The 53,613-nt window shown below is 62.9% G+C and carries 54 protein-coding genes; 21 read left to right on the top strand and 33 right to left on the bottom strand.

The features are described from left to right. From BGN91_RS14555 to BGN91_RS14525, 7 genes are all read right to left on the bottom strand, one after another. A partial coding sequence (locus BGN91_RS14555; protein ID WP_292614358.1) for a CpaF family protein occupies positions 1 to 1,181 on the bottom strand: 1,181 nt, incomplete at its 3' end. Positions 1,182 to 1,202: 21 nt separating this feature from the next. Further along, entirely contained in the window at positions 1,203 to 2,471 is a 1,269-nt protein-coding gene (locus tag BGN91_RS14550) for an AAA family ATPase (protein WP_292614310.1), read from the bottom strand. After that, on the bottom strand, positions 2,468 to 3,211 hold the full coding sequence (locus BGN91_RS14545; protein WP_292614308.1) for a CpaD family pilus assembly protein: 744 nt from the start codon (positions 3,209 to 3,211) through the stop codon (positions 2,468 to 2,470). The genes BGN91_RS14550 and BGN91_RS14545 overlap by 4 nt, the downstream gene beginning before the upstream one ends. 21 nt (positions 3,212 to 3,232) lie before the next feature. Next, positions 3,233 to 4,699 carry a type II and III secretion system protein family protein gene (locus tag BGN91_RS14540; RefSeq protein ID WP_292614306.1) on the bottom strand — a complete coding sequence of 489 codons (1,467 nt, stop codon included), beginning with the start codon at positions 4,697 to 4,699 and terminating at the stop codon, positions 3,233 to 3,235. A 15-nt stretch (positions 4,700 to 4,714) separates the two neighbouring features. Then, positions 4,715 to 5,494: a Flp pilus assembly protein CpaB gene (gene cpaB / locus BGN91_RS14535; RefSeq protein ID WP_292614305.1), complete on the bottom strand. Its 780-nt coding sequence runs from the start codon at positions 5,492 to 5,494 to the stop codon at positions 4,715 to 4,717. Positions 5,495 to 5,626: 132 nt separating this feature from the next. Beyond that, on the bottom strand, positions 5,627 to 6,151 hold the full coding sequence (locus BGN91_RS14530; RefSeq protein ID WP_292614303.1) for a prepilin peptidase: 525 nt from the start codon (positions 6,149 to 6,151) through the stop codon (positions 5,627 to 5,629). 352 nt (positions 6,152 to 6,503) lie between these two features. Continuing rightward, positions 6,504 to 6,671 carry a Flp family type IVb pilin gene (locus BGN91_RS14525; RefSeq protein ID WP_292614301.1) on the bottom strand — a complete coding sequence of 56 codons (168 nt, stop codon included), beginning with the start codon at positions 6,669 to 6,671 and terminating at the stop codon, positions 6,504 to 6,506. A gap of 579 nt (positions 6,672 to 7,250) precedes the next feature. Here BGN91_RS14525 and BGN91_RS14520 point away from each other — a divergent pair. The 3 genes from BGN91_RS14520 to BGN91_RS14510 all read left to right on the top strand — a co-directional run bounded on the left by BGN91_RS14520 (position 7,251) and on the right by BGN91_RS14510 (position 9,116). Then, a complete protein-coding gene (locus BGN91_RS14520; RefSeq protein ID WP_292614356.1) occupies positions 7,251 to 7,742 on the top strand; it encodes a pilus assembly protein N-terminal domain-containing protein in 492 nt (163 codons plus the stop codon). Positions 7,743 to 7,942: 200 nt separating this feature from the next. Continuing rightward, positions 7,943 to 8,500 carry a TadE/TadG family type IV pilus assembly protein gene (locus BGN91_RS14515; protein ID WP_292614299.1) on the top strand — a complete coding sequence of 186 codons (558 nt, stop codon included), beginning with the start codon at positions 7,943 to 7,945 and terminating at the stop codon, positions 8,498 to 8,500. A 13-nt stretch (positions 8,501 to 8,513) separates the two neighbouring features. Then, on the top strand, positions 8,514 to 9,116 hold the full coding sequence (locus tag BGN91_RS14510) for a TadE/TadG family type IV pilus assembly protein (RefSeq protein ID WP_292614297.1): 603 nt from the start codon (positions 8,514 to 8,516) through the stop codon (positions 9,114 to 9,116). A gap of 115 nt (positions 9,117 to 9,231) precedes the next feature. Here BGN91_RS14510 and BGN91_RS14505 read toward each other — a convergent pair whose 3' ends face one another. The 4 genes from BGN91_RS14505 to BGN91_RS14490 form a co-directional block, all read right to left on the bottom strand. Continuing rightward, positions 9,232 to 9,444: a cold-shock protein gene (locus BGN91_RS14505; RefSeq protein ID WP_002714433.1), complete on the bottom strand. Its 213-nt coding sequence runs from the start codon at positions 9,442 to 9,444 to the stop codon at positions 9,232 to 9,234. A gap of 265 nt (positions 9,445 to 9,709) precedes the next feature. Beyond that, positions 9,710 to 9,991, bottom strand: coding sequence for a translation initiation factor IF-1 (gene infA / locus BGN91_RS14500; RefSeq protein WP_292614295.1), 282 nt, complete (start codon positions 9,989 to 9,991; stop codon positions 9,710 to 9,712). Between the two features lie 245 nt (positions 9,992 to 10,236). Beyond that, positions 10,237 to 11,664 carry a DEAD/DEAH box helicase gene (locus tag BGN91_RS14495; RefSeq protein ID WP_292614293.1) on the bottom strand — a complete coding sequence of 476 codons (1,428 nt, stop codon included), beginning with the start codon at positions 11,662 to 11,664 and terminating at the stop codon, positions 10,237 to 10,239. 326 nt (positions 11,665 to 11,990) lie between these two features. Continuing rightward, positions 11,991 to 12,854 carry an RluA family pseudouridine synthase gene (locus BGN91_RS14490; protein ID WP_292614291.1) on the bottom strand — a complete coding sequence of 288 codons (864 nt, stop codon included), beginning with the start codon at positions 12,852 to 12,854 and terminating at the stop codon, positions 11,991 to 11,993. A gap of 82 nt (positions 12,855 to 12,936) precedes the next feature. On the opposite strand from BGN91_RS14490, the gene ftsY reads away from it, so the two are divergent. Together ftsY and BGN91_RS14480 are read left to right on the top strand one after the other, a co-directional pair. Next, on the top strand, positions 12,937 to 13,884 hold the full coding sequence (gene ftsY, locus BGN91_RS14485) for a signal recognition particle-docking protein FtsY (protein WP_292614289.1): 948 nt from the start codon (positions 12,937 to 12,939) through the stop codon (positions 13,882 to 13,884). 180 nt (positions 13,885 to 14,064) lie between these two features. Beyond that, the gene (locus tag BGN91_RS14480; protein ID WP_292614287.1) at positions 14,065 to 14,667 is read left to right on the top strand and encodes a septation protein A; all 603 of its coding nucleotides are present in this window, start codon (positions 14,065 to 14,067) and stop codon (positions 14,665 to 14,667) included. A 41-nt stretch (positions 14,668 to 14,708) separates the two neighbouring features. Here BGN91_RS14480 and BGN91_RS14475 read toward each other — a convergent pair whose 3' ends face one another. From BGN91_RS14475 to ccmA, 6 genes are all read right to left on the bottom strand, one after another. Further along, on the bottom strand, positions 14,709 to 15,071 hold the full coding sequence (locus BGN91_RS14475; protein WP_292614286.1) for a helix-hairpin-helix domain-containing protein: 363 nt from the start codon (positions 15,069 to 15,071) through the stop codon (positions 14,709 to 14,711). Positions 15,072 to 15,418: 347 nt separating this feature from the next. After that, positions 15,419 to 16,012: a DsbE family thiol:disulfide interchange protein gene (locus BGN91_RS14470; RefSeq protein WP_292614284.1), complete on the bottom strand. Its 594-nt coding sequence runs from the start codon at positions 16,010 to 16,012 to the stop codon at positions 15,419 to 15,421. Next, positions 16,009 to 16,188: a heme exporter protein CcmD gene (gene ccmD / locus BGN91_RS14465; protein WP_292614282.1), complete on the bottom strand. Its 180-nt coding sequence runs from the start codon at positions 16,186 to 16,188 to the stop codon at positions 16,009 to 16,011. The genes BGN91_RS14470 and ccmD overlap by 4 nt, the downstream gene beginning before the upstream one ends. Before the next feature lie 5 nt (positions 16,189 to 16,193). Beyond that, positions 16,194 to 16,925, bottom strand: a complete 732-nt coding sequence (locus tag BGN91_RS14460) for a heme ABC transporter permease (RefSeq protein ID WP_292614281.1) — start codon at positions 16,923 to 16,925, stop codon at positions 16,194 to 16,196. Positions 16,926 to 17,019: 94 nt separating this feature from the next. Continuing rightward, positions 17,020 to 17,688, bottom strand: coding sequence for a heme exporter protein CcmB (gene ccmB, locus BGN91_RS14455; protein WP_292614279.1), 669 nt, complete (start codon positions 17,686 to 17,688; stop codon positions 17,020 to 17,022). A gap of 136 nt (positions 17,689 to 17,824) precedes the next feature. Next, positions 17,825 to 18,439: a heme ABC exporter ATP-binding protein CcmA gene (gene ccmA / locus BGN91_RS14450; protein ID WP_292614277.1), complete on the bottom strand. Its 615-nt coding sequence runs from the start codon at positions 18,437 to 18,439 to the stop codon at positions 17,825 to 17,827. A 223-nt stretch (positions 18,440 to 18,662) separates the two neighbouring features. Here ccmA and acnA point away from each other — a divergent pair, with 223 nt between their 5' ends. The 4 genes from acnA (at position 18,663) to BGN91_RS14430 (ending at position 24,147) form a co-directional block, all read left to right on the top strand. Continuing rightward, complete coding sequence (acnA, locus tag BGN91_RS14445; protein ID WP_292614275.1) at positions 18,663 to 21,380, top strand: aconitate hydratase AcnA; 2,718 nt, start codon at positions 18,663 to 18,665, stop codon at positions 21,378 to 21,380. A gap of 177 nt (positions 21,381 to 21,557) precedes the next feature. Beyond that, a complete protein-coding gene (locus tag BGN91_RS14440; RefSeq protein WP_292614273.1) occupies positions 21,558 to 22,331 on the top strand; it encodes a thioredoxin family protein in 774 nt (257 codons plus the stop codon). Between the two features lie 636 nt (positions 22,332 to 22,967). Beyond that, entirely contained in the window at positions 22,968 to 23,339 is a 372-nt protein-coding gene (locus BGN91_RS14435) for a DUF2794 domain-containing protein (RefSeq protein WP_292614271.1), read from the top strand. A 160-nt stretch (positions 23,340 to 23,499) separates the two neighbouring features. Then, entirely contained in the window at positions 23,500 to 24,147 is a 648-nt protein-coding gene (locus BGN91_RS14430) for a hypothetical protein (protein ID WP_292614269.1), read from the top strand. A gap of 59 nt (positions 24,148 to 24,206) precedes the next feature. Here BGN91_RS14430 and BGN91_RS14425 read toward each other — a convergent pair whose 3' ends face one another. Together BGN91_RS14425 and BGN91_RS14420 are read right to left on the bottom strand one after the other, a co-directional pair. Continuing rightward, entirely contained in the window at positions 24,207 to 24,443 is a 237-nt protein-coding gene (locus BGN91_RS14425; protein WP_292614267.1) for a DUF3551 domain-containing protein, read from the bottom strand. A gap of 120 nt (positions 24,444 to 24,563) precedes the next feature. Then, complete coding sequence (locus tag BGN91_RS14420; protein WP_292614265.1) at positions 24,564 to 25,631, bottom strand: glycosyltransferase family 4 protein; 1,068 nt, start codon at positions 25,629 to 25,631, stop codon at positions 24,564 to 24,566. A gap of 274 nt (positions 25,632 to 25,905) precedes the next feature. On the opposite strand from BGN91_RS14420, the gene BGN91_RS14415 reads away from it, so the two are divergent. From BGN91_RS14415 to BGN91_RS14400, 4 genes are all read left to right on the top strand, one after another. Then, positions 25,906 to 27,669, top strand: coding sequence for an ABC transporter ATP-binding protein (locus BGN91_RS14415; protein ID WP_292614263.1), 1,764 nt, complete (start codon positions 25,906 to 25,908; stop codon positions 27,667 to 27,669). A 91-nt stretch (positions 27,670 to 27,760) separates the two neighbouring features. After that, positions 27,761 to 29,932 carry an amylo-alpha-1,6-glucosidase gene (locus tag BGN91_RS14410; protein ID WP_292614355.1) on the top strand — a complete coding sequence of 724 codons (2,172 nt, stop codon included), beginning with the start codon at positions 27,761 to 27,763 and terminating at the stop codon, positions 29,930 to 29,932. Between the two features lie 214 nt (positions 29,933 to 30,146). Then, a complete protein-coding gene (locus BGN91_RS14405) occupies positions 30,147 to 30,587 on the top strand; it encodes a PRC-barrel domain-containing protein (RefSeq protein WP_292614354.1) in 441 nt (146 codons plus the stop codon). 98 nt (positions 30,588 to 30,685) lie between these two features. Then, positions 30,686 to 31,909: an MFS transporter gene (locus tag BGN91_RS14400; RefSeq protein WP_292614261.1), complete on the top strand. Its 1,224-nt coding sequence runs from the start codon at positions 30,686 to 30,688 to the stop codon at positions 31,907 to 31,909. Between the two features lie 20 nt (positions 31,910 to 31,929). Here BGN91_RS14400 and BGN91_RS14395 read toward each other — a convergent pair whose 3' ends face one another. Beyond that, the gene (locus tag BGN91_RS14395) at positions 31,930 to 32,088 is read right to left on the bottom strand and encodes a hypothetical protein (RefSeq protein WP_292614259.1); all 159 of its coding nucleotides are present in this window, start codon (positions 32,086 to 32,088) and stop codon (positions 31,930 to 31,932) included. Positions 32,089 to 32,439: 351 nt separating this feature from the next. Between BGN91_RS14395 and BGN91_RS14390 the strand changes: the two genes are divergently transcribed. Further along, positions 32,440 to 34,065, top strand: a complete 1,626-nt coding sequence (locus BGN91_RS14390) for an FMN-binding glutamate synthase family protein (protein WP_292614257.1) — start codon at positions 32,440 to 32,442, stop codon at positions 34,063 to 34,065. Positions 34,066 to 34,081: 16 nt separating this feature from the next. Here the strand turns inward: BGN91_RS14390 and BGN91_RS14385 are convergent, their stop codons facing one another. The 3 genes from BGN91_RS14385 to BGN91_RS14375 form a co-directional block, all read right to left on the bottom strand. Further along, the gene (locus BGN91_RS14385) at positions 34,082 to 36,031 is read right to left on the bottom strand and encodes a carbohydrate porin (RefSeq protein ID WP_292614353.1); all 1,950 of its coding nucleotides are present in this window, start codon (positions 36,029 to 36,031) and stop codon (positions 34,082 to 34,084) included. A gap of 497 nt (positions 36,032 to 36,528) precedes the next feature. Beyond that, on the bottom strand, positions 36,529 to 36,789 hold the full coding sequence (locus BGN91_RS14380) for a hypothetical protein (protein WP_292614255.1): 261 nt from the start codon (positions 36,787 to 36,789) through the stop codon (positions 36,529 to 36,531). A 137-nt stretch (positions 36,790 to 36,926) separates the two neighbouring features. Beyond that, positions 36,927 to 37,739: a creatininase family protein gene (locus tag BGN91_RS14375; protein ID WP_292614253.1), complete on the bottom strand. Its 813-nt coding sequence runs from the start codon at positions 37,737 to 37,739 to the stop codon at positions 36,927 to 36,929. 134 nt (positions 37,740 to 37,873) lie between these two features. On the opposite strand from BGN91_RS14375, the gene BGN91_RS14370 reads away from it, so the two are divergent. The 6 genes from BGN91_RS14370 (at position 37,874) to BGN91_RS14345 (ending at position 42,643) form a co-directional block, all read left to right on the top strand. Continuing rightward, positions 37,874 to 38,926, top strand: coding sequence for an ABC transporter substrate-binding protein (locus tag BGN91_RS14370; protein WP_292614351.1), 1,053 nt, complete (start codon positions 37,874 to 37,876; stop codon positions 38,924 to 38,926). Between the two features lie 12 nt (positions 38,927 to 38,938). Next, positions 38,939 to 39,733, top strand: coding sequence for an ABC transporter ATP-binding protein (locus BGN91_RS14365; RefSeq protein ID WP_292614349.1), 795 nt, complete (start codon positions 38,939 to 38,941; stop codon positions 39,731 to 39,733). Beyond that, a complete protein-coding gene (locus BGN91_RS14360; protein ID WP_292614251.1) occupies positions 39,730 to 40,566 on the top strand; it encodes an ABC transporter permease in 837 nt (278 codons plus the stop codon). Before BGN91_RS14365 ends, BGN91_RS14360 begins: the two co-directional genes overlap by 4 nt. Next, a complete protein-coding gene (locus tag BGN91_RS14355; RefSeq protein ID WP_292614249.1) occupies positions 40,566 to 41,549 on the top strand; it encodes a 2-hydroxyacid dehydrogenase in 984 nt (327 codons plus the stop codon). The genes BGN91_RS14360 and BGN91_RS14355 overlap by 1 nt, the downstream gene beginning before the upstream one ends. Positions 41,550 to 41,621: 72 nt before the next feature. Then, positions 41,622 to 42,272 carry an AprI/Inh family metalloprotease inhibitor gene (locus tag BGN91_RS14350; RefSeq protein ID WP_292614347.1) on the top strand — a complete coding sequence of 217 codons (651 nt, stop codon included), beginning with the start codon at positions 41,622 to 41,624 and terminating at the stop codon, positions 42,270 to 42,272. A 176-nt stretch (positions 42,273 to 42,448) separates the two neighbouring features. Beyond that, positions 42,449 to 42,643 carry a hypothetical protein gene (locus BGN91_RS14345; RefSeq protein WP_292614247.1) on the top strand — a complete coding sequence of 65 codons (195 nt, stop codon included), beginning with the start codon at positions 42,449 to 42,451 and terminating at the stop codon, positions 42,641 to 42,643. A 105-nt stretch (positions 42,644 to 42,748) separates the two neighbouring features. Here BGN91_RS14345 and radC read toward each other — a convergent pair whose 3' ends face one another. Then, positions 42,749 to 43,459 carry a DNA repair protein RadC gene (radC, locus tag BGN91_RS14340; protein ID WP_292614245.1) on the bottom strand — a complete coding sequence of 237 codons (711 nt, stop codon included), beginning with the start codon at positions 43,457 to 43,459 and terminating at the stop codon, positions 42,749 to 42,751. Positions 43,460 to 43,585: 126 nt separating this feature from the next. Then, positions 43,586 to 44,410, bottom strand: coding sequence for a type I methionyl aminopeptidase (gene map / locus BGN91_RS14335; RefSeq protein ID WP_292614243.1), 825 nt, complete (start codon positions 44,408 to 44,410; stop codon positions 43,586 to 43,588). A 386-nt stretch (positions 44,411 to 44,796) separates the two neighbouring features. On the opposite strand from map, the gene BGN91_RS14330 reads away from it, so the two are divergent. After that, positions 44,797 to 46,590, top strand: a complete 1,794-nt coding sequence (locus tag BGN91_RS14330) for a potassium/proton antiporter (protein ID WP_292614242.1) — start codon at positions 44,797 to 44,799, stop codon at positions 46,588 to 46,590. Between the two features lie 138 nt (positions 46,591 to 46,728). On the opposite strand, the gene modC is transcribed toward BGN91_RS14330, so the two are convergent. The 8 genes from modC to lepA form a co-directional block, all read right to left on the bottom strand. Next, positions 46,729 to 47,394 (bottom strand): molybdenum ABC transporter ATP-binding protein, encoded by a 666-nt coding sequence (gene modC / locus BGN91_RS14325; protein WP_292614240.1) that lies wholly within the window; start codon positions 47,392 to 47,394, stop codon positions 46,729 to 46,731. A gap of 2 nt (positions 47,395 to 47,396) precedes the next feature. Next, entirely contained in the window at positions 47,397 to 48,092 is a 696-nt protein-coding gene (gene modB / locus BGN91_RS14320; RefSeq protein WP_292614238.1) for a molybdate ABC transporter permease subunit, read from the bottom strand. A 326-nt stretch (positions 48,093 to 48,418) separates the two neighbouring features. Continuing rightward, complete coding sequence (gene modA / locus BGN91_RS14315) at positions 48,419 to 49,243, bottom strand: molybdate ABC transporter substrate-binding protein (protein WP_292614236.1); 825 nt, start codon at positions 49,241 to 49,243, stop codon at positions 48,419 to 48,421. A 177-nt stretch (positions 49,244 to 49,420) separates the two neighbouring features. Beyond that, a complete protein-coding gene (locus BGN91_RS14310) occupies positions 49,421 to 49,921 on the bottom strand; it encodes a hypothetical protein (RefSeq protein ID WP_292614234.1) in 501 nt (166 codons plus the stop codon). A 1-nt stretch (position 49,922) separates the two neighbouring features. Beyond that, the gene (locus BGN91_RS14305; protein ID WP_292614232.1) at positions 49,923 to 50,048 is read right to left on the bottom strand and encodes a hypothetical protein; all 126 of its coding nucleotides are present in this window, start codon (positions 50,046 to 50,048) and stop codon (positions 49,923 to 49,925) included. Between the two features lie 307 nt (positions 50,049 to 50,355). Then, positions 50,356 to 51,318 (bottom strand): penicillin-insensitive murein endopeptidase, encoded by a 963-nt coding sequence (gene mepA, locus BGN91_RS14300; RefSeq protein WP_292614230.1) that lies wholly within the window; start codon positions 51,316 to 51,318, stop codon positions 50,356 to 50,358. 141 nt (positions 51,319 to 51,459) lie between these two features. Continuing rightward, positions 51,460 to 51,831 (bottom strand): plasmid stabilization protein, encoded by a 372-nt coding sequence (locus BGN91_RS14295; protein WP_292614228.1) that lies wholly within the window; start codon positions 51,829 to 51,831, stop codon positions 51,460 to 51,462. 113 nt (positions 51,832 to 51,944) lie between these two features. Further along, on the bottom strand, positions 51,945 to 53,613 hold a 1,669-nt coding region (gene lepA, locus BGN91_RS14290), incomplete at its 5' end, for a translation elongation factor 4 (RefSeq protein ID WP_292614226.1).

The raw sequence follows: 53,613 nt of genomic DNA, 5'->3' as shown, positions 1-53,613 counted from the left end.
CGGATGGTGCGCGAGGGCAGCGAATAGCCGCCCATGGTGATCATGGATTCGCAGCGCGACAGCGCCTCGCGCGGGTTGTTGGCGTGCAGCGTTCCCATCGAGCCGTCATGGCCGGTGTTCATCGCCTGCAGCAGGTCGAACGCCTCGGGTCCGCGAACCTCGCCGACGATGATGCGCTCGGGACGCATACGAAGGCAGTTGCGGACCAGTTCGCGCATCGTCACTTGGCCCTCGCCCTCGATATTGGGGGGGCGGGTTTCGAGCCGCACGACGTGGGGCTGCTGCAACTGAAGCTCGGCGGCGTCTTCGCAGGTGATGATGCGCTCGTCATGGTCGATATAGTTGGTGAGGCAGTTCAGCAGCGTGGTCTTGCCGGAGCCGGTGCCGCCTGAGATCAGCACGTTGGCGCGGCAGCGTCCGATGATCTGGAGGATGGTGCCGCCTTCCGGCGTAATCGCGCCGAACTTGACAAGCTGATCGAGCGTCAGCTTGTCCTTCCTGAATTTCCGGATCGTCAGCGCGGGCCCGTCGATCGCCAGCGGCGGAACGATGGCGTTGACGCGGGATCCGTCGGCGAGGCGCGCATCGCATATCGGCGAGGATTCGTCGACCCGGCGGCCGACCTGGCTGACGATTCGCTGGCAGATATTCAGCAGTTGCTGGTTGTCGCGGAACCGGATGCCGGTTCGCTGGATCTTGCCGCCGACTTCGATGAAGACGGTGCCGGCGCCGTTGACCATGATGTCCGCGATGTCGTCGCGCGACAGCAGCGGCTCGAGCGGACCATAGCCCAGAACGTCGTTGCAGATGTCGTCGAGCAGCTCTTCCTGCTCGGCGATCGACATCACGATATTCTTGATCGCGATGATCTCGTTGACGATGTCGCGGATTTCTTCGCGGGCGGATTCGCCGTCGAGTTTGGCGAGCTGGGCGAGATCGATCGCCTCGATCAGCGCGCCGAAAATCGTCGCCTTGACCTGGTAATAGTTATCGGACCGCCGCACGTCGATGGTCGGCGCTGGCGGCGCGGGGCGTGCTGGCGCAAGCGGAGGAGACGGCGCGGTCAGTGAAGCGGTTTCCGCGGGCTCTCGCGCGTTCTGGGCTGCCGGCGCGGCCCCCAGCGTCAGGCCGCCTCCCGGCTTCCGCGCCTCGTTCTCTGGTCCGCTACGCTTGCCAAACACGACCGTACTCCACGCGCGGGCTTATCTTGCCCGCAACTTCTCGATGAACGGGGGCAGAAACGATTTCCGCGACTTCTTGGCCTCGCCCCGGCCGGTCAGGCGCTGCGCGATCTGCAGGAACATTTCCGCGGCGCGGTGGCTCGGCGCGACTTCGGCGATCATCTGGCCGTTATTCGCGGCGGACCCGAACATCTGCGGTTCGAACGGGATGCTGACGATCGGCTGGTTTTCAATGGCTTTGGCGAATTCATTGGAGCTGATCTCCGGCCGCTTCGGAACATTGACCTGGTTGAGGCAATAAAGCGGCGGCCGGTCGTTCGGCCGCGCCACCTTGAGCAGATCGATCAGGTTTTTCGTGTTGCGAAGGTTGGCGAGATCGGGCGTGGCGACGATCAGGATGTCGTCCGCGCCGATCAGAGCCCGTTTGGTCCAGCCGGACCATTGATGCGGGATATCGAGCACGATGCAGGGCATCGTCGCCCGCAGGGTGTCGAGGATCGAATCAAACGCTTCCGTTCCGAAATCATAGACCCGGTCCAGCGTTGCCGGCGCGGCCAGCAAGCTCAGATGATCGGTGCACTTCGACAGCAGCCGATCGACGAAGGCCGTGTCGATGCGGTCGGGCGAAAAAACGGCGTCGGCGATGCCCTGCGGCGGGTCCTGATTGAAATCCAGTCCTGCCGTGCCGAAGGCGAGGTCGAGGTCGGCGACGACGGAATCGAGCGCCAGATCGCGGGCGATCGCCCAGGCGACGTTATGGGCGACCGTCGAAGCGCCGACGCCGCCCTTCGCGCCGACAACGGCGATGACCCGGCCGACCGCCTTCGCTTCCGGCGCTGAGAACAGGCCGCAAACCGAGCGTACGACGTCGAGGGCGCTGACCGGGGCGATGACATAATCGCTGACGCCCCGCTTGACCAGTTCGCGATACAGGCTGACGTCGTTGATGCGACCGATCACGACCACCCGCGTGCCTGCGTCGCACACGCTGGCAAGCCGGTCGAGCGCTGCCAGGATGTCGCCGCGTTCTTCCGCTTCGAGAATGATGACGTTCGGTGTCGGCGCCGAGCGATAAGCCTCCACCGCAGCGGTCATGCCGCCCATCTGGATCTTGAGGTGCGCCTTGGCCAGCCGGCGATCCTCGCCGGCCGATTGCACGGCTGTGGCTGTTTCCATCGTCTCGCAAAAGGCCTGCACCGATACGCGCGGCGCCGGCACGACATGATCGTCGGCCTTCGGCGAGGGGGAAGCGGTTGACTCTTCTGCGTCCTGGCGAGCGTAACTGATCATTTGCCTGTATCGCTGAGTTTGGCTTTGTCGGCTTCGGGATAGTCCGTGGTCGTGGGGGTGCCCTTGCGATATTTCTCGAAACCCTCGGAGCGGCGAGCCGTGTAGGGCGGGGTTTCGGGCCGCGGCTGCACGAGGTCGGCGGGGTTATCGATCATCGATGCAAGGTTGCGCTGGGTGGCACACCCGAAATTCCAGTACGGCTTGTTGTCGAGATAACCCTTGTTCTTGATCGAAGGCCCGAGGTCCTCCGGCCAGACGCCGCAGGGGCCCGCCGTAGCCGCGATCCGCGGATAGGTCAGGCGAATGGTTGCGAACAGGCGCTCGTCGGCGGGATGGTATCGCCGGACGATAATCCCGCGCGGCGGAACGCCGGCGGCCGCGAGCAGCGAGCGGACTTCCCTGAATGAGTCGGCAGCGGCCCGGGCGTTGCTGGTGCCGGCAGGCACCTCGGCAACGATGGCGCCCGTTCCCTCGCGGAGCCAGACGCTCGCAAGCCCGATGACATCGGCACGCTGGGATGCCGACAGGCCGCCCCGCGTGTTGCCGACGAAGATATTGACGGTCCGATCGGCTTCCTGGATCGCGATGGGATGCCGCAAGCGATAATCGTTGGGAATGCTTGCGGTCGGAATTTCATCCTGGCTCGTATGAGTGCAGGCGCCCAGCGCAGCGGCGAGGCCGGCGGCGAGGATGGCTACGCGAAGACTGCGGTAGCGTTCGGCGGAATCTGTGGGTGTCATCGTTTCGTTCCTTGCCCCGCCTCAGTCGGTGATGAAGCCGTAGCTGCCGCGATAGTGACGCGCGGGTCCGGCACGGCCCGGGGCGCCGTAGATGCGGTTGATGCTGCCAAGGAGGTCAGCCTGCGGATCGGATGCGTCGACGAAACCGTCATCCGGCCGCGAGAGATCCTTTTGCGCGACGGCGCGCACGACGTAGGGCGTCACGAGGACCATCAACTCGGTCTGACCGTTGACATAGTCGCGACTGCGGAACAGCGATCCGAGCACCGGCAATTGCGTGAGACCGGGCAATCCGTTGACGGCCTGTTTGGTCTGTTCCTGGATCAAGCCGGCCATGGCCATCGAGCCGCCCGACGGAATTTCCAGTGTCGTTTCCGCCCGACGGGTCCTTATCGACGGCACGGTCAGCGAATTGCCGACCGCCTGGGTCAGCGTAATGGCGTTTTCGTTCGAAAGCTCCGATACCTCGGTCATCACCCTCAGGCTGATCCGACCTTCGGTCAGCACCACCGGCGTGAAGTTCAACGAGATGCCGAACTTCTTGAATTTGATCTGCGTGGTGCAAACATGCGTGGTGGGATCGCAGGAATAACCCGCGGGAATCGGAAACTCACCTCCCGAGATGAACGTCGCCGATTCACCCGATATCGCGGTCAGGTTCGGTTCGGCGAGCGTCCGGACCACGCCGACGCTCTCCATCGCGCGCAGTGTCGCGGTGACCGCGGGCACGGCGCTGCTGCCACCGAACGAACCCACAAGGCTGTTGCCCGTCAGCGTCCGGCCATAGGCGGTGAACGGGTTTGCGTTGTTGAAATTCACCACCGCAGTGCCGTAGTTCATGTTGGCGCTGAGATCGATGCCCAGCTGCTTGATGACGGTGCGGGCGACTTCGGCGACCGTGACCTTGAGCATGACCTGGTCGCGTCCCCGCACGGCGATATTGTTGACGACTTTTTGCGCGCCGTCTGCGAGGCGTGCGGCGAGATCGCCCGCCTGCTGCGCTTCAATCGGGCTCGACACCCAGCCGGAGAGCATGACTCCGTCGCCCAGGCCGTCGACCTTGATGGCGGCATTCGGCAAAAGCTGCTTGAGCGCGGTGCGCAGGCCGTTGAGATCGCGCGTGACCGCGATATCGTAGGCTGCGATCTGCTGGCCGTTGGCATCAAAGAATATGATGTTGGTCTGACCGACCGCGGCGCCGATGATGTAGGCGCGCTGCGCCGATCTGACCACGGCATTTGCGATTTTCGGGTCGGCGACGAGAACGTCCTTGACGTCGCTGGGCAGGTCCACCACGACGGACTTGCCGATGCCGAGCGACAGCGACTGCGCGTGCATCCCTGCGCCGGACCTTGCCGCGGGCACGCGGTAATCGCCGGCGAACACCGGCGTCAGCGCCGGGTTCAGCGTGAAGGCGGCGATCGCCGCGAACGAGAGGGACCGCGTCACAAGGGCCTGCAACGGTGTCGGATTTGTCGTCCACTTCATAACGGGCGTCCTTGATTACCTCTGTACGGTGGTCTGGGTTGGAACGCCGTAACGGACGACATTGATGCTGTCGCGCCTCTGGTCGTCGGCGCTGCTTTCCGGAGCATTGGCATCGGCAAGGCTGCGCAGCGCCAGCGACAGCGTTCCCATCTGGCGCGACCGCGCCAGCGACTCCGCCTGGTCCGGTTTCAGTTCGAGCGTTGCGGTCTTGCCGACGACGACCTTCTGTCCGTTTTTCTCCTCGATGGTCTGATCGATCGCGAGAACCCGCACATTGCTGAGAATGGTCTCGGAATTGACGGAATCAGAGGGATGGTCCGCGTTTTTTTCCCGTCTTGAGAGGATCACGTCGACGCGGTCATTGGGGAGAATGAAGCCGCCGGCGCCCGTCTCGGGCGAAATCTCGGTCGAGATCGCCCGCATGCCGGTCGGCAGGATCGCGGCCATGAAGCCGGATCCTTTCGCGCTGACCAGCTTGGGTTCGCGAATGGGCTCTCCAGCGATGAAAGGCGAGCGGGCGATCGATCCCGCCAGCTCCGTGGTGGCGTTGGGACGCTGGTCACGGCGAATGAAACTGCTGCTGGCGGCGTTCGCTGGCCATGCCTGCCACGCCACCTCGTTCGCGGTCACCGCCTGTCCCAGCTGAATCTCCGACTTCGCAACCAGAACGTCCACGGTCGGAAGCTGCGCGGTCTGGGCGGGTTGCGGCTTCTTGTCGGACCCGCTCGCGAGATAGGCGGCGAGACCGCCGGCACCGACAGCGACGGCGAGGACGACGATGCGTGCGGTATTCATACGCTTCACTTTCCCAGTTGCACTACGGCGCTCGCGCCGCCTTTAACCGGGAGTTGAACATTTATTCGTCAAAGCATGGTTAATGAGGCGTATCTAAATCGCGTTAATGAGACCTTTATTGCTGTCGCGCGCTCAGTGAAGCGCAAAGCGCGCCAGATCGACTGCCCCGATCCAGTCGGTCTCCGGATAGACCAGCAGAGCGGCAAGCGCGAGCGCAATGCCATAAGGAATCCCGCTGTCATTGCTGTGCAGGCGCGTCAGCCACGACTGACTATACAGCGTGGCCGGAAGCGGCCATTGGCGGAACTGGAGCAGCAGCAACGTCAGGATCCCGCCGAATACCGAGGCAATGAGCAGATAGGGCAGCAGGAACCCGAACCCGAACCACAGCGAGGAGGCGGCTGCCACCTTGGCGTCACCACCGCCGATCCAGCCCATGGCAAAGCAGGTAAACGATAACATCAGCACGGTTGCGCCGGCCGCGACATGCAGGCCGATCTCGGTCAGGCCCATGCCGGTGGCGACCGCGAGCACGAAGAAACCTGCGATCAGCAGCAGCGATACCCGGTTCGAAATCGTCATGGTCAGGAGATCGCTGGAGGCCGCGAACGCCATCAGCGTCGGAAACAACAGAAGCCGGAGGAGATCGAGGATCATGGTACTGTCCGTGTCGCGCGTTCCCTGCGGCGGAATGCTAACCGGCGAACAATGAACAATCGCGAAACGCGCGTGGCGTTTCACAAAAGCATGACGGACCGGATCAAAAGAATGGTCGACGCCAACGTGAGCGCCATGCAGACGGCTTGTAGAACCTGTCGTGTCTGTTCGCCGTCAGGCGAAGGGGACAGTTCTGGACGGACGACCTTGAACGGAGCCATCACGGTTCACTCGAATTGTACGATTCACCCGGATTGTCGCCTCGGTTCGCTACAACCCGAAGCGAAAAAGGGTCCCGAGTTTCCGGGACCCTTCCGTAACAAAACGAAAGCTGGCGCTTGGCCGCCGGCGCTTACTTGTTCAGCGAGGTGTTAATGCTGGTGAACGTAGTGTTCAGCGAGGTTCCGATCAACTGGACGGCACCGATGATTACGACGGAGATGCCGGCGGCGATCAGGCCGTATTCGATCGCGGTCGCGCCGGACTCATCCTTCAGAAAACGCGAAAAAAGATTCTTCATAACTGGCTCCCTGTGTTCACGTGGCTGTCGAACTACACCTGGTCCTAACGGCGTTCTCAGCACCGTGACCATGACACCACCCTAGGACAGGAAAATTGCAGCGCAGTTAATTCGATTGCAGAAACCCCGACGTAACGGGTTGTTCTTTCTCAGAGTAAATTTAGATTTAAGTAGAATGCATAGTACTGCGTTGCTTCCGATCGTCTCGAGACTTGTTTGTCTGCATGCGTTCCAGCGTCCGGTTTACGTGTTGCCGAGCAGACGACGATAATGAAGGCCCGCTTCTCCGGCGTGCTTTTTGTTGTCGGATCGGACGGGGATCAAACGGGGTGCCTGACAGAGAACCATGCCTCGTGGCTCCTCACGCTGTGGCTGACGGCGGCCTCTTCTGATCCCGTCGGATCTCATGCCGCATTCCAGACCGCCGTTTGGCGGCATGCCGGTCTGCCATTTCGAGAGATCGGAGTTCCAGCGGATCCGCGTTTGCAGTTCGTTCATCAATTAACGGCAGATTTGCCATGTCGGCGCCGGCACCGTTACGTATTTCCTATGCCGGCTCGTATGCGTCCGGAGTGTAGTATGTGGTTCAAGTCCCTGCGCGGCCGTTCGCGTGCTTCGGTCATCGGCCTGTCGCTTGCAACGGCGGTTTTGCTTTGTCCGGTGGCGTTGTTCGCCGAAGTGACGAGCGATCCGATCTCGGTCAATGTAGACCAGGCCAAGTTGATCAAGCTGCCGGGACACATCGCGACGATCGTGGTTGGCAATCCGTTGATCGCCGACGTCACCCTTCAGCCCGGCGGCCTCGTCGTCGTGACCGGAAAAGGCTACGGTGCGACCAATGTGATTGCGATGGATCGTGCCGGAAGCATCCTCGTGGATCGGGTCATCCAGGTCGAGGGGCCGAGCGATCAGGTCGTGACGGTCTATCGCGGCGTGGAGCGCGAGTCTTATAGCTGCATGCCGATTTGCCAGAAGCGGATCACGCTCGGTGACAGCACCTCTTATTTCAAAGCCACGATGGACCAGGCCAGTAATCTAAGTTCACAGGCCGGCGGCACCCAGGCAAAATAACAGAGCGCGAATGATCGTCGGGTAACCGGCGCAGGCCGCTGACGCCGGCGAGGTCCGCGCCCGCGCCGTTCACCCCGATTATGGTCAATATCGGGTGTACGGTGAGGGGCATTTTGCTCTGATCGGGCGAAACACTTCAACAATCAGTTTCGGCTAGTCCTTGACGGTAGATAAATCCCGCCGTGTGCAAGGATTTTGCGATGTCGCCGTTTCCCCGTTTCAGGATAGCAGCCGCCAGGGCGGCCGACCGTTTTCGCAGCAATAAGCGCGGATCCGCGGTCGTGGAATTTGCTCTCGTCGCGCCGCTGTTCTTCGCGCTTTTGTTCGCGATTATCGAGACAGGACTGGTGTTCTTTGCGAGCCAGAGCCTGGAAACCGCATTGCAGGACTCGGCGCGCATGATCCTGACCGGTCAGGCGCAGATCGCCAAGTTGGACAAACAGAGCTTCAAGCAGAACGTCGTTTGTCCGAACACGAGTGTGCTGTTCGATTGTACGAATGGAATTTTTGTCGATGTCACGAGCTATCCGTCCAGCTCGGGCTTCGGAAGCGTTGCGATTTCCGAGCCGATTTCGGGCGGAAATTTTGTCGATAACACGAAATACGATCCGGGCGGTCCCGGCGACATCGTCGTCGTACGGCTGTTCTATCAGTGGCCTCTGTTCGTCACGGGACTCGGCTACAACATCGCGAATCTGGGCGGCAGCAAGCGGCTGCTGTCAGCGACGGCCGCTTTCAAGAACGAGCCTTACAGCTGAGGATGTGAAGCCGATGTCGAGCATCTGGTCATGGGTCGGGGTTTCGGCGGCAGCGCTGCGGCGTGATTCCCGGGGCATTGCAGCGACGGAATTTGCGATCATCGCGCCCCTGATGCTGGTGATGCTTTTCGGCACCATCGAGGTGTCGTCGGGCGTGGCCGTCGACCGCAAGGTCACCCTTGTCGCGCGAACGCTGTCCGACCTCACGTCGCAGTCCAAAGCCGTGGGCGATGCGGATATGACGAATTTCTTCGCCGCAAGCTACGGCATTATGTGGCCCTACCCGTCGACGCCGGTTCAGGCCACGATTTCCGAGGTGTATATCGATCCGGCGACCTCGGTCGCGCGGGTGCAGTGGAGCAAGGGGTCGGTGCCGCGAGGCGCGGGATCGCCGATCGCCGTCCCGTCGGGCCTCATCGGCCGGGATTCGTCAGGCAACATTCTCCCCAGTCAGTACCTGATCTTCGCCGAGGTCAGCTATCTCTATAAGCCGGTCGTGGGATACGTCATGTCGAAAGCCGGCGTGACGCTGAGCGACAACGCCTACACCCGGCCGCGTCAGTCAACCTGCGTATTTTACGGCAGCGAGACCACCTGTCCGAAAACCGGGAGCTGACCGGATGGATCGGAGTGTCGGTCTGGGGAGTGCCGGCGGTCTGCCTTGCGCAGCACGCGTGGCGCCAAACAAAAAGGCCGCGCTTGACGCGCGGCCTTTCCGATCTGGTCTTGCCTTAGCCGGCCGCGCGCAGATTGTCGGCCGATGATTTTCCAGAGCGGCGATCAGCGACGATCTCGTAGCTGATCTTCTGTCCTTCACGAAGCGTTCCGAGTCCGGCCCGTTCAACTGCGCTGATGTGAACGAACACGTCGTTGCCGCCATCGTCAGGTTGAATGAAGCCGTAGCCCTTGGTTGCGTTAAACCACTTCACGGTTCCCATGCTCACGGGTAGTCCCTTTATCCGATACGTATGTCGAAGCCCGCTTTCGGCGGGCTGGTGAGATTGGATTTTTGGAAGGGTCGTCAGCGTCTAAACCGGCTGTACCGGTGGTAGCTATGTCGTCCGGCCGAAAATCGCTAAATGCCATATTATTCGAAGGCAGGCCCCAAAACAATCCTGACGTGCACGATTTTTTGAGATGTGCGGATACGCCGGGCCGGCCGAGGACCTTCGGCCTGAGATCGCCGGGTCCCGACGCTGTCGGACCGGGCTATCTCCGACGGAATTGGCCTCCACGGGGCGGTGCTCCGCGCGGCGCACCGCTCGGGCGCTCGTCCTTGTGCCGGAAGATCAGGCGTCCCTTTTCGAGATCGTAGGGGGACATTTCGATCGTGACGCGATCGCCGGCCAGCGTCTTGATCCGGTTCTTTTTCATCTTGCCCGCGGTATAGGCAACGATCTCATGCCCAGCATCGAGCTGCACCCGATAGCGCGCGTCGGGCAGGATTTCGGTAACCAGTCCTTCGAACTGGATCAGTTCTTCTTTCGCCATGGGGTTCTCCGGATCGAGTGGCGTTTCCCTGGACCACGATGACTTGGATCCAATCGATCCAAAGTCATGAACGTGATCTATTTCAATATGCCAGAGCGGGATGCGGACGGAAAACCGCTACGCACTTCCTCATCCCGCTCCGATGGTCTGATTCCAACGATTGCATCCCTGCAGCGGCAGGAGTTCTGCAGATGTTAGAATTTAAAGGACCGCTAGCAACTAGATTTCCAGTGAATTTCGCTCCGCTAGCGTTGAGGACGCGGGTTGGACTTCGAGCGAGCGGGTCGGCTTTCACGGTGCAGGAAGGCAACCCCCTGCATCCCCTCGGCTTTGCCGCCTCGCGACGGCGATGGCCGGGCGGACTCCTGCCGTCCGATCTCCGGGCGGTTAAATTTTGACTTGGACGCGCTATCGCCATGACGGCCGCGGCGGCGGGGACCTTTCGCGCCCGGAGCGGCGTCGCCGGTTCTGGTTGCATGACCATGGGGCGCGGGACGTCCGGCGCGATGCTGCTGGCGGGCCGGCGCCGCCTCGCGCTGCCCCGGCGTTCGGCGATCTTCTCTCGGCAGCACGACTCGGATCAGCTTTTCGATATCGCGAAGATAGGCCAGTTCCTCAGCGCCGGCGACCAGCGAGATCGCCGCGCCGTCGGCGCCGGCCCGCGCCGTGCGGCCGATGCGATGGACATAAGTCTCGGGGACGTTCGGAAGATCGAAGTTGACGACGTGGCTGATCCCGTCGACGTCGATGCCGCGTGCCGCGATATCCGTCGCAACCAGGGTGCGGATTTCTCCGGTCCGGAAAGACGCCAGCACGCGCTCGCGGTGGTTCTGCGACTTGTTGCCGTGGATCGCATCGGACCTGATGCCGGCCTTGGCGAGGCTCTTCACCACTTTGTCCGCGCCGTGCTTGGTGCGCGTGAAAATCAGGGCGCGATTGATCGGTTCCTGCTTCAGAAGCTGGGCCAGAAACGCCGGCTTGCTGGCGTGATCGATCTGGATGATGCGCTGGGCGATACGGTCGACGGTCGAGGCGACCGGCGTCACCGCGACGCGCGCTGGATCGCGAAGCATTTGCTCGGCGAGTTCGGCAATGTCCTTCGGCATGGTGGCCGAAAAAAACAGCGTCTGCCGTTTGACGGGAAGCTTGGCGACGACTTTACGGATGTCGTGGATGAAGCCCATGTCGAGCATGCGATCGGCTTCATCCAGCACGAGAAATTCGACCTGGCCGAGCCTCAGCCCGTTGCTCTGAACGAGATCGAGCAGGCGACCCGGCGTGGCGACCATCACCTCGACTCCCTGCATCACGGAGCGGACCTGACGCCCCATCGGAACGCCGCCGATCGCGAGAGCCGAGGTCAGGCGCAGGTGGCGGCCGTAAGCGTTGAAGCTGTCGAGGATCTGGCCCGAAAGTTCGCGCGTCGGGCTGAGCACCAGCACCCTGCAGCTCTTGGGCTGCGGCTTGACCCGGTTTTGCAACAGCCGATGCAGGATCGGGAGAGCGAACGATGCGGTCTTTCCGGTGCCGGTCTGGGCAATTCCGATGACGTCGCGTCCGGCAATGGCTAGAGGAATGGTTTGAGCCTGGATGGGCGTGGGCGTCGAATAGTTTTCTTCTGCGAGCGCACGTGAAATGGGATCGGCAAGGCCGAAATCCTGAAAGGAGGACAAAAGTTGTTTCTTTCCATTATGCAACTGGCGCCCGGCTACATCAGCCGGAGCGTACCAGGTTGTCTGGAGACACCCGCGTGTCGAAGGCGTCGATTGAGGTCGCTAGATTAAGGGCAAGCCAGAAACCGTCGGACGGGCTCAGAACACGCGGCTCGCGGCGACCCGATTAGCCTCAAGGTCGCGCTATCATATGGAACAGGAAGACGACAGATTCAAGGTGAATTGTCGCTTGGCGAAGGGTTCCCTGCGGTGCCAAATCATTCTCCGCCCTCTCTGTGCCCAGTCCACGATCGGTCGCGAGCCGCCTTCGTCCTCTCCGCGCGCGGTTACTCGCCGTTCCACCCGCAGGCCTTGAGTCGCTCGTGCAGATGCATCGGCGCGGGCGCGGTGACCACGACGGGCGGTTTGTTCTTCGACAGGGGAACAGCGATTTCGCGCGCATGCAGGTGCAGGCTGGGTTCGCCGAAACGCGGAACGTATGGTTCGCTGCGCAGTCGACGCAAACTTGCCTGCGTTCCGTAGATATTATCGCCGGCGATCGGCCAGCCCATCGCCGCGCAATGGACCCGCAGTTGATGGGTTCGGCCTGTAACCGGCTCCAATGCGAGCCAGGTCAGTTGAACTCCCTCCTCCGTTGCGGGGCAGGGTTTGGGAGGAGGGCGATCTGTCGGGACGTCGAAACGGTTGCCATCCACCCCTGATCTTTCTCCGCAAGGAGGAGAGGAAAAGCCGTCGCCGGCCGCAGTGAGAACGCCGCGCCCCAGCACTTTCCATTTCGTCACCGACGGCAGCCCGTCCGGATCGGGCTTTTGCCACCAGCCGCGTTCGTGGTTCAGCCGCCCGAGCGGTATGTCGATGGTGCCCTCGTCGTCAGCAGGGCCGCCCTCGACCACGGCCCAGTAGGTTTTTGAAATCCTGCCGTGCTTGAACAACAGGCCGAGCGAGGCCGTCGCCTTGCGATGGCGTCCGAGCACCAGGCAGCCCGAGGTGTCCCGGTCGAGCCGGTGGGCAAGCACCGGCGGCCGCGGCAGGCCGAACCGCAGCGCCTCGAACGAGGCCTCGAGATTGGCGCCGCCCTTTGGGCCGCGATGCACGGGGATGCCGGCCGGCTTGTCGATCACCAGCATCAGCCCGTCGCGGTGGAGCACGCGGGCCTGGATTTCCTCCGGGGTCGGCTGGGCCGTATCCATGATTCACGTCATCTTCGCTTGCGGCACGATCTTTTCCGAAAGCCTTTCGCTCGCAGGACGAAACGGCTAACACACCTCCACAATGAGCGACAGCACCGACGACAAACCGAAACAGAGCTGGTGGCGCAGGCTGTCCGGCGGCCTCAAGCGGACCTCGACCTCGATCGGCACGGCGGTGGCCGATCTTGTGACCAAGCGCAAGCTCGACCGCGCCATGCTCGATGATATCGAGGACGTGCTGCTGCGCGCCGATCTTGGAACGGCGGTCGCGGAGCGGATCGCGGCGGCCGTCGGAGAGGGGCGTTACGACAAGGCGATCTCCGCCGATGAGGTGAAGACTGTCGTTGCGACCGAAGTTGAAAAAGTCCTCGCGCCGGTGGCGCAGCCGCTGGTCATTGACGAAACCCAAAAGCCGTTCGTCATCCTGGTGGTCGGCGTCAACGGCTCCGGCAAGACCACGACCATCGGCAAGCTCGCGGCGAAACTGTCCGCCGAGGGGCGCAAGGTGATGATGGCGGCGGGCGACACGTTTCGCGCGGCAGCCATCGATCAATTGAAGGTCTGGGGCGAGCGAACCGGATCGCCGGTCATCGCGGGCGCGCAAGGATCGGATTCCGCGAGCCTTGCATTCAATGCGCTCACCGAGGCGCGCAACGACAGGCGCGATGTGCTGCTGATCGACACCGCCGGCCGTTTGCAGAACAAGGCCGAGTTGATGAACGAACTGGAAAAAATGGTTCGCGTCATCCGAAGGGTCGACGAATCCTGCCCGCATGCGGTGCTGCTCGTGCTCGACGCCACCGTCGGACAGAACGCGCTTTCGCAGGTCGAGGCGTTTCATCGCACCGCAGGCGTCACCGGCCTGGTGATGACCAAGCTGGATGGGACGGCGCGTGGCGGCATTCTGGTGGCGCTGGCGGAAAAGCACAAACTGCCGGTGCATTTCATCGGCGTCGGCGAGGGGGTCGACGACCTTGCGCCGTTCACCGCGCGCGATTTCGCGCGGGCGGTTGCGGGGATCGAAGGCTGACATGCGATTGACTGGAGCACGCTGCGGCTTGGGTTTACCTCTCCCATTGGTAGAGGTCGGATCGCGCTTGCGATCCGGGTGAGGGGTTACGATGGTCGAGAAGTTGTACGCCCTCACCCCGACCCTCTCCCCACGGGAGAGGGAGCGCGTCGGGTGTGTTGGGAAGCTTCGGATTATATGATGGACAAGAAGCAACCGCACCCGGTGTTCAAATTCGCGACCGAACTCGGACCGCTTTTGGCGTTCTTCGTCGCCAATGCGAAGTTCAACCTGTTCATCGCAACGGGCGCGTTCATGGTGGCGATCGTGGCCGCGATGATCGCGTCCTACGTGGTGACGCGACATATCCCGTTGATGGCGCTGGTTACCGGCATCGTCGTCATCGTGTTCGGCACGCTGACGCTGGTGCTGCACGACGAGACCTTCATCAAGGTCAAGCCGACCATCATCTACGGGTTGTTCGCATCCGTGCTCGGCGGAGGATTGTTGTTCGGTCGCTCCTTCATCGCGGTCATGTTCGATCAGGTGTTCAACCTCACGCCGCGGGGCTGGCGGCTTCTGACGCTGCGCTGGGCGCTGTTCTTTTTGGGCATGGCGATCCTGAACGAGATCATCTGGCGGACCCAGAGCACGGATTTCTGGGTCAACTTCAAGGTGTTCGGCGCGATCCCGCTCACCATGATCTTTGCGATGATGCAGATGCCGCTAACCAAACGCTATCATCTCGAACCCGCCACGCTCGAGGCCAGCGATGCGAGGGAAGGGGATATCGGACCGAGTTGAACCTCGCCCCGCAACTGGGGGCGAGGTTGGAACGTCACGGCCTACTTCGGCTGCGACGCGATGATCTGGCCAGAGATCTTCTTGTAGGTCGCTTCGGGAAGAATCTTCTTGGAGACGAGCTGGTCCTTCTTGGCGTAGGGACGGCCGGCGATGATCTTGTCGGAATACTTGTCGCCGATGCCCTTGAAGGCCATCAGTTCTTCCTTGGTCGCGGTGTTGATGTCGAGCTTGGCCGCCTCGGCGTTTGCGGGCGCCATCTTGCTGGCAGGCGCCATCTTCCCGGCAGGTGCCATCCTGTCGGACTTGGCGGCGGGCTGAGTGGATTGGGCCATCGACGGCGTTGAGGCGAGCAGACCGAGCGCAAGCGCGGCGGCGGTGATCGAGGCAAGGGTAAAGCGACGCATGAAAAATCTCCCTTCCGGGGGCTGTTGCTAGAGCATGATCCCGAAAAGTGGAAACCGTTTTTCGGATAAGATCATGCTTAATCAAAATAAGGTCAGGGTCTGGTTCAACGCAGTTGAACCGGATCCTGACGGCAAAGCTATCTGTTGATTTGCGGCGGAGCGATGGCCGCAAAATGAACGGCAGATAAACGCCGGGAATATATTTGGCGTTATTCCGGGGCGTGCGAAGCACGAACCCGGAATCCAGTAAAGTTGCGCGCGATTTGTGTCTGGATTCCGTTCTGGTCCTTCGCATCATCCGGAATGACGACCAGGTTGGCAAGAGCCGGCCTTCAGGAGCCGGCCTTTCAGGAGCCCGCCTTCAGCGCTTTCTCGATTTCCGGCTTCAGCACGGTGTCGACGTTTTCCGGCGTGATCGCGCCGACCAGCTTGTAGACGATGGTGCCGTTGCGCCCGACCACGAAGGTCTCCGGCACGCCGTAGACGCCCCACTCGATCGAGGCGCGGCCGTTGTCGTCGGCGCCGACGACGCCGAACGGATTGCCGTAGCGGCCGAGGAACCGGCGGGCGTTGTCCGGCGCGTCCTTGTAGTTGATGCCGACGAATTGCACGCGCCGGTCCTTGGCAAGCTCGGTCAACAGCGGCGCCTCGCCGTGGCAGGGGACGCACCACGATGCCCAGACGTTGACCAGACTGACCTTGCCCTCGAACGTCGCGGGGTCGATGCCCGGCACCGGCTTGCCGTCGCTGACGAGACCGGACAGCGGAGGCAGCGTGGTTTTGGGGACGGGATGGCCGATCAGCGCCGAGGGGATTCGCGAGATGTCGCTGTCGCCGAGCCGGAACCAGAACAGCAACGCCAGCGCGCCAAAGACCACGAGCGGCAGCGCCATCAGCCAGCGTCGTTTCGGCGGCGTGGCGGGCATTGCGGGGTCGGTCATTTGACTTCCGCTGCGCTGCGTCCCGATCGCCTGACCGCGCCGGCGGCCTCGAGGTCGCGCAGGCGCGCCTTCTGGCGGCGGTAATCGGCAATCACCCAGGTAACGAGTGCCGCGACGACGGTTGCGACCGCGACATAGGACATGACGATGAACGAAGCGTAGGGACCGAGCGTCATGATCGTTATGCCGCCGACTTGCTGGCTTGCAGCATCTGCAGGGTGCGGACGCGGCGGCGCAGGATTTCATTCCGCATCGCGGCGATATGCAAGGTCAGGAACAGCAGCGTGAAGCCGACCGCCATCACCAGCAGCGGAATCAGGAAGGCACGGTCCAGCGTCGTGCCGCCCATGCGGATAACCGAAGCCGGCTGATGCAGCGTGTTCCACCAGTCCACCGAGAACTTGATGATCGGAATATTGATCGCGCCGACCAGCGTCAGCACCGCAGCGGCGCGCGCGGCGCGCGATGGGTCCTCGACCGCGCGCCACAGCGCCATCAGGCCGAGATACATCAGGAACAGGATCAGAACCGAGGTCAGCCGCGCATCCCACTCCCAATAGGTGCCCCACATCGGGCGGCCCCACAGCGATCCCGTCAGCAGCGCGAGGAATGTGAACGCCGCGCCGATCGGGGCCGCGGTCTTTGCCGCGACGTCTGCCAGCGGATGCCGCCATACCAGCGTGCCGAGCGCCGCGACGCTCATCACGCTCCACACGAACATCGACAGCCATGCATTGGGAACGTGGATGAACATGATCTTGACGGTCGCGCCCTGCTGGTAGTCATCGGGGGCGGTCGCGGACTGGTACAGGCCGATCGCAAGCACAAGCACGGTCACAGCCACGAGCCACGGCAGAATCCGGCCGGCGAGCGAGAGAAATCGGGATGGATTGGCGAGATCGATCAGCGTCATGGCACCACTGATAGTCGCCGAAGCCAGCGCAGGCAATGCGGATTCGGGCCCGACTTCTCTCTTAAGCAAAAGTTGATCGGCGGCATCGGGCGCCTCAATCCAGTCCGTGCCGCAGGCTTGCCGCGGCGGCGAACGGGCCGATCACCAGGCTCGCCAGCGACAGCGCGCACAGGATCGAGAACGGCGTGCCGAACGGCGATGGACCGGACAGCGCGGCGTTGGATGCGGCGACGCCGAAAATCAGCACCGGAATCGATAGCGGCAACACCAGCACCGAGAGCAGCAGGCCGCCGCGACGGAGCACGACGGCGAGCGCGGCGCCGATCATGCCGGTGAAAGTGAGCGCGGGCGTTCCCGCCAATAGCGTCAGCGCCACGGCGCCGGTCGCGGTGCCGTCGAGGTTGAGCAGCAGCCCCAGCACCGGCGTCGCGGCGACCAGCGGCAGCCCCGCCGCCAGCCAGTGCGCCAGCGCCTTGGCCGCGCAGGCCAGTTCGAGCGGCGTGCGGCTCATGACGATCAGATCGAGCGAGCCGTCGTCGTGATCGGCGGTGAACAGCCGATCGAGCGTCAGCAGGCTCGCCAGCAGGGCGCCGAGCCAGAGGATCGCGGGGCCGAGTTTTTTCAAAAGCGCGAGATCGGGGCCGACCGCGAACGGCATCAGCACCACGACCGTAAGGAAGAACAGCACGCCGATCAGCGCGCCGCCGCCGACGCGCAGCGCGACGCTGACATCGCGGCGAATCAGTGCGGCGAGGGCGGTCATGCAGGCTTGCTCCCTTCTGAGGGGAAAAGCGCCCCGTTTCGGATCGACCCCTCGCCCGTTTTCTCGCTACGCTCGAAACCACCCTCTCCCACGAGGGGGGAGGGCAGTCCGCGCTGAATGGCCCTGCTCACATCCCTCATCCCACGCTCCCGATCCGCAGCTCCTGCACGGCAATCCCGAGCGGCGTGTGCGTCGCGGCCAGGATGATGCCGCCGCCCGCAAGATGATCGGTCATGATGGTGGCAAAAGCGCTTTGGCCGGAAACGTCGAGCGCCGAGGTCGGCTCGTCCAGCAGCCAGACGGGTCGTTTCACCGCCAACAGCCGCGCGATCGACAGCCGGCGTCGCTGCCCGGCCGAAAGATAGGCCGCCGGCAGATGCCCGACATGGTCGAGCCCGACCGCCGCGAGCGCTTGTGCGGCATCGGCCGCTGATGTTGGCGACGCGCCGCCGAGAAACTCCCGCCAGAACGACAGGTTTTCGCTGACGCTGAGCGCGGGTTTCAAAGCGTCGCGATGGCCGAGGTAATGCGCCTGTTCGGGCAGCGTCAGCTCGGGGTCGCCGCCTTCGAGGCCGATCGAGCCGCCCTCCATCGCCAACAACCCCGCCAGGAGCCGCAGCAGCGAGGTTTTGCCCGCGCCGTTGGGCCCGGTGACCGCCACCGCACGGCCGGATTCAGCCATGACATCGAGACCGGAGAAGACTTCCCGTCCGCCCCGCACACATCGCAAGCCGTGCCCTGAAAGTTTCATGATGACCCTGTTTGCACAGCCGTCGTGCGATCTGTGTGCATGGCTGAAAGGCGGGGAGCAAGCATTGTTGGCGTGGCGGACAGTCTGGAAAGCCTCTATAAATTCGGAACTTGATGCAGCACAAAATCCCCCGCAACGAAACCCCGCGCATCAGTTTCTCCTGCGGTGTTTTGATACCGTCAGACAGTCCGGTACCCTAAACCCCTGGATCGGGATTCCTCACATGGCTTCGCTCGACAGCTTCAAATGTCTGAAAACCCTCAAGGTCGGCGGCAAGACCTACGCCTACTACAGTTTGCCGGCCGCGGAGAAAAACGGTCTCAAAGGCATCTCCAGGTTGCCTTACTCCATGAAGGTGCTGCTGGAAAATCTGCTGCGCAACGAGGACGGCCGCTCGGTGACCAAGGAGGACATTGTCGCCTTCTCCAAATGGCTGAAGAAGCGCAAGCTCGAGCATGAGATATCCTTCCGCCCGGCGCGTGTCCTGATGCAGGATTTCACCGGCGTGCCCGCGGTGGTCGATCTCGCGGCCATGCGCAACGCGATGCAGAATCTCGGCGGCAAGCCTGACAAGATCAATCCGCTGGTGCCGGTCGATCTCGTCATCGACCACAGCGTGATCGTGAACTTCTTCGGCGACAACAAGGCGTTCGCCAAGAACGTGGTGGAGGAATACAGGCAGAACCAGGAGCGCTACGAGTTTCTGAAGTGGGGTCAGAAAGCGTTCTCGAATTTCTCCGTTGTGCCGCCCGGCACCGGCATCTGCCACCAGGTCAATCTCGAATATCTCGCGCAGACGGTCTGGACCAGGAAAGAGAAGCTGACGATCGGCAAGAAGACCGCGACCCTGGAGGTCGCCTATCCCGACACGCTGGTCGGCACCGACTCCCACACGACGATGGTCAATGGCCTCGCCGTTCTGGGCTGGGGCGTCGGCGGCATCGAGGCGGAAGCCGCGATGCTCGGCCAGCCTCTGTCGATGCTGTTGCCCGACGTCGTCGGCTTCAAGCTCAAGGGTGCGTTGAAGGAAGGCGTCACCGCCACCGATCTCGTGCTCACCGTCACGCAGATGCTGCGCAAGCAGGGCGTCGTCGGCAAGTTCGTCGAGTTCTATGGTCCCGGACTGGATCATCTTTCGGTCGCGGACAAGGCGACCATCGGCAACATGTCACCGGAATACGGCGCGACCTGCGGCTTCTTTCCGATCGACGCTGCGACCATTGACTACCTCAAGACGTCCGGCCGCGCGGCGGCCCGCGTTGCGCTGGTGGCGAAATATGCCAAGGCCCAGGGCCTGTTTCGCAATGCCGCGTCGCCCGATCCGGTGTTCACCGAAAAGCTGACGCTCGATCTCGGCACGGTGGTGCCCTCGCTGGCGGGACCGAAACGCCCCGAGGGCCGGCAGGCGCTGCCGGCGATCGCCGACGGCTTCGCCGATGCGCTCGCCAACGAATACAGAAGGACCGACACCACGGCGCGTTACCCGGTCGAGGGCCGCAACTTCGATCTCGGACACGGCGACGTCGTGATCGCGGCGATCACGTCATGCACCAATACATCCAATCCGAGCGTGCTGATCGCCGCCGGATTGCTGGCGCGCAAGGCCGCGGCAAAAGGGCTGACCGCGAAGCCCTGGGTGAAGACCTCGCTGGCGCCGGGCAGCCAGGTCGTCGCGGAATATCTTGCGAACTCCGGACTGCAACTCGATCTCGACAAGGTCGGCTTCAACCTGGTCGGGTTCGGCTGCACGACCTGCATCGGCAACTCCGGGCCGCTGGCGCCGGAGATTTCGAAATCGGTCAACGACAATGGCATCGTCGCCGCGGCCGTTCTCTCGGGCAACCGCAACTTCGAGGGTCGCGTCTCGCCGGACGTGCAGGCGAATTATCTCGCCTCGCCGCCGCTGGTCGTCGCCTATGCGCTGGCGGGCTCGGTGACCAGAAATCTCGCCACCGAGCCGCTGGGCACGGACAAGGCCGGCAAACCGGTGTACCTGAAAGACATCTGGCCGACCTCGAAGGAGATCAACGCCTTCATCAAGAAGTTCGTGACCTCGCGAATCTTCAAGAAGAAATACGCCGACGTGTTCAAGGGCGATGTCAACTGGCGCAAGATCGATACCGTGCAGAGCGAGACCTTTCGCTGGAACATGAGTTCGACCTATGTGCAGAACCCGCCTTACTTCGAAGGCATGACGAAAGAGCCGGAGCCGATCGCCGACATCGTCGATGCGCGCATCCTGGCCATGTTCGGCGACAAGATCACCACCGATCACATCTCGCCGGCGGGCGCGATCAAGTTGACATCGCCGGCCGGCAAATATTTGAGCGAACATCAGGTGCGGCCGGCGGATTTCAACCAGTACGGCACCCGGCGCGGCAATCACGAGGTGATGATGCGCGGGACCTTCGCCAATATCCGCATCAAGAACTTCATGCTGAAGGACGCGGACGGCAACATCCCGGAAGGCGGACTGACCAGGCACTGGCCCGACGGCGAGCGGATGTCGATCTACGACGCGGCGATGAAGTACCAGCAGGAGAATGTGCCGCTCGTCGTGTTCGCGGGAGCTGAATACGGCAACGGCTCGTCGCGGGACTGGGCCGCCAAGGGCACCCGTCTGCTCGGCGTGCGCGCCGTGATCTGCGAGAGCTTCGAGCGCATCCATCGCTCCAACCTCGTCGGCATGGGCGTGCTGCCGTTGACTTTCGAAGATGGCGCGTCCTGGCAATCGATCGGTCTCAAGGGAGACGAGACGGTGACGATTCGCGGCTTGCAGGGCAATCTGAAGCCGCGCCAGAAGCTGACGGCTGACATCGTCTCGCGCGACGGCACGCTGCATCGCGTCCTGCTGCTCTGCCGCATCGACACGCTGGACGAACTCGACTATTACCGCAACGGCGGCATTCTGCACTATGTGCTGCGCAAGCTCGCGGCGTAATCTCGTGGTCCGATTACGGCATTCGCGCCTCAATCCGGCGGCGATGGCCTCACCGCGAATTGAGTGGCGAGTGAGCGAAAGGCAGCTTATGAAAACACTGGCCTCTCGCGGTCGGGGGCGTGCTTCCCTTCATAACGCAGGCACACGTCGTGCCGCGGTTTCGGTGTGGCCTCGGTGATGTTTCAAGGCTGTCTGTCGCGCGATCGTTTGTTTCGGCTGTTCGGCGTTTGCGCGCTTGGCGTTTGCGCGTCCGTTGCGGTCGTTCGTCCCGCTCTGGCGGATCCGCGCGCCGTCGTCGAACTGTTCACGTCGCAAGGCTGCTCGTCGTGCCCGGCCGCCGACAAGATCCTTGGCGATCTTTCCAAGGATCCCTCGATCGTCGCCCTGAGCATGCCGATCGATTACTGGGACTATCTCGGCTGGAAGGATACGCTAGCCGACAATCGCTTCACTGCACGCCAGAAGGCCTATTCGCTGGTGCGTGGCGATCGCGACGTCTACACGCCGCAGGTGATCGTCAACGGATCGGCCCATGTGATCGGCAACGATCGGGCGGCCATCGACAGTGCGGTCCGCGATACGCGGAAAAACGAAGAGGTGATGTCCGTGCCGGTTTCGATGGCCGTGGCGGGCAAGCAGCTCAATGTGTCGGTGGCGTCCGCCAAGGCCAACCATCCTTCCGATCACGGTGAAATCTGGATATGTGCGATCGCGAAAGCGGTGCCGATTGCGATCGGGCGCGGTGAGAACGGCGGCCGCGAAGTGACCTACCACAACGTCGTGCGAAGCTGGCTCAAGGTCGGTGACTGGACCGGCAAGGCCGGCACCTGGGCAGTGCCGATCGAGAATATCGCGCGCGATGGCGTCGATGCAGCGGTGGTCTATGTTCAGGACGGCAATCGTGACAGGCCCGGTCCGATGCTCGGTGCGGCCTACACCCCGCTTCACTGACTCAAAATTCTTTGCATGAGAGCGTTTTCGAGCGAAGCATCCTCGGACTTGGGCCGAGGATGGAAACCGCTGGGCGGGAAGAAAACGCGTCAAACAAAATCATGGAGCCTCGCTTCTGATTCCATCAGAAGCGGAAGGGCTCCAACTCGGTTTTCAGGTGCGTTCGTCCGGATGCCCATGCCGATCGGTGCGCCGGTTCGCATCGAGGCAACACTTTCGAACGTCTACAATCTGGCATCAGCCTAAGCCCACTTTCCAAAGACGAACGGCTTGCAAAAGACAAACGACTTCGCAAAAGAAAAAGGACCAGCTTCCGCCGGTCCCAAGCCGTCCAATCCTGAAGTTCCTGCGAAGGGGCCCGATCCTGACGGCCCCGGGGGGCTGGGGGCTGAGGATCCGGGTGCCGAAAGAATCGGGCCATCGCAGAGCAATTCTTGTCGCAATCCAGCGGGGCGGTTGCTTGACGGAAATTGGGCTGCATTATGATTTTTGATCTCGTGGTGATGCTTGTTAGCGGCGTTCTGACGCAGTTCGTGAAACGGGTACCTACAGGGTCTGTTAAGACATCCGACGAAGGCCCCTTGCGGCGGAGCCTCTCCGGCGCGATCATGTGCTTGATCGTGACAGGAGGCGCCGATGAGTTCGCTATCGGACGACGATGATCCAAGCGACAGCCGCACGGCAGAACGCAGTCCTGCCGTGCTTCCCATTCCGGGCCGGGTGACGTTCAATCGTCTCGAACTCAATCGCATCCTCAATCTTTATGGACGCATGGTTGCCGACGGCGAATGGCGTGATTACGCGATCGATTTCCTCAAGGACCGTGCGGTGTTTTCGATCTTCCGCCGCGCCTCCGAAGTTCCCATCTACCGCATCGAGAAGGACCCGCGCCTGACGCGCAAGCAGGGGGCCTATAGCGTGATTTCGGCCAGCGGGCTGATCCTGCGGCGCGGTCACGAACTCGACCGCGTCCTGCTTGTCATCGACCGCAAGCTGGCCCTGGTCTGATGCTGCTTCGCTCGGATGTGGCGATAGATGGTTCGAGCCGCCGCTTGCGAATGGAATCGTCAAAAGCAAACGCGGGATAAACCCCGATGGGGGAGTGACAAAGCGTCGAGATTTCCCGAGAATCGTTCAATCCGAATAGGGTTGGACGAGGCTGTTGGCGGTGGCTGGCGCGAGAAGACTTCTGGCCGGTTTTGCAATGGCTTGCGGCGCGCTGGTGCTGGTCTCGGCGCGTGCGGATGCGGGCTGGTGGTCGCGCGCGCCCTCTGACTTCGAGGAATGCGCTGCGAGCGCACAAAAGAATGCGGTGTCGCCGGAGGACAAGGACAAGCGGCTGACGGCGTGCGAGGCTCAATTTGCCGGTCGGCGCAAGCCTGGCGGCGGCTACACCTATTTCGACTTCATGCAGAACCGGCATTTCGATATCGCGGGACCGAACCCGACCGCGGACGAGCAGAAGTATATCGACGAGCAATATGCTGCCTATCTCAAAGATCAGCGGCGCAGCATCATCGCGGCGGCATTTTTTCGGAAGCAGCAGCAGATCGAGCAGACCCCTATCCCGACCGCAGTTCCTGCCAGCCCCCGTGCCGATCTTATGGCGCCTTCCGGCAGCGTCAGGACTGCGGCGGCGCCGAAAACGGCTGAAAAGCGCGTAGCGGTGCTTCCGCGGCCGCGCCCCAAGATGATAACGCCTCGCTGCGAAAAGGAACTTTTCTCGGCCTGCGGCTGGTCGCGAATCTCAACCGGGATGCAGGATATCAAAAGGGCCTTGTTCGGCTCGCCTTCAGGCAAAGATGAACGCAGCTGAAGCGTTCCGTCTTGATGGAAGCACGCTGATCGGCCGCCCTATCCCAGGACCGTTCGCCTTTACCTGTACCGTCCCCGTTCGCGAAAAGCGACGCGCGGGTTGATGCCGCAATGGGCGTAGGTTCCCGACGCCGTGGCCATGCACTGCCGATAGGTCGAGAACTGGCAGTTTCCGGGATAACCCCATTCCCTGCCTTGCAGGCAGTATCTGTAGTCATAGGCTGATGCGGGCGAAGCCGCAGCGGCGATCGTCAGGACGAAAGCGGTCAATAAAGCCGCGCCGATCAAATTGCGCATCTCGTGTCTCCTTTGCCTCCTGCTCGACGGACGTGACGAACTCTCAAAGCGGCGGGCGGCCGCCGGCAGCGCTGGACTTGGTCGAGACCATCGCGCTGGCCGGCAAAATGAACGGCCGAATTATTCGGCGCTGCTCACCAGCTTGATCTTCGGCGTCGCCGCCTCGATCAGATCATGATAGGCGTCGAGGTAGTCCAGCGCCATGCGCCGTGCCGTAAAACGCGCCTCGAACTCGGCCCGGACGGCTCTGCGATCGAGGGTCGCCAGGCGGTCGACGGCCGCGACCGCGCCGGTCTCGTCCTCAACGATGAAGCCGGTCAGACCGTCTTCGACGATTTCGGCAGCGGAGCCGCGATTGTAGGCGATAACGGGAGTTCCGCAAGCCATGGCCTCGATCATGACAAGCCCGAACGGTTCGGGCCAGTTGATCGGCAGCAGCAGCCCGACGGCGCCGCTGAGGAAATCCGGTTTCTCGCGATCACTGATCTCGCCGATATAGTCCACGAGCGGATGGTCCATCATCGGGCGGATGAATTCATCGAAATAGTCCTGATCGGCCCGGTCGATCTTTGCGGCGATCTTGAGCGGGATGCCGCAGCGAATGGCGATCTTGATCGCGCGGTCGACGCCTTTTTCCGGAGCGATGCGCCCGAGGACGGCAAGATAGCCCGGCGTGATCGGCCGGGGCGTCAGCAGGTCCTTCGGAAGTCCGTGATGGATCGTGCGCAGCCAGCGGGCCTGCGGGACCGGACGACGTTGCGCATTCGAAATAGAAATCACCGGAATCGATGAAAATGCGTTGAATACCGGTTGGTGCTCCGGAAGGTCGAGCCGCCCATGAAGTGTTGTGAGAAACGGCGTCGGTTGCCGTGAAAACAGCGAGAAGGGATAGTAGTCCAGGTGGAAATGGAGGATATCGAATTCCTCGTCATCGCACTTTCGGCGCACTCGTTCCAACATCACCATATGAAGGGCGTTCGGATCCCGCACGGCGCCGTCGAGCCGCAGGGCTTTCGGCCATGGCGCATCGAGCCGGGCTGAGGTTTGAGAATCGCCGCTGGCGAAAAGGGTCACGTCGTGACCAAGGGCGACGAGCTCCTCGGTCAACCAGTGAACCACGCGTTCAGTGCCGCCATACAGTTTCGGCGGGACAGCCTCCGTCAACGGAGCAACCTGCGCAATGCGCATCTAATCGCCTCCTGTCACATTTACGTTTTCATGAGATTAAAAAGCCCTTGAGAGCGCCAGCGTCGCTGTTTTGAACGCAATCGCGTCAGCGCAGTTCCCTCCATTCTTCCACATTGTCGTCTTGCTGATGCCATCACAGCCTTTCAGATAGGCTAGGCGGTCAATGCAACGAAGTTTCTGCGCATTGACGGCTTTTCTGAGGGTCTTGTGGGGCAGCTGGATCCGAGGAGACGTCACATCCGATCAACTTTTGAAAGCGCCTCGGTGGAAACGCATGAACGATTTATCGGGATATGCCGGTCGGCCTTTCTCCTTCGTGATGCGCTATTGCCGGCAGCGGTCGGCTTCGCATCTCGCGATCCTTTTTTGCGTCATGGCGGCGGTGGCCTGTTCGGTGGGAACGCAATACGGCGTCAAATCGCTGGTCGATGCGCTGGCATACGGACCTGCGCATAGCGGCGCGGTGTGGCTGGCATTGATCCTTCTCATCGCGCTGATCGCCGCCGACAATTGTCTCTGGCGAATCGCAGGCTGGGTCGCGAGCTTCACTTTCGTCGGCGTCACCGGCGACCTGCGCCGCGATATTTTCCGGCATCTTACCGGCCATGCGCCGAGCTACTTTGCAGACCGCATGCCGGGAATGCTGACGAGCCGGATCACCGCGACATCGAACGCTGTGTATACCGTCGAAAACATGCTGTTCTGGAACGTATTGCCGCCCTGCATCGCGACCGTCGCCGCGATTGCGTTGATCGGAACCGTCAGCCCGGCGATGGCGGCGGGGCTGACGATCATAGCCGTCGTCATGATTGCCGCGATGTTTAAAATGGCTGCGGCGGGAAAGCCCCTGCATGACGATTTCGCCGACAAGGCCGCGGCGGTTGACGGCGAGATGGTCGATGTCGTCAACAATTTGTCGCTGGTCCGGGCGTTCTGCGGGATCCATCACGAGCATGACCGTTTCGACACGACCGTCGGACGGGAGCTGAGCGCGCGCGGGCGAAGCCTTCGCTATCTCGAAAAACTCAGGATCACCCATGCCGCCATTACTGTCGTGCTGACCGTTTCGCTGCTGGCATGGGCCACCACGCTCTGGCAGCGCGGCGGCGCCACCACAGGCGATGTCGTGCTGGTCTGCACGCTCGGCATCTCAATATTGCATGCGACGCGCGATCTGGCGGTTGCCCTCGTCGACATCACCCAGCACGTTGCGCGGCTGACCGAAGCGGTCGCGACGCTGCTGGTTCCCCACGCATTGATCGATCATCCCGAAGCCGAGCCGCTGCAGGGACATGGCGCGTCCGTCGCGTTCAACACCGTCACGTTTGGCTATCCCGGCAGTCAGGCGGTGTTCGAGCGGTTCAATCTCCGCCTTCAGCCCGGACAGCGCGTCGGGCTGGTCGGCGAATCCGGCGGCGGCAAGTCGACGCTGTTCGCCCTGTTGCAGCGGTTCTACGATCCCGAGCGCGGCAGCATCACGATCGACGGCCAGGACATTTCGCGTGTCACGCAGCAGAGTCTGCGCTCTGCCATCTCCGTGGTGCCGCAGGACATTTCCCTGTTCCATCGCTCCATTCTCGAGAACATCCGTTATGGCCGCCCCACGGCGACCGACGACGAAGTGCTGCGCGCGGCGATCGCAGCGCGTTGCGATTTCGTGGAGAACCTTCCTGAAGGGTTTGCGACCATGGTCGGCGATCGCGGCGTGAAACTCTCAGGCGGGCAGCGTCAGCGCATCGCCATCGCGCGCGCCTTCCTCAAGGATGCGCCGATCCTGCTGCTTGACGAGGCGACCGCGGCGTTGGACAGTGAATCCGAAGAAGCCATCCGCGAGGCGCTCGGTCGCCTGATGCTGGGCCGCACCGTGATTGCGATTGCGCACCGGCTTTCGACGTTGCGTGATTTCGATCGCGTGATCGTGCTCAAGGACGGAAAGATCATCGAAGACGGCCAGCCCGGCCGCTTGATGCGCAAGGACGGACACTACCGGCAGCTCGTCGCGAGGGAGATGAGCCGCCTGTCGGTTCATGCGGCCTGAAGACTGTCGGTGTCGGGTGTCCGGCGCCGCGATGGGGAATCCGGCAGGGGTCAGAATGACGGCAATCGAAGCCACGGCTCAAATCACACTCATGCCGTCGCCCGATGGTCTTGTGACAGAGTCGCCGTTCTATATTCCGATGACCGGGCCGTCGGCCCGCCCGCGTCGCACATTGAAGCACGACGACACCTTCGTGGTGCTCGACAGTCACGGCGACATCGGAGCGTCCGCTGGCGGACCCGACGGTCTGTTCAATACCGACACGCGCTATCTTGCCAGACTTGAGATGGTTCTCAACGACATGCAGCCGCTGCTGCTCGGCTCCAATCTGCGCAATGACAATTCCGGCCTGACGGTCGATCTCACCAATCCGGATATCTATGACGGCGACCGGATCGTATTCCGCAAGGACACGATCCATATCGTGCGCACGGTTTTTCTCTGGCGCGGCACCGCTTACCAGCGGATCGGCATCCAGAACCACGGCGAGCAGACCGCGAGCTTTGATCTCTCCCTGCTGTTCGACAACGATTTCGCGGATCTGTTCGAGGTGCGCGGCGAGCGGCGGGCCCGCCGCGGCGTCGGCGCCAGCGAGCTATCCGATCCGTCAACCGTCGTCCTGTCCTATATCGGTCTTGACGACATCGTTCGAACCTCCCGTCTGCATTTCGAGCCGCGCCCGACGCGGCTGTCCGTCAACAGCGCGATCTATCATCTCGATCTGCCGCCGCAGCGGACCACCGCAATATTTCTCACCGTGTCCTGCAACAAGCCGGCCACGGAGGTGCCCGCGCCGTTCTATCGGGGGTTGCTCGCGCATCGCCGCGAAATGCGGCGTGCCTGGTCCGGCGCGACGAATATCGAGACTTCGAACAACATCTTCAACGAGGTCGTGTGCCAGTCGATGGCCGATCTGAATATCCTGATGACGCAGACGCCGCACGGCCGCTATCCCTACGCCGGAATTCCCTGGTACTCGACGACCTTCGGGCGGGACGGACTGATAACGGCGTTACAGATGTTGTGGATCGATCCCGGCATCGCACGCGGCGTTCTCAACAGGCTCGCGGCGTTCCAGGCCCAGGTGGCCGATCCCCTCGCCGATGCGGAGCCGGGGAAGATCCTTCACGAGATGCGCGGCGGAGAAATGGCCGCGCTGCGCGAGGTGCCGTTCGAGCGGTACTACGGCAGCGTCGATTCGACGCCGCTGTTCGTGCTGCTGGCGGGACTCTACGTCGAACGCACGGGCGACGAGTCGATCCTCGAAGGACTATGGCCGGCGATCGAGGCCGCGTTGAGCTGGATCGATGGGCCCGGCGATCCCGACGGCGACGGCTTCGTCGAATATCGGCGCGCGTCTGAACAAGGCCTCGCCAACCAGGGCTGGAAGGATTCGTTCGACGCGATCTTCCATGCCGACGGCACGCTTGCGGAAGGCAATATCGCGCTGGCCGAGGTTCAGGGTTATGTCTTTGCCGCCAAGCGGTCGGCGGCGCGGTGCGCGAGCGCGCTCGGTCTGACCGATCGCGCCCGTGAACTGGAGAGCGCCGCAGAACGCCTGGCGTCCCGGTTCGAGGAGGCGTTCTGGCTGCCGGATCTGCGCACCTATGCGCTGGCGCTCGACGGAAAGAAGCGGCCCTGCAAGATACGGACGTCGAACGCCGGACAGTTGCTGTTTACCGGATTGATCCGGGAAGAGCGGGCGCGGATGGTCGCTGCCGACCTGATGCGGTCGCAGCTCTTCACCGGATGGGGAATTCGCACGGTCGCCAGCGGGGAAGCGCGTTACAATCCGATGTCCTATCACAACGGTTCGATCTGGCCGCACGACAACGCGCTGATCGCGCTCGGGCTTGCGCGATACGGCCTCAAGCATTCGGTCGAACAGGTCTTCAAGGGATTGTTCGACGCGGCCACCTATATGGATCTGCGTCGGTTGCCGGAACTGTTCTGCGGCTTCCGGCGTGAACCGCGGCGCGGGCCCACCCTCTATCCGGTCGCCTGCTTGCCGCAGGCATGGGCAAGCGCCACCCCCTTCACGCTGCTGGAAGCGGCGCTGGGTCTGGAGTTCGACGCCGCAAGGAACGAGATCAGGCTGCGCAACCCGCGGCTTCCGGCATTCCTGAACGAGGTGATCCTGCGCGGGCTGCATCTCGGCGAATCCAGCGTCGATCTGCGCCTGCGCCGTCATGACGAAGATGTGTCGCTCGAGGTATTGCGGACGCGAGGTCACATTCAGGTGTCGATCGTTCTGACGCGTTAGAGCGGGATGAGGAAAGTGTTTAGCGGTTTTCCGCCCGCATCCCGGTCAATGTTGGAATCGATCACGTTCATAGCCTCTGATGTGAATTTCTGAACCGCACCAGGCGGCGTTCGCGTTCCACGGTTCAATTGGGCAGCGAGGATTCATGTCTCGAAAAGGCTCGACCAATGCCGTTCTTCTCGTAGCCGCCGTGGTTTTCGCCGCTACCCACGTAATGGCCGATGACGCGGGTCAACCGCAGGCTGATCCCGCCCCCGTCAACCCGCCGGCGGCTGCAAAACCCTCGACCGAGCCGACAACCCCGCCGCCATCGATCACCGTGATCGGTCCCGCCGATGCGCATAGCGTGCTGGGACGCGAGGTGCGCAGCACGAGCGGTCAGAACATGGGACGAATCGTCGATGTGATCGTGGACCGGGCTGGCGCGGTTCGCGCCGCCGTGATCGATTTCGGCGGTTTCCTTGGTGTCGGCAGCCGGAAGATCGTTGTCGACTGGAATGCGCTCCGCTTTGGCAAGGTAAAGGGCGCGAGCGACAGCATCAGCCTCGAACTGACGCAGGACCAGGTGAAGGCGGCGCCGGAATACAAGGAAGGCGCGCCGGTCGTGGTGCTGGGCGCATCGGGAACTCTACAGCCTCTCAACCTGGGTCCTTGATCAGGGAGACATCCAATCTGTTTGCGCGACAGGCCCGACGATCGTCCGATCCGGATAGCGCGCGCCAGCGGCGGGCGGGCGTAGAGGATGTGAACCCGGTGGCCGGCCCGCAGGACCGTCATCCCTCGGCCCAGAGCCAGCGTGGCCTCGACTGGTTCATTTTCTTCCTTGCCGATGTGCAGACCGGATTCGGTCCCTTCGTCGCGGTCTATCTCACCACGCAGAAGTGGACGCAGTCCGAGATCGGACTGATCCTCTCGATCGGCGGGATCGTCGGCCTGATAGGGCAGATGCCGGGCGGCGCCATTATCGATGCCGCGCGGTCGGAACGCCTGGTTGCGGGACTCGCCGTTGCCACCATCGGCGTCAGCGCTCTCGCCTATGCGGCCTGGCCGATCTTTCCGGTTGTCGCACTGGCGGCGATCCTGCATGCCGCGGCGAGTTGCGTGCTCGGTCCCGTGATCGCCGCCATCAGCCTCGGTCTTGTCGGGCCGCGAGCGATCGGCGAGAGGCTCGGGCGTAACGCACGCTTCGCATCGCTTGGCAACGGCGTAGCGGCTGGAGTGATGGGTGTCGTCGGCTATCTGCTGTCGAGCCGCGCAGTGTTCGTGGTGAGTTTCGCGTTTGCGGTCGCCACGCTGCTTGCGCTGGCGCGGATTCGCGATCGGGAAATCGATCCGGAACAGGCCCACGGAGCGGTGGCGCGCACTGAACCGGATCCCGATGCGACCAGCGTCCTCCATCTTCTGCATCGGCGGCCGCTGGTGGTTTTTGCCTGTACGGTTTTCCTGCTCCAGTTCGCCAATGCGGCCATGCTGCCGTTGATGGCAGGCATCGTGACCGAACGTTCGAGCGAGGGCGCGCCGGCATTGATCGCGCTCTGCATCATCGTTCCGCAGGCGATCGTCGCCTTGATCTCGCCTTCCGTCGGCCGCAAGGCGCAAGCTTGGGGGCGTCGCCCGCTGCTCATGATCGCCTTCGCCGCGCTGGCCGTTCGGGGGGCGTTGTTTGCGACCGTCCACGATCCGTCGCTGCTAGTCGCCGTTCAGGTGCTGGATGGCATCACGGCTGCGGTCTTCGGCGTCATGATCCCGCTCATTGTCGCAGACGTCGCCTTCGGTTCCGGTCACTTCAACCTCGCGCAGGGCGTCATCGGCACCGCCACCGGAATAGGCGCGTCGCTCAGCACTGTGGTTGCAGGCACCATGAGCGATCACTTCGGGCACGGCTTCGCGTTCATGGGATTGGCCGCCGCCGCACTATCCGGCCTGCTGGTGGTCTTGACCTTTATGCCTGAAACCCGCCTTGCGGAGGAGCCATAGCGAGGATCGCCAGCCGCCGCCTAATGGCTCCAGGGCTCCGAGCTGCGTTTCTCCAATTCCCTGATCTGCACTTCGTATTCTTCGGCGAGCTTGAGCAGGCGCTTTTCGGTGAACGGATCGGTACCCTTTGCGAGACGGCGGCAGCGTTCTGCCTGTTGCCTGAGGAAATCGATATCCATGATGCCATCGGATATTTTGAAGGTATGAATGTTGGTCCGCTGTCAATGTTCGTCAGCAAAAGCTCCGTCGAGGATTTGAAGCGAAAGGGAAGCTCCGTTCACCGGATCGATGCGAATGCTGGGTAACCCGCGCCGCGGTCTTGCGTTCCGGGTTATGCACAGGAGTTGCGGTGACTTGAGGAAGGCCGGCGCGTCCAAACGCGGCGGATGTCGTGTAATATCGGAGAGACTCAAGGGGCTGCACCGCCGCGCGCGCGGCGACGACGGGGCCTTGCACGGTCGTCGTCCTGCCGGCTCGCCGCGGGTTTGCGGGCAAGGATCGGTTCGCAAGGGTTGGTTCAGCGAGGATCCATGGAAACGTTGCTGCTTCCCTTTTCGCCGCGCTTCATCGTCCTGACGATCTGCGCGATAGTCACGGCACTGCTGGTCGGTCTCGGGGTCGAGGACCACGACACCCTCAAGGTGGTGGTCGTTCCGATCCTGATCTTCGGGGCGTTGACCGCACTCGGTATCCGGGACCTCCTGCAAAAGAGCCACGCCATCCTGCGCAACTATCCGATCTCGGCGCATATCCGTTTCCTCCTCGAGGAGATCCGCCCGGAGATGCGGCAGTATTTCTTCGAGAGCGAAAAGGACGGCATGCCGTTCAGCCGGGACACGCGCTCCGTGATCTACCAGCGCGCGAAGATGATGCTCGACAAGCGTCCGTTCGGCACCCAGGAAAAGGTCTATGGCGAAGGCTACGAATGGATGCACCATTCGATGGCGCCGACGCCTCATGCCGAGGAGAAATTCCGCATTACCATCGGCGGGCCGGATTGCACCAAACCCTATTCGGCCTCGGTCTTCAACATATCCGCGATGAGTTTCGGCGCGCTCAGCCCCAACGCCGTGCGTGCGCTCAACGCCGGCGCCAAAAAGGGTGACTTCGCCCATGACACGGGCGAGGGCGGCGTCAGTCGTTACCATCGCGAAGCTGGCGGTGACCTGATCTGGGAGATCGGGTCCGGCTATTTCGGCTGCCGGACCCGCGACGGCGGCTTCAATGCCCGCGAATTCGCCCGCGTTGCGGCCGACGATCAGATCAAGATGGTCGAGCTCAAGATCAGCCAGGGAGCCAAGCCCGGCCACGGCGGAGTCTTGCCGGCCGCCAAGGTTTCCGAGGAGATTTCCAGCATTCGCGGCGTCGGCATGGGTGAGGACTGCATTTCGCCGTCCCGCCACAAGGCGTTCTCGACGCCGGTCGGCATGATGAAATTCATTGCCGAGATGCGGCGGTTATCGGGCGGCAAGCCGGCCGGGTTCAAGCTTTGCATCGGGCACAAATGGGAGTTTCTCGCCATCTGCAAGGCGATGCTGCAGACCGGCATCTATCCCGATTTCATCGTCGTCGACGGCAAGGAAGGCGGCACCGGTGCCGCGCCGCTGGAATTCATGGATCACCTCGGCATGCCGATGCGCGAGGGCGTCAACTTCGTTCACAACGCGCTGATCGGCATCAATGCACGCGACCGAATCAAGATCGGAGCATCCGGCAAGATCGCGACCGGTTTCGACGTCGCCCGCGCCATGGCGCTCGGCGCCGACTGGTGCAATTCGGCGCGCGGCTTCATGTTCGCGCTCGGCTGCATTCAGTCGCTGAACTGTCACACCGATCGCTGCCCGACCGGAATCGCCACGCAGGATCCATCGCGCAGCCGCGCATTGGTGGTGCCGCACAAGCTCGAGCGGGTCTACAACTATCATCGCGCCACGCTGCTCGCGCTCACCGAACTGATCGCAGCGGCGGGACTGGAGCATCCGAGGGAGTTGCGCCCGGTCCACTTCTCGCAGCGCGTATCGAACACCGAGGTGGCGTCGTTCGACACGCTTTATCCGACGTTGCGGCGAGGGGAACTGCTCGACGGCACCACCGATCCGCGTTTCCGCGATGCCTGGGCACGAGCGCAGGCGGATTCCTTCGCGCCGGCGGGATAAGGTCGGTTCAGCAGCATCAAAACTCCCCGTGCAGTCGTCCGGAAAACACATGCACGGGGCCGCGGTCGGCGTTGTAGGCGGGGTTCGTAATGAACTGATAGTCGGCGGTCAGTGTGAACCGTTTGTCCAGCGCATAGGCATAATATGCTTCCAGCACGCGTTCGCGGCGGTAATTGAGCTGGCCGTCGCCGATGAGCACGCCGAGGCCGCCGGCGGCGATGAAGTCGCGATGATCCCGCGACAGGGCGTTGATCGCGCCGCCGAGACCGATTACGTCGTCTGGCCGCCCCCAGCGCGTGCCCTTGATCGAGGTGCCGAGCGACAGGCTGGCATCGATGTCGGTGAACGCCATGATTTCGGTCTTGCCGTCGTTCCAGCTCCAGCGGCCGAACAGCCCCACGTCGTCGGAGACGGCCTGCTCGAGATTGACCGCATAGCCATACTTGATGCGGCCGGCGCGGGTCTGCGCGATGTCGAGGTTGAAAGCGGGATTGTTCAGCGTGTCGCGATAGCTGCCCATGTAGGCGCTGTTGAGCCAGCCGAGGGTTCGGATCTTGCCGGGCTGGCCCAGCAGCGAATAGCGTGTTTCCAGTTCCAGCACATACTCGCCGCGCTGGAGCAGGCGGGTGTCGAAGCTGTTCGTGTTCGATTCCGCATCCATCAGGAAATAGCCGCCGCGCAGCGCCCATTGTTTCTGGTTGAGCTCGGCGGTGACGCCGTAGCTCAGTCCGAGCTTGTCGGCGGAGTAGTCAAAAGCGCCCGGCGCCCATAGCGACCAGTTCATGAAGTCCTTGCGCGTGTCCTTGGCATAGGCGTTGCCGTCGAAGACGTCGGTCACCGCGAATTTGCCGATCTGCAACGTCAGCCGCGAGATATCGGCCTTGCCGGCGAGCTGCGTCGGCCCGCTCGGCAGTTCTTCCTGCTCGCCGCCGAAACCGAAGGTCTGGCGAACGAACAGTCGCGAGGTGTTGTAGTGCGGATAGGGAAAGTCGGATTTCTGCGCCTCGCCGCTCGGGAAGCCAGCGACGCCGACGGTATCGCTAAGGCCGAAACCTTGCAGCAGTTCGGGGTTGTAATAGACCTCGCCGCCGTCCCAGAGCCGCGCGTTCAAAAACAGGCTGTTGCTCCAACTCGCCTGATATTGCGCTGTCGGACCGAGGCTGTTGGCGCCGCTGTAGGGCGCGCGGAACGACGGATACCCTTGCCCGAGATAGGTGGTCTGGCCGTGAAGCTCCCAGCGGTCGGATTCGGGATCGGCGAGAGTCTCGATATGGCGATCCGCGATTGCGGTCGAGCCGCCGATCTGACGGTTGAGCCCGATGCGGATCGACTGAAAATCCATCGTCGAGGCGTATTGCGCAGTCGAGGGGAACTGAACCTCCGCCTTGTCGAACCGGTAATAGAGATATTCAAGCCGGGCGCTCCAGTGCCGCGCAAAGGCGTATTCAAGGCCCGCGCCGGCAGCCCACCCGAGACGCATGTCAAGCGTCTTCTCCTGATCGCCCGACGGCAGAGTGTTGAGATAGCGTTCGCCGGTAAAGGCGAGCCCGCCGTTGGCATAAGCGAGCCAAGGGCCGGTTGCATAGCCGATCCGACCACGCGCCGATCCGATGACGTCCCATTGGTGGGCGACATCGGAGCGCGCGGTGGCGAGTTTCGAGACGACCGAATTGGACTCGATGTAGCTTGGGAACGAGGCGTCGGCTTCGACGCCGAGCAACAGGCCTGACGGAAGCTGGAGGTTGTAACCGGCCTGGACGCCGCCGATGATGCCGCCGAAATCATGATGGCTCGCGATGGATGCCGGATCCATGAGCGTCGCGGCCGATCGGCCGCCGCCGAACCCGGCATGGATGCCAAAATAAAGACCGGTCCGATCCACCACCGGACGGACCATCGCTTTGACCGGCAGGGCGGACGCGCCCACGTCACTGGCGACGGCCGGCCCATCAGGCAGCGCCAGCATGCCCAGCGCTCCGGCGGCGAGCACGACGGACCTCCTCCGCAGCAGCCGAAATGGCGGGAGCGCCTTCATCCGGCTGTCCGCGGAAGCTGGCCTGGACTTCGCTCAACCATTCTTGCCCTGCTCGTCAAAAGGTCGTCAGCCCGGATGAAGCTGACCGGATCCGGTCGAGGACTGCGTGATACCGTTATTTTGGCTCAATCAGGTCCATTACCCGGACAAATGTCATCGCCGTTCCCAGATTATAATTGCAACTAATTCGCAATTGCAACTGTAATCGGGGAATGAGAGGGTAAAATCGTGACTGCCATTGTTTGGCGACAACGGTGCGACGAAGGTCGGCCGGATGCTGGGCGGGGATACTGCGGTGTTAGCCGACGGGCGCGATCAAGGCGGCGGATGCACGGAAAGCGACCCGCCCGAGGAACGGGCAGGCCGTTTTCAGCAGATGGGGTAGCGGGGCGCGGCGCGTTCACTCGCGAGGAGATGAGGTGGGTCCCTCAATCGCAGACACGGACGCGGCCGACATAGTTGCCGAACGAGTCGTACTGGCGAACCCAGCCGCAGCGGCGATAGTCGTCGACGTAGTAACCGTCAGCCGCGATGGCGCTGCCGACCGCGGCTGCGCCGATCACTCCGGCCGCGATACCGAGGCCGAGACCCAGGCCCTTGGCATCAGCGTGTTGTGTTGAACTCGCGATCATGCCGGTGGCGGTGAGAGCAACGAGCGCGGCGGCAGCGATCCTGGTTTTGAGCGACATTTTGAAAACTCCATCATGTTGGCGCGGCCTGTCTGGCCGGTACGCTCAGTTGGTGGAGGCGTCGTCGATTCCGGTTCGAAACAGTTTTGGTTTCAGTTCGGTTCTTCGCGGTCGCGAGAGCTCGAAGGGTTAACGGTTCAGCCGTCCGAGCGGCTTTTCAGAGTAGCCGGATCGAACCTCGCCATGTCGGCCAGCAACTCGCAGAACGCGCGTGCGCCGTGATCCAGCAGCCTTTCGCCCTTTTCCGCCGACGCCTGCGTCGCATCGCCCACGGCGCCGCTTGCGTGAAGGTCCTGCGTCTGCCAGGCGAATGGCGCCGGCCGCTGGGTACCGAGCCAGCGATAGCTCTTCTCGATTGCGATGCTCGCGGGTCGGAAGTTGGCGACGTGCTCGCGCCGCACCTCGTCGGGATAGCGCGCCAGCATGATCGAGGTTTCAACCGCGCCGCCGTGGATGCCGTGACGCAATTCCTCCGCATCGAACAGTCCGTCCGGCACGCCGAAGCGCGACCACGCGGTGGTGACCGCAAGCATATGACGCCGCGCGCGCAAGTCTTGCGCCACCATCGTCATCGCCGCATTGTTGCCCCCGTGACTGGACACCATCACGATCTTTCGGATTCCGGTCAGCGCCACCTCTTCGCCGAGCGCGGTCCAGGCCTGCAGCGCCGCTTCGTTGGTCAACGTCTGCGTGCCCGGAAAATCGGTGTGCTCGGTGGAAATGCCGACCGGCTGCACCGGCAGAAAGATCGCGGGCATGTCCTGCGGCAGCAGTTCGCGAACGCGCGCAAGATAGGCTTCCGCGATCAGCACGTCGGTCGAAAACGGCAGATGCGGACCATGCTGCTCGGTCGCCGCCAGAGGCAGCACCGCAATCCAGTTCGCGGCCGCGCCGGGCGGCACGTCGGGCCAGTGGATGGCGGGCCAGTCGAAAGGGGGGATTCTGGTCATCTCACGCAGCGTTTCATCGAGCCGAAATGCGGGTTATAGCGTTTTCGAGCGGAGCATGTCCTCCGGTCGCCGGGATTTGCGCCGATCCGGGCCGCCTCCCAATCATGAGCCAAAACGATCGAGAGAGTCCAATGATGCGCCTTGCCCTTTCGCTGCGAACGTTAACGGCCGGACTGGTGCTGGCGCTCGGCCTCGCCGGAGGCGCGGCAGCCGGCCCGGCGCTGGACAAGGTTTCCTTTGGCACGAACTGGGTGGCCGAGGGCGAGCACGGCGGCTTCTTTCAGGCGCTGGCCGACGGCACCTACAAGAAATACGGCCTCGACGTCACCATCGTTCCCGGCGGCCCCAATGTGAACAATCGGGTTCTGCTGATTTCCGGCAAGCTGGATTTCTTCATGACCGCGAACACGCTGCAATCGTTCGATGCGGTGGCGAACAACGTGCCGGTCGTCGCGGTCGCTGCGATGTTCCAGAAGGACCCGCAGGTTTTTCTTGCGCATCCTGAATCGAAGGTGACGAAAATCGAGGACCTGAAGCCGCTCACTCTGTTCGTCTCCAAGGAAGGCATCGCCAGCTACTTCCAGTGGCTCAAATCGGAGTACGGTTTCAGCGGAGAGAAGGTCAAACCCTATACCTTCAACGCGCAGCCCTTTCTCGCCGACAGGAACAGCGCGATGCAAGGCTATGTCACCTCCGAACCGTTCGCGGTGGAGAAGCGGGCCGGTTTCAAGCCGACCGTGATCCTGCTTGCGGATGCCGGGTTCAACCCGTATTCGACCCTGATCGAAACCCGCCGCGATCTGGTCGAGCACAAGCAGGACCTTGTGCAGCGTTTCGTCGACGCCTCGATCATCGGCTGGTATACTTACCTGTACGGCGACAACACGGCCGGCAATGCCATGATCAAGAAGCTCAATCCCGAAATGACCGACGGTCTGCTGGCCTATTCGGTGGCGAAGATGCGGGAATACGGCATCGTCGATTCCGGCGACTCCTTGCGCGACGGCATCGGCGCCATGAGCGATGCGCGCTATGCGAGCTTCTTCGACAAGATGGTGCTGGCCGGCGTGGTTCGCCGCGATATCGACTTTCGCAAGGCCTACACGCTGCAGTTCGTCAACAAGGGAGTCGGCCTCGACTTGCGGCCGGAGAACTTGAATCCCAAGAATCTGCAGTCCGGGAAATAAAATCCGGTGTCGATGATCGAGCCCGCAACAGCGCCATCCGAATCCGGCACGAGTCCGCGCGTGGGTGATGCCGTGAGCATGAAGGGCGTCACGAAACGCTACGACGGCGGCGTCGTGGCGCTGGGACCGCTCGATTTCGATGTGAGCAAGGGCGATTTCGTCTCGCTGCTCGGACCATCCGGCTGCGGAAAATCGACCGCGCTGCGGATCATCGCCGGCTTGAGCGCGCCGACGTCCGGTACGGTTCGCATTGCCGGCGGCGGGCGCTCCATCGGTTTCGTGTTCCAGGAGCCGACCCTGATGCCATGGGCGAGCGTGCGCGACAACGTGGCATTGCCGTTAAAACTCGCGCACCGGCCGCGCGCCGACATCAAGGGGCACGTCGAGCCCGCGCTGGCGCGGGTGGGATTGGCCGAATTCGCAGCCGCCTATCCGCGCGAACTGTCCGGCGGCATGAAGATGCGGGTGTCGCTGGCGCGCGCGCTCGTCACGGATCCGGATATTCTTTTGATGGACGAACCGTTTGCCGCGCTCGACGAGATCACCCGCTTCCGCCTCAACAACGACCTGCTGGCGCTGTGGCGCGACCTGCGTAAGACCGTCATCTTCGTTACCCATTCGGTGTTCGAGTCGGTCTATCTCTCGCGCCGCGTCGTGGTGATGACGCCGCGCCCCGGCCGCATCAGTGCCGAACACTGCATCGACACGGTCGAGCCGCGGGACGAGGATTTCAGGACCTCGGCGGAATACGCCGCCTATTGCCGCGAGGTGTCGGCCGCGCTGTCGCGGGCGGCGGGCCGTCCATGACCGTCTCTGCTTCGTCTTCGCCAGCCGGCAGCGAGGCATCGGAGCGCGATCGGCGAGCGCCCGTCGCGCGCGTGCTGTTGCCGGTCGCGGTGCTGGGAGCCGGCGTGCTGGCGTGGCATTTCGTCGTGCGGATTTACGCCATTCCGCCTTATGTGCTGCCGGGCCCCATGCTGGTGGCGGCGACGCTGGTGCAGGACTGGCCGATCCTGTGGCAATCGCTGCTGACCACCTTGCTAACCACTGCTGAGGGTTTTGCCGCAGCAGCGGTGGGTGGCATCGTGCTGGCGCTGCTGTTCAACCAGTCGAAATGGCTGGAGCATGCGCTCCTGCCCTATGCGATTATCCTGCAGGTCACGCCGGTGATCGCGATCGCGCCGCTGCTTCTGATCTACCTGCCGCAGCAGACCGCGGTGGTGGTCTGCGCCTGGATCGTCGCGTTCTTTCCGGTGCTGTCGAATACCACGCTGGGTCTCAATTCGGTGGACCGTAATCTGGAAGGAATGTTTCGCCTCTACGGTGCATCGCGGCTGCAGGCGCTGCGCTATCTGAAGCTGCCGGCGGCGCTGCCCTACATTCTCGGCGGATTGCGCATCGCCGGCGGCCTGTCGCTGATCGGGGCGGTGGTTGCGGAGATCGCGGCGGGTTCGGCCGGCGCCGGTTCGGGCCTCGCCTACAGGATCGCGGAATCCGGCTACCGGCTCAACATTCCGCGCATGTTCGCGGCGTTGTTGTTGCTCTCGGTGGCGGGCATCGTCATTTATATGGGCCTTGCGGCGGTGTCGCATCTGATGTTGCGGCGCTGGCACGAAAGCGCGCTTCGGAAGGAGAACTGATGGGCGCCAACGGCTCGCCGGAAAGGATCGAACTCCTGGTCTACGGACCGCGCAAGCCGACGATCGACAACGGCTTTGACGACGGGTTCGTGCTGCATCATTGCGAGCAACACGCCGATCTGGAACGGCTGGCGCCCGCCGTCGCCGGGAAAATCCGGGGCATGGCCGTCACCGGTCTGGTACCATGCGGCAGCGCGGTACAGGCGCTCTTTCCCAAGCTCGAGATCATATCGACCTTCGGCGTCGGCTATGATCACGTCGATACCGGCCACGCGCGCCAACACAAGGTCGTCGTCACCAATACGCCCGACGTCCTGACCGAGGAGGTCGCGGACGTCGCGCTCGGTCTTCTGATCGCGACGCTGCGCGATTTCGTCAGGGCGGATCGTCATGTGCGCTCGGGATTGTGGGCTACGCAGAATTTTCCCTTGAGCGCCGGCTCGCTGCGCGACCGCAAGGTCGGCATGGTCGGCATGGGCCGGATCGGCCAGGCGATCGCCCGCCGGCTCGATGCGTCGCGGGTGCCGGTTGTCTACCATTCGCGCCGTCCGGCCGCGGGCGTCTCCTATCGGCACTATCCGGACCTGATCGAGATGGCGAAGGAGGCGGATACGCTGGTCATCATCACGCCCGGCGGTCCATCGACGGACAAGCTGGTCAATGCCGATGTGCTGGCGGCGCTCGGGCCGCGCGGCGTCGTCGTGAATTTGGCGCGCGGCTCGGTAGTCGATGAACCGGCGCTGATCCATGCGCTGAAATCCGGCGTTATCCTGGCGGCTGGCCTCGACGTGTTCGCCAATGAACCGCACGTCCCGGAGGAATTGCGCGCGTTGCAGAACGTGGTGCTGTTGCCGCACATCGGTTCGGCGTCGGTGGTGACGCGCGATGCGATGGACCAGCTTGTTGTCGACAACATCACGGCCTGGTTCGCCGGCAAGCCGCCGCTGACGCCGGTGCCGGAAACGCCGGTGGAGGGACGCTAGATGGCGAGCACAGACGGCAGCAAGCCGGCGTGGCGGAAGCGGGGACTCATTCTCGCCGGCGTCGCGGCATTGATGACCTGCGGATCGGCCGCATTGGGGCAGGACGCGTCCGCATTGAAAAAAGACATGATCGGGCAGTGGGAACTGTCGACGACCGAACGCAGCAAAACCTGTGTCGTGACGCTCAAGGGCGATCCATCGCCGCACGGTCTCAAGCTCGACCTCGAACCGGGCTGCGCGGCCTCGTTGCCGTTCACGAAGGATATCGCGGCCTGGACCGTCGCCGGCCTCGATATCGTGCGCTTGCAGAGCGCCACCGGAGAACCGGTGATCGATTTCACCGAAGTCGAAAGCGGCATTTTCGAAGGCCGACGGGAGAACGAGGGCATCTACATCCTGCAAAATCTCGCCGAGGCCCGTTCGCTCGCCAAATCGATGGATCAGATGATCGGCGACTGGGCTTTCGTTCGCGGCAATGGCCAGACGGTCTGCGGCATCACGCTGACCAACACCGAGGTGCCGCCGGACAATTTCCAGGCTTTTCTCAAGCCCAAATGCGATCCGGCGATCGCCGGCTTCAAGCCCGAGGTCTGGCGGCTCGAGCACGGTGAAATCCTGTTGATGTCGGCGAGCGGCGACACCTGGCATTTTCAGGCAGACGACAACGCGCAGTGGCGACTCGTTCCCGATACCGCAAATCCCCTCATTCTGGTGAGACAGTAGATATCGCCATCCGCGTTGCGGACTATTGCCGGCCCGCCTGACGCGACCGCGCGGCGCAGTGTGACGTTCGCCACAGCGCCGCGCTCGCGCGCCGGTCATGCTGGGGAGCGACCTCAATGTCTCCCGTCAGCCGACATGCGTTGAGGATTCGCTTTACGACGAACCAAGGAGGTCACATGGCCAGCATGAGCTTGAACGGCGGCATTGCGCCGCTGTCCAATGCCGAACTCGATCAGGTGAGCGGGGGGTTGTTTCCCTTCATCGCCCTCGGCGTCGCCTTGGGAATAGCCTATTGCATCGCAGACGGAACGCTCGATCCGCCGCCTGCGCCCAAGGGCGATTTTCCGACCGGCCCGAAAAACGCTGCCTGATTGACGGAATGCGTAAGAGAAACGCCGCGCCGCCGGGTGCGGCGTTTCTTGTCAACGACGAGCTGAGCGCCTGCTGCCATGGAACGCAAACGCTAGATCGGATTGCTAGATCAGCCGCAGGCCCTTGAGGCTCGCATGGCCGTTCTTGCCGACGATGATGTGGTCGTGCACCGATATCCCGAGCGGACTCGCGATGCCGATGATTGTCTTGGTCATCTGGATGTCCGCCTGCGACGGCGTGGGATCGCCTGAGGGATGGTTGTGGACCATGATGATCGCGGTCGCCGATAGCTCCAGCGCGCGTTTGACGACCTCGCGCGGGTAGACCGGAGTGTGATCGACGGTGCCGACTTGTTGCAATTCGTCCGCGATGAGCTGATTGCGCTTGTCGAGGAACAGAATGCGAAATTGCTCCTTGTCCGCGAACGCCATCGAGGTCCGGCAATAGTCGATCACCGCAGCCCATGACGACAGCATCGTCCGCTGCTTCAATTGTCCTTTGGCTACGCGGCTGGCGCTCGCCGCGATCAGCTTGATCTCGATGATCGCCGCCTCCCCGAGCCCGCTGATTTCGCGGAGGCGGGCATCGGGTGCATGAACCACTTCGGCGAACGACCCGAACCTGCCGATCAGGGACTTGGCCAGCGGCTTGACGTCCCGGCGTGGCAGCGCACGGAACAGCACCATTTCGAGCAGTTCGTAGTCGCTGAGCGCATCCGGTCCCGCGTCGCGGAATCGTTCTCGCAGCCGCTCGCGATGGCCGTGGTAATGCGGCGCTTCGGCAAATCCTGGGGGGCTCTTGGCGTCTGCGGGCATCAGGATGCAGCGAACCGGTTGGTTACCGCAACCTTGCCGCGGTCGACGGTATTTGCAACCCCCCTTCAGGGATGCGAGTCACGAAAGGACAAGTGGTCCAACGCGATCTTTGACCGGATTGGAGGTTCAATTCCCGGACGACGGGTTGTCGAGGCCGTGCGGCGGCAGCGTGAAGATTTCGACTCCGGTCTGGGTCACGCCAACCGAATGCTCGAATTGCGCCGACAGCGAGCGGTCGCGGGTCACGGCGGTCCAGCCGTCGGACAGGATCTTCACGTGCGGCCTGCCCAGATTGATCATCGGCTCGATGGTAAAGAACATGCCGGGCCGGAGCGGCACGCCTTCGCCGGGCCGGCCGACATGGATGATGTTCGGTTCGTCGTGGAACATGCGGCCGAGCCCGTGACCGCAGAAATCGCGCACCACGCTCATGCCCTGCGGCTCGACGAAGGTCTGGATGGCGTGGCCGATGTCGCCGGTCGTCGCGCCGGGTTTGACGGCAGCGATGCCCCGCATCATCGCTTCATAGGTCACCTCGATCAGCCGTTCGGCCTTTCGCGCGATCGGACCGACCGCGTACATCCGGCTCGAATCGCCGTACCAGCCATCGACGATAAGGGTCACGTCGACATTGACGATATCGCCCTCTTTCAGGGCGCGGTCGCCGGGCATCCCGTGACAGACCACGTGATTGATCGACGTGCAGGTCGAGTAGCGATACCCGCGATACATCAGCGTTGCCGGATAGGCGCCATGGCTGAATGCGAATTCGCGCACGAATTCGTCGATTTTCGACGTCGGCACGCCCGGTTTCACCAGACTGGCGAGTTCATCGAGGCAGCGCGCCGTGAGGGCGCCGGCCTTGCGCATTCCGGCAAATCCGCTCGGGCCGTGCAGCTTGATCTGCCCGGTCTTGCGGAGGGGGGTTTCTGTGGCTTCGACGTAGCTCATCACGATCTGGATCTGGGAGGAGAGGCGTGATCTTGCCCCTAATCTAGTGGATGGCGCTCTCAGCGCAAGCTCGACAACGTGTACGCCGCTCCGGACCAAATGGGAAGATTTCGTCGCTATCGGAGGCGGCGAGGATTCCGTGCGCGCGGCCGGCGGGTATGCCGGTCGAAAGCCCGGCTGCCGATGGCGTTACCGGGCTGCGTCGTGTTGACGCCGCCTGGCTCCGCCGCTGTTCCGGCCGGCTTCGATCAGGTCCCGTCACAATGCTACAACAGCAGTGCGTTCGCGCTCTGGAGGGTATGAGTCGGACCGACAGAAATCGGTTGGCGCGCCACGACGGCGACGATAAGGATGAAAATGCAAGTGTTTGCAGCTTCGGATTTTTAATGGCATCTCTGGATTCGGTCAGTCTGGCGATCTTGCTCGGCGCGATTCTGGTTATGGCCGGAATTCTGTCGAGTCTGCTGGCGCTGCGGTTCGGCGCCCCCTTGCTGCTGGTCTTTCTGTTCATCGGCATGTTGGCGGGCGATTCCGGGCCCGGAGGCCTGTCGTTCAGCGACGTCCAGAACACCTATCTTGTCGGGTCAGCCGCGCTGGCGCTGATTCTGTTCGACGGCGGTCTGAAGACGCGATTCCAGAGCATCCGCACGGTTCTGGCGCCCTCCATGGTGCTTGCCACCTTCGGCGTGCTGCTGACCGCGCTCGTCACCGCGCCGGTCGCGAAATATGCGCTCGATCTCAACTGGACCGAGGCGCTGCTGATCGGCGCGGTGGTCGCCTCCACCGACGCGGCCGCGGTGTTCCTGCTGGTGCATGCGCAGGGGCTGCGGCTGCGTCCACGCGTCGGTGCCACGCTGGAAGCGGAGTCCGGCACCAACGATCCCTTTGCGGTGTTCCTCACGCTGATGCTGGTGGAACTGATCTCGGTGGGCGACAGCTCGGTCTGGCATGTGGTGCTCGAGTTTCTGCGCGAGTCCATGCTTGGCGCTGTCGTCGGTCTGATCGGCGGACGGATCGTGGTCGCCGCGCTCAACCGCGTCGAGCTTCCCCAGGGGCTTCATGCGCCGTTCGTCACGACCGCCGCGCTCGTGATCTTCGGGGTGGCGCAGATATCCCATGCGTCCGGGTTTCTCGCCGTTTATCTCGCGGGGATCATTATCGGCAACCGTCCGACCCGCGCGCACAATTCCGTCGTGACGTTTCTCGATGCCGCCACATGGCTGGCGCAGATCGTGATGTTCGTGCTGCTGGGTCTGCTGGTCTCGCCGCAGCGCCTGCTGGACAGCGTCGTGCCGGCGGTGATCGTCGCCCTGGTGCTGATGCTGGTGGCGCGCCCGCTCGCGGTGTTTCTCTGCCTCGCGCCGTTTCGCTTCAACTGGCGGGAAAAGCTGTTCATCGCCTGGACCGGGCTGCGGGGCGCGGTCGCGATCTTCCTCGCCTCGATTCCGATGCTGGTCGGCCTGTCGAAGGCCTATCTGTATTTCGACGTCGCTTTCGTGGTGGTCATCATCTCGCTGTTGCTCCAGGGCTGGACGCTCGCCGCGGCCGCGCGGCGGCTGCATGTGGCGCTGCCACGCGCCGAACGGGGGCCGCGCCGCGTCGAACTCGATCTGCCGGGGCAGCTCGAGCAGCAGTTGGTCGGCTATCCGGTGCGGCCGAAGAGCCTGTTCCTCCGACGCGGACTGATTCCGTCCTGGTCCAAGCCGACGCTCGTGATCCGCAACGAGAAAATCCTGACGCCGGCCGAAGCGGAGCCGATCGCGGCGGGAGACTACCTGTATCTGCTGGCGCCGCCGGAAAAGGCCGAGGCGCTCGATCGTTTCTTTGTCGAGATGCAGCCGATGGCGTCGCCGGACCCGCATCTGCTCGGGGATTTCCTCGTTTCGGGCGAAATCACCGTGGGGGACATCGCACAGATCTATGGCATTTCCGTCGATCCGGCCGCCGCGCAACTGACGCTGGCGGACTATTTCGACGTCAATCTTGACCGGGCTCCGAAGGAGGGAGCGACCTTGCCGCTCGACACCATCGTTCTTGTCGCGCGCAACCTCAGCCAGGGCCGTGTCAACGCTGTGGGCCTCCGGTTGCCCGAGGAAGAAGAGAAGCCGCCGCCGCTGACGCGGACGGAGGCGCTCCGACAGAAGGTGTCGAAAGCCTGGTCGTCGATTGCAAGGATTTGACCCCTAAGGCCTTACCGTTTCCGATGAAATCAGAAGCGGGGCTCTACAATGTCGATCTGACGTGTTTTTTTATGCGAACCGGTCCCCACCCACCCCCGGGTGAGCCCGAGGATATACCTCGCTTGAAAACGCTTTGAATCAGGCGGGTAGGATTTCCGGCCCTCCGAATGCAGCGATGCGTCCGCGCTTCAGCATCACGACTTGCGAGGCGAGCTGGCGCAGTTCATCCGGATCGTGGCTGACATAGACCATCGGCACACCGGCTTCGTCGCGCAGCCGCATCAGGTAGGGCAGGATCTCCGCCTTTCGATCCTCATCGAGCGATCCCAAGGGTTCATCCAGCAACAGGAGTCTGGGGCGTGCGAGCAGCGCGCGGCCGAGCGCCACCCGCTGCCGCTCGCCGCCTGAGAGCTGGCCGGGGCGACGATCCAGCAGATGACCGATATTGAGCATGTCGTTGAGCCGCGTCTCCTGCACGGGATCACGGGTCAGGCGGTTCATCCGGCGTCCGTAATCCAGGTTCCGACGCACATCGAGATGCGGAAACAGCCGCGCATCCTGGAAGACATAGCCGATGCGCCGCTGATGCACCGCGATATGGAGGGATTTCGTCGCGTCGTCGAGGATATCGCCGTCGACGGAGATCACGCCGCGATCGGGTCTCTGCAACCCGGCGATCATGCTGACCAGCGATGTCTTGCCGGCGCCCGATGCCCCGAACAGCCCGGTAACGCGCCCTTCGCTCGTAAACGCGACCTCGACCGAGAAATCACCGAGCTGTTTCGCTACCTCGACATGCAGCATGGTCAGTTTCCGTGCAGGCGCCGGGTCGCGCGCCGCGCGAACACCTCGGAGGCGACCAGTGCCGCCATGGACATCACGATCGACACGATCACCAGCCGTAGCGCCGCCGCGTCGCCGTCGGGCGTCTGGATCAGCGAATAGATCGCCGACGAAATCGTCTGGGTCTCGCCGGGAATATTGGACACAAATGTAATGGTCGCACCGAACTCGCCGATCGCTTTCGCAAAGCCCAGCACCATGCCGGCCAGAATGCCGGGCAATGCCAGCGGTAGCGTCACGGTGGCGAAGACCTGCCACGGCGACGCCCCGAGCGTGCTCGCGGCCTGTTCGAGCCGCCGGTCGACGGCCTCGATCGACAGCCGGATCGGCCGCACCAGCAGGGGAAACGACATCACGCCGCAGGCGAGCGCCGCGCCGGTCCAGCGAAATGCGAAAACGATGCCGAGATGATCGGCGAGCCATCCGCCGACGAGGCCTCGTTTGCCGAAGGTCAGAAGCAGCAGATAGCCGGTTACGACAGGAGGCAGAACGAGTGGCAGATGAACGGTGGCATCGACGATCGATTTTCCCCAGAAGTCGTATCGCGCCAGCGCCCACGCCAGCGCGATGGCGAACGGTGTCGCCACGAGGATTGCGACCACGCCCACTCGGAGTGAGAGCAGGACAGCCGTCCATTCGGGAGGCGAAATCTCAAACATGCGTTCCGCAATATTTTTTATCGCTACGGGGTTGAGACGAAACAGAGGAGACCAACTCGCTCCTGGAGCTCCGCTTCTGACGAAATCAGAAGCGAAGCTCCAGGATTCTGTTTTGGCGCGTTGCCTTCACGCGAGCCGGCGGCCCATGCTCTGGTCAAGCCCAAGGACAATCCCTCGCTCGGAAATGCTATCGCTCAGGGACGATATCCAAGCCGTCCCTGAGCGACAAAGCAATGCGCTTGCCGTGAGGTTGCCGGATTGCTTCGCCGAGCCTGCCATCAGGTCGCAAGGCTGGACCCGTCTCGGCTTGCAATGATCGCAACCGTTCAGGTCGTGGGGCTGACCAGGAACGAGAAGCCATACTTCTCGAAGATCGCCTTGGCTTCCGAGCTGCGAAGGAAGGCGAGGTAATCGTCCGTGCCCTTATGAGCGGTCGAAGTCGCGGCCACCGGATAGATGATCGGCGGATGCGAGGTCGCCGGGAAGGTGCCGACGATCTTCACGCCGGGCTCGATCTTGGCGTCGGTTGAATAAACGATGCCGAGCACCGCCTCGTTCCGTGCGACCAGCGCCAGTGCGGCGCGGACGTTTTCCGCCATCGCCATTTTCGGTTCCGCCGCCGTCCATGCGCCGAGCTTTTCGAGCGCGGCCTTGGCGTATTTGCCGGCAGGTACGGCCTTGACGTCGCCGACTGCGACCTTGCCGTCGCCGGCGAGCTTGGCCAGATCGAAGCCCTGGTCGATGGTGACCTTGTCGATCTTCGAATCCTTCGGTGCTATCAGCACGATGCTGTTGCCGAGCAGGTTGACGCGGGTCGGCTCGTTGATGGCCTTCTTGTCCTTCACGTAATCCATCCAGGCCGTATCGGCGGACACGAAAACATCGGCCGGCGCGCCCTGTTCGATCTGTTTGGCAAGCGCCGAGCTTGCCGCGTAGCTCGCGACGATCTTGGCGCCGGTCTTGGCGGTATATGCCTTGTCGACATCGTCGAGCGCGTTCTTCATCGACGCCGCTGCGAACACGGTCAGCGTCTTGTCCTGCGCCGCGGCGGGCGCCATGGCCGAGGGCTTGGCATCCTTGGCGGAGGCCGGCGCGGCGAGGAAGGCACCGACCAGCAATGCCGAGAACAATGAACGGGCGAATAACTGCATGGGACGCTCCATATCGATCCGGCGCGAACGATCGCGCAGGTTGTGCAAGGGATTGACAAGACGATCGAATGGAAGCGCCGTTCCAGAAGTTTCCGACGGCTTACGGCCAGCCGGAAAGATCGCTGGGCCGACAATAACAGCCGCAGTCCATACGTAAAGGGCTGCGGCTGTTGGTTTTTAGTGGGAGGCCGGTGAAAAGGCGAGGTTGATGGTATTCTTGGCGGCGCCGCTGACCTGTATGGTCACCGGGCCTGCGGAAAGGTCATAACGGACGCTTTTTCTGACGCCGGCGCAGCCGGTGACTCCACCGAACGAGTTCGACTTGAGATAAGCGTCGTTCTGAAGGACATCGATCCAGCCGTATTCCGATATCGTCACGACGTAGAGTCCTGCAGCCGGCACCCTGCCGCGAACGAACCCGGCATAGCTGTCCGGCTTCTGCCGGCGCTCCGGCGGTTTGGGCAGAACCGCCTCGGCGATGGGACTGAGCGTCATCGTGACGGCGACCGGCGCTGCAGGCGTTTCCACGCCGGCCGCCAGCTTCGGCAAGGAGGGCGCGGTAAGGAGCGCGATTTCCTTGTCCATCGGCCATTTGAACTTGTCGCATCCCTCGGGGTCGGCGGCGAATGCCGGCGTTGCGGCGATCAGAAGCAGCGCAATTGACAGCGTCGGTTTCATATCAGTTCACCGCGATCATGGAGCCGGAGTCTTCCATCAAGCTGTCGGCTTGACGGGCATGTCCTTGAGGGCCTCGTGAGAGACCGGTGAGGCGGGAGGTGATCGGGTTGCGTTCGCTGATGCTCATCTTTGAGTCCTTCGCAGATACCATCCTGCGTCACAACGTCGCGCGCAGGTTTTGCTGTTGGGGAAAGGGAGGATCAGTCGCTCTGATCTGCAGACTCGCCAGCGCTTACGGTGCGGCGACGTTCGATACCGTAGCATTTTCGCACAGGCATGTCCCCAGGGCTTGAATCGAAGATGGTTAGCGGTCCGCGTCAAGACAACGCGTCGGTCAAAAACGCGGAGTCCGACTTCTGATTCCATCACAGCGGAAAAACTCGATCGGGTTTTCAGGTCAGACGAAACCCAGCCATGGGCCGATCAGGGAGTTGTTATTGCCTGGCAGCCGGCGCGACCAGCACCTCGGCGCAATCCGGCGGCAACTGGGCCAGCGTGATCGGCGGCTTCGGCTTCGGCGGCACCTTCGGTGGCTTGGGGTGCAGTACGGCGTCGCTGAACCAGTAAGCCAGATCGCCCGCGGTGCATCCTTCCGTCGGCTTAGGCGGGGTCTGTGGTTCGCACTGCGGATTGCCCGGCGGACATTTGATTCGGATGTGGAAGTGATAGTCGTGGCCGTACATGGGTCGGACTTTCGACAGCCAGCTGCGGTCGCCCCTGGCCTCGCGGCAGAGCGCCTTCTTGATCGCGGCATTGACGAAAATGCGCTCGACCGACGGCTCTCTGGCTGCGTCGCGGATGACGCGGAGGTGACTCGGAGTCCAGGCATGGGGATCGATGTCGAGACGGTCACGACGCACCATCATGACCGCTGACATCTCCTCGCGCTCGTTGCGCGACAGCAGCCGGTTCGGCATCGGCGTCAGCCAGACGTCGGCATCTAACCCGATCTGGTGGCTGGCGTGACCGGTGATCATCGGCCCGCCGCGCGGCTGCGCCATGTCCCCGATCAGAAGTCCCGGCCAGCCGGCGTCCCTGTGCACCCTGGCCGACAGCCGCTCGAGCAACGCGACCATGGCGGGGTGGGCCCAGTTGCGGTTGCGCGACAGCCGCATCACCTGCCACGTCGGTCCGGTGACCGGCAGCGCCTGGGCGCCGGCGATGCAGCCCTTCGCATAAAAACCGATGACCTGCGACGGGCCGGCGGTCGGCAGCACTTTGCGGCCGAACAGTTGCTTGGCCGCAAGATCGGGATCGCGCGGATTGGCCAACGGCGGCAGCGGCTTCGGGTTCAGCGTGCCCTTGTCCTGCGCGAAAGCGCCGGGCAGCGGCGCGCCGCCACTCAGGATGGCGATGGCGGACGCCAGAAGCAGGGAGAGAATCGCGCGGACGTTCATCACCGGCAATTCTATAGCGCTTTCTCGAAGCCGCGACCACAAATGGTCGAACGGTCGTTCCGCTGCGCCGCCTGCCGGAGCGGCCGTTGCTTGCATCAAGGTCGGAGAGCGACGAGGGCAGGCGCCGTGGCTCTTCTTCCGTTATCGCTTGCGCGCGGCTTTCTTCGCCGGAGAACGTCTTGCTTTCGACAGGGAGCGCTTCGCGGCATTGCGCTTGCGGGTCGCAGCCGCTTTCTTGGCCGAGCGCGACCGATCGGCTGCCGAACGTGAAGCCGCAGCCTTGCCGCCGCGTGGTCCGCCGATGCGGCCGCCGCGCTTGGAGGAGACCTTCGTGGTCTTGCGGCCGCGGCCGGAGCCGCTCTTCTTGCCGCCGCCGCTTTCGCGGTTCACGGTGGCCCACGCCCGGCGCTCGGCTTCCTTCTTCTTCACGCCGCGCTTTTCATAGCCTTCCTCGATGTGCTCGGCCTTGCGCTTCTGCTTGTTGGTGTAGCTCGATTTGTCGCCGCGCGGCATGACGCCTCTCCGGGTTGCGTTTCGGTGGGATTGAAACGCTCTGCGGTTGCGGGGGTTCCTATAACCGGTGCGTACGCCGATCGGCTGCGGCGAGTCCATGCTGACGCGAAGCGTCAGCTATCGACCTTCAGCGCGGCGATGAAAGCTTCCTGCGGGATGTCAACCTTGCCGAACTGCCGCATCTTCTTCTTGCCTTCCTTCTGCTTCTCCAGAAGTTTGCGCTTGCGACTGACGTCGCCGCCGTAGCATTTCGCGGTGACGTCCTTGCGGAGCGCGCGCACCGTTTCGCGCGCGATCACCTTGCCGCCGATCGCCGCCTGAATCGGAATCTGGAACATGTGCGGCGGGATCAACTCCTTCATCTTCTCGACCATGGCGCGGCCGCGGCCCTCGGCGCGGGTCCGGTGCACCAGCATCGACAGCGCATCGACCGGCTCGCCGTTGACGAGGATCTGCATCTTCACGAGGTCGGCCGGCTTGTAGTCGGTGAGGTGATAGTCGAACGAGGCGTAGCCCTTTGAAACGGACTTGAGCCGGTCGTAGAAGTCGAACACCACTTCGTTGAGCGGCAGATCGTATTTCACCATCGCGCGCGAGCCGACATAGGTGAGTTCCTTCTGCACACCGCGACGATCCTGGCAGAGCTTCAGCACGCTGCCGAGATAGTCGTCGGGGGTCAGGATGGTAGCCTCGATCCACGGCTCCTCGATCTCGGCGATCTTCACCACGTCGGGCATGTCGATCGGGTTGTGAATCTCGATCTCGCTGCCGTCGGTCAGCTTCATCCTGTAGATGACGCTCGGCGCGGTCGCGATCAGGTTGAGATCGAACTCGCGCTGCAGGCGCTCCTGGATGATCTCCAGATGCAACAGGCCGAGGAAGCCGCAGCGGAAGCCGAAGCCGAGCGCCGCCGAGGTTTCCATTTCGAAGGAGAAGCTGGCGTCGTTGAGGCGCAGCTTGCCCATCGCCGCGCGCAGCGTTTCGAAATCGTCGGCGTCCACCGGGAACAGACCGCAGAACACCACGGGGATCGCCGGCTTGAAGCCGGGCAGCATGTCCGTCACCGGCTTGCGGTCGTCGGTGATGGTGTCACCGACGCGGGTGTCGGCCACTTCCTTGATGGCGGCGGTGATGAAGCCGATCTCGCCGGGGCCGAGTTCCTCCACCTGCTGCATCTTCGGGGTGAAGAAACCGACGCGCTCGACATCGTAGGCCGCGTTGGTGCCCATCATCCGGATGCGGCTGCCCTTCTTCATGACGCCGTCGACGATGCGGACGAGAACGACGACGCCGAGATAGACGTCGTACCAGCTATCGACCAGGAGCGCTTTCAGCGTAGCGTCGCGGTCGCCCTGCGGCGGCGGCAAGCGCGTGACGATCGCCTCCAGCACATCGGGGACGCCGAGGCCGGTCTTGGCCGAAATCATCACCGCATCAGATGCGTCGATGCCGATCACGTCCTCGATCTGCTGCTTCACCTTGTCGGGCTCGGCGGCCGGCAGGTCGACCTTGTTGAGGACAGGCACGATCTCGTGGTTGTTGTCGAGCGCCTGATAGACGTTGGCGAGGGTCTGCGCCTCGACGCCCTGGCTCGCGTCCACCACAAGCAGCGAGCCCTCGCAGGCGGCCAGCGAGCGCGAGACCTCGTAGGCGAAGTCGACGTGGCCGGGCGTGTCCATCAGGTTGAAGACGTAATCCTTGCCGTCCTTGGCGCGGTATTTCAGGCGCACGGTCTGCGCCTTGATGGTGATGCCGCGCTCGCGCTCGATGTCCATGGAGTCG

Source organism: Nitrobacter sp. 62-13 (assembly GCF_001896955.1).
Classification (GTDB): Bacteria; Pseudomonadota; Alphaproteobacteria; order Rhizobiales; family Xanthobacteraceae; genus Nitrobacter.
Note: the sequence above shows the minus strand (reverse complement) of the source record. Positions and strands in the feature narration are given on the sequence as shown.

Bases quoted from the DNA above. Each gene is read 5' to 3' on its own strand.
- BGN91_RS14550 (WP_292614310.1), bottom strand. From the start codon at position 2,471: ATGATCAGTTACGCTCGCCAGGACGCAGAAGAGTCAACCGCTTCCCCC.
- BGN91_RS14545 (WP_292614308.1), bottom strand. From the start codon at position 3,211: ATGACACCCACAGATTCCGCCGAACGCTACCGCAGTCTTCGCGTAGCC.
- BGN91_RS14540 (WP_292614306.1), bottom strand. From the start codon at position 4,699: ATGAAGTGGACGACAAATCCGACACCGTTGCAGGCCCTTGTGACGCGG.
- cpaB (WP_292614305.1), bottom strand. From the start codon at position 5,494: ATGAATACCGCACGCATCGTCGTCCTCGCCGTCGCTGTCGGTGCCGGC.
- BGN91_RS14530 (WP_292614303.1), bottom strand. From the start codon at position 6,151: ATGATCCTCGATCTCCTCCGGCTTCTGTTGTTTCCGACGCTGATGGCG.
- BGN91_RS14525 (WP_292614301.1), bottom strand. From the start codon at position 6,671: ATGAAGAATCTTTTTTCGCGTTTTCTGAAGGATGAGTCCGGCGCGACC.
- BGN91_RS14520 (WP_292614356.1), top strand. From the start codon at position 7,251: ATGTGGTTCAAGTCCCTGCGCGGCCGTTCGCGTGCTTCGGTCATCGGC.
- BGN91_RS14515 (WP_292614299.1), top strand. From the start codon at position 7,943: ATGTCGCCGTTTCCCCGTTTCAGGATAGCAGCCGCCAGGGCGGCCGAC.
- BGN91_RS14510 (WP_292614297.1), top strand. From the start codon at position 8,514: ATGTCGAGCATCTGGTCATGGGTCGGGGTTTCGGCGGCAGCGCTGCGG.
- infA (WP_292614295.1), bottom strand. From the start codon at position 9,991: ATGGCGAAAGAAGAACTGATCCAGTTCGAAGGACTGGTTACCGAAATC.
- BGN91_RS14490 (WP_292614291.1), bottom strand. From the start codon at position 12,854: ATGGATACGGCCCAGCCGACCCCGGAGGAAATCCAGGCCCGCGTGCTC.
- ftsY (WP_292614289.1), top strand. From the start codon at position 12,937: ATGAGCGACAGCACCGACGACAAACCGAAACAGAGCTGGTGGCGCAGG.
- BGN91_RS14480 (WP_292614287.1), top strand. From the start codon at position 14,065: ATGGACAAGAAGCAACCGCACCCGGTGTTCAAATTCGCGACCGAACTC.
- BGN91_RS14475 (WP_292614286.1), bottom strand. From the start codon at position 15,071: ATGCGTCGCTTTACCCTTGCCTCGATCACCGCCGCCGCGCTTGCGCTC.
- BGN91_RS14470 (WP_292614284.1), bottom strand. From the start codon at position 16,012: ATGACCGACCCCGCAATGCCCGCCACGCCGCCGAAACGACGCTGGCTG.
- ccmD (WP_292614282.1), bottom strand. From the start codon at position 16,188: ATGACGCTCGGTCCCTACGCTTCGTTCATCGTCATGTCCTATGTCGCG.
- BGN91_RS14460 (WP_292614281.1), bottom strand. From the start codon at position 16,925: ATGACGCTGATCGATCTCGCCAATCCATCCCGATTTCTCTCGCTCGCC.
- ccmB (WP_292614279.1), bottom strand. From the start codon at position 17,688: ATGACCGCCCTCGCCGCACTGATTCGCCGCGATGTCAGCGTCGCGCTG.
- ccmA (WP_292614277.1), bottom strand. From the start codon at position 18,439: ATGAAACTTTCAGGGCACGGCTTGCGATGTGTGCGGGGCGGACGGGAA.
- acnA (WP_292614275.1), top strand. From the start codon at position 18,663: ATGGCTTCGCTCGACAGCTTCAAATGTCTGAAAACCCTCAAGGTCGGC.
- BGN91_RS14440 (WP_292614273.1), top strand. From the start codon at position 21,558: ATGTTTCAAGGCTGTCTGTCGCGCGATCGTTTGTTTCGGCTGTTCGGC.
- BGN91_RS14435 (WP_292614271.1), top strand. From the start codon at position 22,968: ATGAGTTCGCTATCGGACGACGATGATCCAAGCGACAGCCGCACGGCA.
- BGN91_RS14425 (WP_292614267.1), bottom strand. From the start codon at position 24,443: ATGCGCAATTTGATCGGCGCGGCTTTATTGACCGCTTTCGTCCTGACG.
- BGN91_RS14420 (WP_292614265.1), bottom strand. From the start codon at position 25,631: ATGCGCATTGCGCAGGTTGCTCCGTTGACGGAGGCTGTCCCGCCGAAA.
- BGN91_RS14415 (WP_292614263.1), top strand. From the start codon at position 25,906: ATGAACGATTTATCGGGATATGCCGGTCGGCCTTTCTCCTTCGTGATG.
- BGN91_RS14410 (WP_292614355.1), top strand. From the start codon at position 27,761: ATGCCGTCGCCCGATGGTCTTGTGACAGAGTCGCCGTTCTATATTCCG.
- BGN91_RS14405 (WP_292614354.1), top strand. From the start codon at position 30,147: ATGGCCGATGACGCGGGTCAACCGCAGGCTGATCCCGCCCCCGTCAAC.
- BGN91_RS14395 (WP_292614259.1), bottom strand. From the start codon at position 32,088: ATGGATATCGATTTCCTCAGGCAACAGGCAGAACGCTGCCGCCGTCTC.
- BGN91_RS14390 (WP_292614257.1), top strand. From the start codon at position 32,440: ATGGAAACGTTGCTGCTTCCCTTTTCGCCGCGCTTCATCGTCCTGACG.
- BGN91_RS14385 (WP_292614353.1), bottom strand. From the start codon at position 36,031: ATGCTGGCGCTGCCTGATGGGCCGGCCGTCGCCAGTGACGTGGGCGCG.
- BGN91_RS14380 (WP_292614255.1), bottom strand. From the start codon at position 36,789: ATGTCGCTCAAAACCAGGATCGCTGCCGCCGCGCTCGTTGCTCTCACC.
- BGN91_RS14375 (WP_292614253.1), bottom strand. From the start codon at position 37,739: ATGACCAGAATCCCCCCTTTCGACTGGCCCGCCATCCACTGGCCCGAC.
- BGN91_RS14370 (WP_292614351.1), top strand. From the start codon at position 37,874: ATGCGCCTTGCCCTTTCGCTGCGAACGTTAACGGCCGGACTGGTGCTG.
- BGN91_RS14365 (WP_292614349.1), top strand. From the start codon at position 38,939: ATGATCGAGCCCGCAACAGCGCCATCCGAATCCGGCACGAGTCCGCGC.
- BGN91_RS14360 (WP_292614251.1), top strand. From the start codon at position 39,730: ATGACCGTCTCTGCTTCGTCTTCGCCAGCCGGCAGCGAGGCATCGGAG.
- BGN91_RS14355 (WP_292614249.1), top strand. From the start codon at position 40,566: ATGGGCGCCAACGGCTCGCCGGAAAGGATCGAACTCCTGGTCTACGGA.
- BGN91_RS14350 (WP_292614347.1), top strand. From the start codon at position 41,622: ATGACCTGCGGATCGGCCGCATTGGGGCAGGACGCGTCCGCATTGAAA.
- BGN91_RS14345 (WP_292614247.1), top strand. From the start codon at position 42,449: ATGGCCAGCATGAGCTTGAACGGCGGCATTGCGCCGCTGTCCAATGCC.
- radC (WP_292614245.1), bottom strand. From the start codon at position 43,459: ATGCCCGCAGACGCCAAGAGCCCCCCAGGATTTGCCGAAGCGCCGCAT.
- map (WP_292614243.1), bottom strand. From the start codon at position 44,410: ATGAGCTACGTCGAAGCCACAGAAACCCCCCTCCGCAAGACCGGGCAG.
- BGN91_RS14330 (WP_292614242.1), top strand. From the start codon at position 44,797: ATGGCATCTCTGGATTCGGTCAGTCTGGCGATCTTGCTCGGCGCGATT.
- modC (WP_292614240.1), bottom strand. From the start codon at position 47,394: ATGCTGCATGTCGAGGTAGCGAAACAGCTCGGTGATTTCTCGGTCGAG.
- modB (WP_292614238.1), bottom strand. From the start codon at position 48,092: ATGTTTGAGATTTCGCCTCCCGAATGGACGGCTGTCCTGCTCTCACTC.
- modA (WP_292614236.1), bottom strand. From the start codon at position 49,243: ATGCAGTTATTCGCCCGTTCATTGTTCTCGGCATTGCTGGTCGGTGCC.
- BGN91_RS14310 (WP_292614234.1), bottom strand. From the start codon at position 49,921: ATGAAACCGACGCTGTCAATTGCGCTGCTTCTGATCGCCGCAACGCCG.
- BGN91_RS14305 (WP_292614232.1), bottom strand. From the start codon at position 50,048: ATGAGCATCAGCGAACGCAACCCGATCACCTCCCGCCTCACCGGTCTC.
- mepA (WP_292614230.1), bottom strand. From the start codon at position 51,318: ATGAACGTCCGCGCGATTCTCTCCCTGCTTCTGGCGTCCGCCATCGCC.
- BGN91_RS14295 (WP_292614228.1), bottom strand. From the start codon at position 51,831: ATGCCGCGCGGCGACAAATCGAGCTACACCAACAAGCAGAAGCGCAAG.